General features: G+C 60.2%; 43 protein-coding genes and 1 pseudogene (1 of these 44 running past the window's edge). 31 read left to right on the top strand and 13 right to left on the bottom strand.

Annotated elements, in window-relative coordinates; all coding sequences use genetic code 11:
• From GMST_RS13345 to GMST_RS13320, 6 genes are all read left to right on the top strand, one after another.
• A protein-coding gene (locus GMST_RS13345) for an amylo-alpha-1,6-glucosidase (protein ID WP_183355177.1) crosses the window boundary here: on the top strand, window positions 1–1155 show its 3' portion. The gene continues 18 nt to the left of window position 1, outside the view; the window shows 1155 of its 1173 coding nt (coding positions 19–1173); its start codon lies off the left edge, out of view; its stop codon occupies window positions 1153–1155.
• Between the two features lie 89 nt (window positions 1156–1244).
• A complete protein-coding gene (locus GMST_RS13340; protein WP_183355176.1) occupies window positions 1245–1841 on the top strand; it encodes a LemA family protein in 597 nt (198 codons plus the stop codon).
• Window positions 1842–1994: 153 nt separating this feature from the next.
• Window positions 1995–2867 (top strand): TPM domain-containing protein, encoded by an 873-nt coding sequence (locus GMST_RS13335; RefSeq protein WP_183355175.1) that lies wholly within the window; start codon window positions 1995–1997, stop codon window positions 2865–2867.
• A gap of 8 nt (window positions 2868–2875) precedes the next feature.
• Window positions 2876–3511, top strand: a complete 636-nt coding sequence (locus tag GMST_RS13330; RefSeq protein WP_183355174.1) for a TPM domain-containing protein — start codon at window positions 2876–2878, stop codon at window positions 3509–3511.
• A gap of 201 nt (window positions 3512–3712) precedes the next feature.
• Window positions 3713–4597, top strand: a complete 885-nt coding sequence (locus tag GMST_RS13325; RefSeq protein ID WP_183355173.1) for a response regulator — start codon at window positions 3713–3715, stop codon at window positions 4595–4597.
• 217 nt (window positions 4598–4814) lie between these two features.
• The gene (locus tag GMST_RS13320; protein ID WP_183355172.1) at window positions 4815–7835 is read left to right on the top strand and encodes a PAS domain-containing protein; all 3021 of its coding nucleotides are present in this window, start codon (window positions 4815–4817) and stop codon (window positions 7833–7835) included.
• Between the two features lie 236 nt (window positions 7836–8071).
• Here the strand turns inward: GMST_RS13320 and htpG are convergent, their stop codons facing one another.
• On the bottom strand, window positions 8072–10006 hold the full coding sequence (gene htpG, locus GMST_RS13315; RefSeq protein WP_183355171.1) for a molecular chaperone HtpG: 1935 nt from the start codon (window positions 10004–10006) through the stop codon (window positions 8072–8074).
• 128 nt (window positions 10007–10134) lie between these two features.
• Window positions 10135–11181 carry a 3'-5' exonuclease family protein gene (locus GMST_RS13310; RefSeq protein ID WP_183355170.1) on the bottom strand — a complete coding sequence of 349 codons (1047 nt, stop codon included), beginning with the start codon at window positions 11179–11181 and terminating at the stop codon, window positions 10135–10137.
• A gap of 241 nt (window positions 11182–11422) precedes the next feature.
• Between GMST_RS13310 and trpE the strand changes: the two genes are divergently transcribed.
• From trpE to serA, 7 genes are all read left to right on the top strand, one after another.
• On the top strand, window positions 11423–12898 hold the full coding sequence (trpE, locus tag GMST_RS13305) for an anthranilate synthase component I (protein ID WP_183355169.1): 1476 nt from the start codon (window positions 11423–11425) through the stop codon (window positions 12896–12898).
• An 18-nt stretch (window positions 12899–12916) separates the two neighbouring features.
• Window positions 12917–13489, top strand: coding sequence for an anthranilate synthase component II (locus GMST_RS13300; protein WP_183355168.1), 573 nt, complete (start codon window positions 12917–12919; stop codon window positions 13487–13489).
• Between the two features lie 34 nt (window positions 13490–13523).
• Window positions 13524–14582, top strand: coding sequence for an anthranilate phosphoribosyltransferase (gene trpD / locus GMST_RS13295; protein WP_183355167.1), 1059 nt, complete (start codon window positions 13524–13526; stop codon window positions 14580–14582).
• Between the two features lie 120 nt (window positions 14583–14702).
• Window positions 14703–15503, top strand: a complete 801-nt coding sequence (trpC, locus tag GMST_RS13290) for an indole-3-glycerol phosphate synthase TrpC (protein ID WP_183355166.1) — start codon at window positions 14703–14705, stop codon at window positions 15501–15503.
• A gap of 64 nt (window positions 15504–15567) precedes the next feature.
• On the top strand, window positions 15568–16923 hold the full coding sequence (locus tag GMST_RS13285) for a TrpB-like pyridoxal phosphate-dependent enzyme (protein ID WP_183355165.1): 1356 nt from the start codon (window positions 15568–15570) through the stop codon (window positions 16921–16923).
• A gap of 156 nt (window positions 16924–17079) precedes the next feature.
• Window positions 17080–17691, top strand: a complete 612-nt coding sequence (locus GMST_RS13280; protein WP_183355164.1) for a phosphoribosylanthranilate isomerase — start codon at window positions 17080–17082, stop codon at window positions 17689–17691.
• Window positions 17692–17784: 93 nt separating this feature from the next.
• Window positions 17785–19383, top strand: a complete 1599-nt coding sequence (gene serA / locus GMST_RS13275; RefSeq protein WP_183355163.1) for a phosphoglycerate dehydrogenase — start codon at window positions 17785–17787, stop codon at window positions 19381–19383.
• Window positions 19384–19549: 166 nt separating this feature from the next.
• Here serA and GMST_RS13270 read toward each other — a convergent pair whose 3' ends face one another.
• The 4 genes from GMST_RS13270 to GMST_RS13255 all read right to left on the bottom strand — a co-directional run bounded on the left by GMST_RS13270 (window position 19550) and on the right by GMST_RS13255 (window position 23507).
• Window positions 19550–20617, bottom strand: coding sequence for a 3-deoxy-7-phosphoheptulonate synthase (locus GMST_RS13270; RefSeq protein WP_183355162.1), 1068 nt, complete (start codon window positions 20615–20617; stop codon window positions 19550–19552).
• 198 nt (window positions 20618–20815) lie between these two features.
• Window positions 20816–21454: a nicotinamidase gene (locus GMST_RS13265; protein WP_183355161.1), complete on the bottom strand. Its 639-nt coding sequence runs from the start codon at window positions 21452–21454 to the stop codon at window positions 20816–20818.
• Between the two features lie 27 nt (window positions 21455–21481).
• Window positions 21482–22921, bottom strand: coding sequence for a nicotinate phosphoribosyltransferase (locus tag GMST_RS13260; RefSeq protein ID WP_183355160.1), 1440 nt, complete (start codon window positions 22919–22921; stop codon window positions 21482–21484).
• Between the two features lie 19 nt (window positions 22922–22940).
• Window positions 22941–23507: a tetratricopeptide repeat protein gene (locus GMST_RS13255; RefSeq protein ID WP_183355159.1), complete on the bottom strand. Its 567-nt coding sequence runs from the start codon at window positions 23505–23507 to the stop codon at window positions 22941–22943.
• Between the two features lie 159 nt (window positions 23508–23666).
• Between GMST_RS13255 and GMST_RS13250 the strand changes: the two genes are divergently transcribed.
• Entirely contained in the window at window positions 23667–24530 is an 864-nt protein-coding gene (locus GMST_RS13250) for an SDR family oxidoreductase (protein ID WP_183355158.1), read from the top strand.
• Between the two features lie 876 nt (window positions 24531–25406).
• Here the strand turns inward: GMST_RS13250 and GMST_RS13245 are convergent.
• From GMST_RS13245 to GMST_RS13230, 4 genes are read right to left on the bottom strand one after another with little or no spacing between them, the layout of a single operon-like run.
• Window positions 25407–26681, bottom strand: coding sequence for a nickel-dependent hydrogenase large subunit (locus tag GMST_RS13245; protein ID WP_183355157.1), 1275 nt, complete (start codon window positions 26679–26681; stop codon window positions 25407–25409).
• The gene (locus tag GMST_RS13240; RefSeq protein WP_183355156.1) at window positions 26665–27423 is read right to left on the bottom strand and encodes an NADH-quinone oxidoreductase subunit B family protein; all 759 of its coding nucleotides are present in this window, start codon (window positions 27421–27423) and stop codon (window positions 26665–26667) included. The genes GMST_RS13245 and GMST_RS13240 overlap by 17 nt, the downstream gene beginning before the upstream one ends.
• Window positions 27420–28271 carry an FAD/NAD(P)-binding protein gene (locus GMST_RS13235; RefSeq protein ID WP_183355155.1) on the bottom strand — a complete coding sequence of 284 codons (852 nt, stop codon included), beginning with the start codon at window positions 28269–28271 and terminating at the stop codon, window positions 27420–27422. Before GMST_RS13235 ends, GMST_RS13240 begins: the two co-directional genes overlap by 4 nt.
• Window positions 28268–29245: a 4Fe-4S dicluster domain-containing protein gene (locus tag GMST_RS13230; RefSeq protein WP_183355154.1), complete on the bottom strand. Its 978-nt coding sequence runs from the start codon at window positions 29243–29245 to the stop codon at window positions 28268–28270. The genes GMST_RS13235 and GMST_RS13230 overlap by 4 nt, the downstream gene beginning before the upstream one ends.
• Window positions 29246–29546: 301 nt before the next feature.
• Between GMST_RS13230 and GMST_RS13225 the strand changes: the two genes are divergently transcribed.
• The 16 genes and pseudogenes from GMST_RS13225 (at window position 29547) to GMST_RS13150 (ending at window position 49107) form a co-directional block, all read left to right on the top strand.
• Window positions 29547–30320, top strand: coding sequence for a tyrosine-protein phosphatase (locus tag GMST_RS13225; protein ID WP_183355153.1), 774 nt, complete (start codon window positions 29547–29549; stop codon window positions 30318–30320).
• A 96-nt stretch (window positions 30321–30416) separates the two neighbouring features.
• Window positions 30417–31442, top strand: a complete 1026-nt coding sequence (locus tag GMST_RS13220) for an SDR family oxidoreductase (protein ID WP_183355152.1) — start codon at window positions 30417–30419, stop codon at window positions 31440–31442.
• Between the two features lie 389 nt (window positions 31443–31831).
• The gene (locus GMST_RS13215; RefSeq protein WP_183355151.1) at window positions 31832–32884 is read left to right on the top strand and encodes a polysaccharide biosynthesis/export family protein; all 1053 of its coding nucleotides are present in this window, start codon (window positions 31832–31834) and stop codon (window positions 32882–32884) included.
• Window positions 32885–33035: 151 nt separating this feature from the next.
• Window positions 33036–35339, top strand: a complete 2304-nt coding sequence (locus GMST_RS13210) for a GumC family protein (RefSeq protein WP_183355150.1) — start codon at window positions 33036–33038, stop codon at window positions 35337–35339.
• A 396-nt stretch (window positions 35340–35735) separates the two neighbouring features.
• A complete protein-coding gene (locus GMST_RS13205) occupies window positions 35736–36683 on the top strand; it encodes a WD40/YVTN/BNR-like repeat-containing protein (RefSeq protein WP_183355149.1) in 948 nt (315 codons plus the stop codon).
• 459 nt (window positions 36684–37142) lie between these two features.
• Window positions 37143–38666, top strand: a complete 1524-nt coding sequence (locus GMST_RS13200) for a lipopolysaccharide biosynthesis protein (protein ID WP_183355148.1) — start codon at window positions 37143–37145, stop codon at window positions 38664–38666.
• Window positions 38667–38700: 34 nt separating this feature from the next.
• Window positions 38701–39807, top strand: a complete 1107-nt coding sequence (locus tag GMST_RS13195) for a polysaccharide pyruvyl transferase family protein (protein WP_183355147.1) — start codon at window positions 38701–38703, stop codon at window positions 39805–39807.
• Entirely contained in the window at window positions 39797–40744 is a 948-nt protein-coding gene (locus tag GMST_RS13190) for a glycosyltransferase family 2 protein (protein ID WP_183355146.1), read from the top strand. The genes GMST_RS13195 and GMST_RS13190 overlap by 11 nt, the downstream gene beginning before the upstream one ends.
• Before the next feature lie 14 nt (window positions 40745–40758).
• Entirely contained in the window at window positions 40759–41988 is a 1230-nt protein-coding gene (locus GMST_RS13185) for an O-antigen ligase family protein (RefSeq protein ID WP_183355145.1), read from the top strand.
• Window positions 41989–42040: 52 nt separating this feature from the next.
• Window positions 42041–42289 (top strand): acyl carrier protein, encoded by a 249-nt coding sequence (locus GMST_RS13180; RefSeq protein WP_183355144.1) that lies wholly within the window; start codon window positions 42041–42043, stop codon window positions 42287–42289.
• Window positions 42290–42293: 4 nt separating this feature from the next.
• A pseudogene (locus GMST_RS22450) lies at window positions 42294–42710 on the top strand (acyltransferase); the annotation flags it as partial.
• Window positions 42711–42782: 72 nt separating this feature from the next.
• Window positions 42783–43985, top strand: a complete 1203-nt coding sequence (locus GMST_RS13170) for a right-handed parallel beta-helix repeat-containing protein (protein WP_183355142.1) — start codon at window positions 42783–42785, stop codon at window positions 43983–43985.
• Window positions 43982–45211, top strand: coding sequence for a glycosyltransferase family 4 protein (locus GMST_RS13165; protein ID WP_183355141.1), 1230 nt, complete (start codon window positions 43982–43984; stop codon window positions 45209–45211). The genes GMST_RS13170 and GMST_RS13165 overlap by 4 nt, the downstream gene beginning before the upstream one ends.
• Window positions 45212–45273: 62 nt before the next feature.
• A complete protein-coding gene (locus GMST_RS13160; RefSeq protein WP_183355140.1) occupies window positions 45274–46311 on the top strand; it encodes a radical SAM protein in 1038 nt (345 codons plus the stop codon).
• Window positions 46312–46366: 55 nt separating this feature from the next.
• A complete protein-coding gene (locus GMST_RS13155) occupies window positions 46367–47470 on the top strand; it encodes a glycosyltransferase family 4 protein (protein WP_183355139.1) in 1104 nt (367 codons plus the stop codon).
• A gap of 23 nt (window positions 47471–47493) precedes the next feature.
• On the top strand, window positions 47494–49107 hold the full coding sequence (locus GMST_RS13150; RefSeq protein WP_183355138.1) for an FAD-dependent oxidoreductase: 1614 nt from the start codon (window positions 47494–47496) through the stop codon (window positions 49105–49107).
• Between the two features lie 128 nt (window positions 49108–49235).
• On the opposite strand, the gene GMST_RS13145 is transcribed toward GMST_RS13150, so the two are convergent.
• Window positions 49236–53513, bottom strand: a complete 4278-nt coding sequence (locus tag GMST_RS13145; RefSeq protein ID WP_183355137.1) for a multicopper oxidase domain-containing protein — start codon at window positions 53511–53513, stop codon at window positions 49236–49238.
• Between the two features lie 246 nt (window positions 53514–53759).
• A complete protein-coding gene (locus tag GMST_RS13140; protein WP_183355136.1) occupies window positions 53760–54470 on the bottom strand; it encodes an FKBP-type peptidyl-prolyl cis-trans isomerase N-terminal domain-containing protein in 711 nt (236 codons plus the stop codon).
• A 993-nt stretch (window positions 54471–55463) separates the two neighbouring features.
• Between GMST_RS13140 and GMST_RS13135 the strand changes: the two genes are divergently transcribed.
• Complete coding sequence (locus tag GMST_RS13135) at window positions 55464–57128, top strand: glycosyltransferase family 4 protein (protein ID WP_308936495.1); 1665 nt, start codon at window positions 55464–55466, stop codon at window positions 57126–57128.
• 443 nt (window positions 57129–57571) lie between these two features.
• On the opposite strand, the gene GMST_RS22615 is transcribed toward GMST_RS13135, so the two are convergent.
• On the bottom strand, window positions 57572–57671 hold a 100-nt coding region (locus GMST_RS22615; protein ID WP_371873112.1), incomplete at its 5' end, for an IS3 family transposase.

Genomic DNA, 57671 nt, shown 5'->3' with positions numbered 1-57671 from the left:
GAGGAGTGCTACCGCAGGTCGCTCGCGGTGCTGCGCGGCAACGCAACGCCCAAGGGGGTGCTGGCCTCGGCACCCAACCCGAAGGCTGCCGGCCGCGCCTACACCAGCATCTTCGGGCGCGACGCCTCCATCTGCGCGCTCGGGATGGCGGCTTCGGGCGAACAGGACCTGGTCGAGTGCGCCCGGGAGGGGCTGCGCACCCTGGCGCGCCACCAGGCTGGCAACGGGCAGATCCCCAAGTTCGTGAAGCCTGAGCTCGACGAGGCAGATTTCTGGTACACCGGCTGCATCGACGCGACGCTCTGGTGGCTCATCGCGCTGCACGTGCTGGAGCGGATGTACCCGAGCCGGCTCGGCCCCGAGCTCACCCCCAAGGCCCTCAAGGCGCTCGAGTGGCTGAAGTGCCAGGAGCACCAGCGCTGGTACCTCTTGCAGCAAAACGAGGCGAGCGACTGGGCCGACATCATGCCGCGCTCCGGGTTCGTCCTGTACACCAACGCCCTGTGGTACTGGGTCAAACGGCTCTACGAGATCCCCACCCGGCAAGAGACCCGCGATTACCTCAAACTTCTCTTCTTCCCCTTCGGCAGCGCCGTCCCCGAGCAGCGGCGGGTGCGGCTGCTCATGCACTACATCCGCAACCGCTGCAAGCCGACCCCGTTTTACCTAAGCTTCGTCAACTTCTCCAGCTGGGGCGAGGAACTCGACGTCTTCGGCAACGTCCTCGCCCACCTGGTGCGGGTGAGCGAGCCGTCCGAGGCGGGTAGGGCGGTCGACGCCCTGGTGGCGCTCAAGGCAAACGAGCCGCACCCGCTGCGGGTGGTGGGCTACCCGATCGAGCCCAGCCACCCCCTGTGGCGCCTCTACATGCAGCGGCACCGGCAGAACCTCCCCTGGCAGTACCACAACGGCGGCATCTGGCCCTTCGTGGGGGGCTTCTGGGTCATGCTGCTCGGGCGCCTGGGGCGGGAAGAGCTGGCCTGGCGCGAACTTGCGCGCTTGGCCGAGGCAAACCGGCTGAACCACTGGGAGTTCAACGAGTGGCTGCAGGGGCAGACCGGAGCGCCCCAGGGGATGGTGCGCCAGTCCTGGAACGCGGCCCTGTTCCTGCTGGCCTACCGCTCGCTTGCCGATCGCTCCAACTATTTCTTCTGAATAAAGACATTTCATGGTACTAAGGGGATGACATTGGCCGATGTCGTGATTATCATTGGCTCAGTCGTGAACTATCAGGAGGGAAACCCATGCTCAATCTGGCAAGAAAATTCGCAGGACTTCTGCTCGGTATTTTCCTGGCGGTCGGCATCTCCGGCTGCGGCTACAACACCATGCAGGCCAAGGAAGAGGCGGTGCTCGCCTCCTGGGGGGACGTCGAGGCCGCCTACCAGCGCCGTGCCGACCTGATCCCGAACCTGGTCGAGGTGGTGAAGGGGTATGCCAAGCACGAGCAGGAAACGCTCACTGCGGTGACCGAGGCGCGCGCCAAGGTGGGTTCCATTCAGGCAGGCAAGGATGCCATCAACAACCCCCAGGCGCTGCAGCAGTTCCAGCAGGCGCAATCCCAGCTCTCCGGCGCGCTTTCCCGGCTCATGGTCGTCGTGGAGCGCTATCCTGACCTGAAGGCGAACCAGAACTTCATGGATCTGCAAAACCAGCTGGAGGGGACCGAGAACCGGATCAACGTGGCGCGGGTGCGCTACAACCAGGCGGTCCAGGATTTCAACGTGAGCATCCGGACCTTCCCGAACTCGCTCACCAACTCGCTGCTCTTGCACCTGTCGCGCAAGGAACCGTTCAAGGCGGAAGAAGGGGCCAAGCAGGCGCCGAAGATCAAGTTCTAAAATCCGTTCTAGGTTCTATGTTCTACGTTGTACGTTCTAAGTTGAGCACCTCTGAAGCAGCGACTCCAGTATGGCCGTATGGTTCTAGTCTTTAACCTAGAACCTAGAACGTAGAACGGCCGTTAAATCCGTTAAAGCCGTTAAGGATTCGCCATGAGGAAGTTTCTGCTCCTCCCCATACTCCTGCTGCTCTTCGTGGTGCCGGTCCAGGCGGCACAGGTGCCGCAGCTGCGCGCGCACGTAAACGACTACGCGCACCTGCTCTCGCCGCGGGCGACTGCCCAGTTGGAACAGGAGCTTACCGCCTTCGAGGCCAGCGACTCCACCCAGATCGCGGTGCTCACCATCCCCTCGCTGGAAGGTGAAAACCTCGAGGAGTACTCCATCAAGGTCGTGGAAGCGTGGCAGATCGGCCAGAAAGGGAAGGACAACGGCGCCCTGCTGCTGGTGGCGGCCAAGGAGCACAAGGTGCGCATCGAGGTGGGGCGTGGGCTGGAGGGGAAACTCACCGACCTCGTCTCGGGGCGCATCGTGCGCAACGAGATCTCCCCCGCCTTCAAGCGGGGGGACTTCGACGGCGGGACCCTGGCCGGGGCGCACGCCATCATGGCGACGGTGCGCGGCGAATACCAGGCGCAGCCGAGCGATCTGCGGCACGGCAAGCGCGGCGCCAACCCGATCTTCACGCTGCTCGTCTTCGTCCTGGTCGCCAGCGTCTTTTTGGGGGGGATCTCGCGGCTGCTGGGGGGGCTGGCAGGAGCCATCGGCCTGCCGATAGCCGCGTCGCTCTCCTTTGCGGGGCTGCCGCTTTTTGCCCTCGCAGGCCTGGCCGCACTCGGCTTCCTGGCCGGGCTCTTGCTCTCCTTCCTCTTTGGAACCGGCGGGCGGGGCGGTTTCGGTGGTCCCTTCTTCGGTGGTTTCGGTGGAGGCTTCGGCGGCGTTTTTGGGGGTGGCGGCTTCGGCGGCGGAGGGTTCTCCGGCGGTGGTGGCAGTTTCGGTGGCGGCGGCGCCTCCGGCGACTGGTAGGAGGAGCCATGGCAGCGGCAAAGACTCCCTTTTTCAACGACGACGAACTAAAGCGGATCGAGCAGGCGGTGGCCCGGGCTGAATCCCAATCCTCCGGCGAGATCGCCACCATGGTGGTTGAGGAGAGCGACCGCTACCGCGAGGCGGAACTTCTGGGTGCGCTGCTGCTCTCCGGCTTTGTCGCCATCGCTATCAGCATCTGGTCGCACCACGTCACCATCTGGACCTACATCCCGGTCGTCTGCCTCTTGTTTTTCCCCGTGCTGGGGCTTTTCCGCCTGGTGCCGCACCTGAAACTCTCGTTTGTGGGTGGGCGCCGTCAGGAGGAGGCGGTGCGCGAGCGGGCCGTGCGGGCCTTCTACGAACACGGCCTCTACCGGACCCGCGAAGAGACCGGCATCCTCATCTTTATCTCCCGCCTCGAACACAAGGTCTGGATCCTCGGGGATCGCGGCATCGACCGCAAGATCCCCCCCGGCTCCTGGCAGACCCTCGCCGACGAGCTGGCACGCGGCATCCGGGCCGGGCGCGCGGCCGAAAGCCTGTGCAGCGTCGTGGCCGCCTGCGGCGCCGAACTGGCGCGCCACTTTCCGCGCCGCGCCGACGACAAAAATGAACTGCCTGATGCTCCCATCCGCCCGTAATACCTGAGAGGTTCCGCTTATTTCCTGAGCCCGGCGCGTGTGGCGACCACCCTTTCCAATTTGCTTGACTTACGCAGCGAACCCTCTCATTATAAAAAATCGCAGCGTCAGGAAATTGTCGGTTCATTATTTCCGTTTGCTGCCGATGTGTCAGGTAGGCAGCGCCGAGTCACGGCGGCCAGTATGCAGCAGGAGAAGGGCATGAGCGCCGAAATTACCACTATTCCCGTAGCAAACCAGGGGCAGCCGCGCAAACCTCTGGGGCAGATCTTCGTGGAGCGCGGCCTGCTCACCGAGGTTTCGGTGCAGCGCCTGATCGCGCACGCCCGGCAGAAGCATATCCGGTTGGGCGAGCTCCTCGAGGTCATCGGCCTTATCACCCCCGACGAACTGGCCGAGGCCCTTGCCACCCAGTACCGTTGCCGCAAGATCGCCGACTTCGCCAAATTTTCCTATCCTGGCAATCTGTTGCGCCTCATCCCCCTGGAGGCCGCGGTCAAACACACCATCTTCCCGCTCAAGATGGACGGCGACCGGCTCGCTGTTGCCGTAGCCGACCCGACCATCGAAGATGTCCTCCAGGACATCGCCGCCCAGAACAACCTGAAAATCATCCTCTACGTCGCCACCCGCTCCGAGATAAACCGCGCCATCGCCCGTCACTACCTGGGGCAGGTGATGGGCGAGCCGAACCTGAAGACCATCCTGCTCGTCGAGGACGACCTCCTGGTGCGCGAGATGGTGGCCAAGACCCTGACCCGCAAAGGGTACACGGTGGAGACTGCCATCGACGGCATGGACGCCTTCAGCAAGATCTTCACCCTGAAGCCGAAGCTGGTCATCACCGACAAGGTCATGCCGAAGCTCGGCGGGTACGAATTCCTGTTCGCCATCCGTAACATCCCCGAATTCCGCTACATGCCGGTAATCCTCATGACTGCTGCCGCCACACCGGATGAGGAGAAGGAGGCCCTGGAAAAGGGGTTCTTCGACTTCGTGCTGAAGCCGGTGAAGGAGATCGGCCTGCTGACCCGCGTGCAGCGCGCCTTCCAAAGCAGCGAAAGCCTCTACGGCAAGATCGCCTAATTCCCCGCGTTTGCCTTGCCTGCCGCGCCGCCGGTGCTGATCCCGTCGGTCGCCGGCCGCTCCCCGGAAACCCGGTTGCGCAGAGCCCGGTGGAGAGTGCACATATCCCTCATGAAAATCCTGCCCGCGCCGATGAGGAGCCTGAACCTCGGCTGCGGGGTGAGTTTCGCCCGTGATTACGCCCGATTAGGGCTTTTGTCGAGGATTTCGCCGCCTGATGATGCTGGAGACTGTCGATAGGAGAAGTACCCGGAAGTTTCTGCTCCGGCTGGTGGCGCTGGTGCTGCTGGTCGATCTGTGCCTGGTCGCCCTGGCGGCCTTTTCGCTGCAGCAGAGCCGGGCGCAGTACTGCGAGCGGGTGGCGGTGCAGACCCAGAACCTCTCCCTCGCGCTCGATTCCACACTCGCTGGCCTCATCGACCAGGCGGACCTGGCGGTCTTGTCGGTGACCGACGAGATCTACCGGCAGCGCGCCCATGGGGGGCTCGATGCCGCCAGTCTCTCCGAGTTCATGGTGCGCCAGAAGGGGCGCCTGGGCGAGATGGGGAGCATGCGGGTCGCCGATGCCCAGGGGATCGTCCACTACGGCACCGAGGCCACCGTCCCCGGCGTGAGCCTTGCCGACCGGGACTACTTCACGCAGTTGCGTGACAACCCGAAGCTAGGGCTGGTCATCTCCAAGCCGGTGGTGGGGCGCTTTACCGGGAAGTGGGCGCTCATCCTGGCGCGCCGGGTTTCCGCCCCCGACGGCTCCTTTGCGGGGATCGTCTGCTGCACCCTCCCCCTCGAGGAGATCCTGAAGATCTTCTCCAGGATGAAGATTGGGAATGGGGGAGGCATCAGCCTGCGCGACGCGGACATGGCCACCATCGTGCGCCACCCCTGGTCGGGCGATTTCGCCAGCGTGGTCGGCAAGAAGTCCATGTCCCCCGAACTGAGCCGGCTGGTGGCTTCCGGCAAGACCGGCGGGACCTTCTTCACGAAAACCGGCTGGGATAACGTCGCCAAGATGGTGACCTTCCACAAGGTCGGCCAGCATCCCCTCTACATCATCGTCGGCCTTGCCGCCAAGGACTTCCTGGCGCAGTGGTGGCGCGATCTCGTCAAACTCTCCGTGATGGTCCTCCTCTTCCTGGCGGCAAGCGCCCTGGTCTCGCGCCTGGTCTACCAGCGCTGGTTGCAGGACCGCGAGGCCGAGGCCGCGCTTTTGCACTCCAAGCAGGAACTCGAACAGCGGGTGGCCCAGCGTACCGCCGAGCTGTACCAGGCGAACCAGCAACTGACCACCGAACTGCGCGAGCGCGAGTTGGCCGAACAGCGCCTGCGCGAAGGGAGCAACATGCTCGCGCAGGTGATCGATACCATCCCGCAATCGGTTTTCTGGAAAAACCGCGACAGCGTGTACCTTGGGTGCAACGCCCGTTTTGCGCAACTGGCCGGTCTCGCAAGCCCGGAAGCGGTGCTCGGCAAAACAGACTTCGACCTGAGCTGGCCCGACGTGCACGGCTATCGTGCCGCGGACCGCGACGTCATGGAGAATAACCGCCCCCAGTACCACGCCTTAGCACAGCTGCCTAAGGCAGATGGCGTGCACTGGATGGACACCACCAAGATCCCGCTGTGCGACGAAAACGGCAGCGTCTACGGGGTGCTCGGGGTCACGGAGGACATCACCGGGCGCCGCGAGGCCGAGGAATCCCGCAACCAGGCCCTGGCCTTCTCGGAATCGCTTTTGAGCGCCTCGCCCGCGGCCATCCTCGTCTACGACGGTGAGAGCGGCAGCTGTGTCATGGCGAACCGGGCCGCCTCGAACCTGATCGGCGGCAGCATAGAAGATCTGTGTCGGCAGAACCTGAGGGAGCTTTCTTCCTGGCGCGCGGCCGGCCTCGACCGGATGGCCGAGGCGGTGTTGGCGGACGGCCAGACCCGGCACACCGACGCCACCATCCGTTCATCCTTCAACAAGCGCATCGATATGGACTGCTTCCTGTCCCGCTGCGACGTCGCGGGTAAACCGCACCTCATGTTCGTCGGCATCGACATCTCGGAGAAGAAGCGGCTGGAGCAGGAGAACAAGCTGATCGAGGCGCAGATGCTGCACGTCCAGAAGCTGGAGAGCCTGGGGGTGCTGGCCGGCGGCATCGCGCACGACTTCAACAACATACTCATGGTGGTTTTGGGAAACGCCGACCTGGCCCAGATGCGCCTCCCCGCCGATTCGCCGGCACGGGAAAACCTCCGGCAGATCGAGGTGGCGGCCGGACGCGCCGCCGACCTGGCCAAGCAGATGCTGGCCTACTCAGGGAAGGGGCGCTTCGTGATCGAGAAGCTCGACGTGAACGGGGTGGTGGAGGAGATGGCCCACATGCTCGGGGTCTCCATCTCCAAGAAGGTGGTCTTGCGCTACCAGTTCGCCGACCGGCTCCCGGCGGTCAACGCCGACGCGACCCAGCTGCGCCAGGTGATCCTGAACCTCGTGCTGAACGCCTCGGAGGCCATCGGTGAGGATCGCGGGCTCATCGTGGTGGCTACCGGTCTCAGACAGTGCGACCGCGCCTACCTGGCGGACTCCTGCATCGACGACGGGCTCCCCGAAGGGAGCTACGTAAGCGTCGAGGTCTCCGACAGCGGGTGCGGCATCAGGCCCGAGATCATCTCCAGGATCTTCGATCCCTTCTTCACCACCAAGTTCACCGGCCGCGGTCTGGGAATGGCTGCGGTGCTCGGCATCGTGCGCGGACACCAGGGTGCCATCAAGGTGCGCAGCGTGCCCGGGAGCGGGACCACCTTTACCGTGCTGTTGCCGGTCCGCGAGGGGGCGGAAATGGCGCCTGTCTCGGATGCAGCCGTTCCTGCTGCACTCTGGAAGGGGAGGGGGACCGTCCTGTTGGTGGACGACGAGGAGACCATCCGCAAGCTTGGGCGGGAGATGCTTTTGGCGCTCGGCTTCGAGGTACTGACTGCCTGCGATGGGCGGGAGGCGGTGCGGGTGTATGCCGAGAATCGGGAACGGATCGTCTGCGTGCTGCTCGACCTGACCATGCCGGCTTTGGATGGGGAGCAGACCTTCCAGGAACTCAAACTTATCGATCCCCAGGTGCGGGTGGTGATCTCCAGCGGCTACCATGAGCAGGAGGTCGCCCGGAAGTTCCAGGGGCAGGGGCTGGCCGGTGTGATCCAGAAGCCGTACAAGGTGACCGAGATGAGCCAGAAGCTCTCCGAGGTGCTGTCGGGGTAGGGGGAGCTGAAACAGGTAAGGCTTCAGTCGCTCTCTCCCCCTCCCTTGACGGGAGGGGGCAGGGGGGTGGGTGAAGCTGCCATCTCCGGTGTAGTGGCGCCTTCCCCCTCACCCTGTCTCTCTCCCGCAGGGGGAGAGGGGACCCAGTCTCAAGACTTTCTTGGCTTTTCCGCTGAAACGCAAAAGGGCGGCTCCCATGTGAGAGCCGCCCTTTTCTTGCCTGCATGTCGTGCGGCCTACCTGCCGCCGACCACCATCAGCTCGCTCACCAGCTTGGCGAAGCGCAGCGGGTTCTTGATCGGGCTCCCCTCGGTCAGCAGGGCCTGGTCGAAGAGAAGCTCGCAGTAGTCGGCCAGTTTCGGGTTTGCCTTGTCCTGGTCGTACATGCTGGTCATCACCTGCATGATCTGGTGATCCGGGTTGAGCTCGAGGATGCGCTTGGCCTCGGGGACCTCCTGGTTCATCGACTTGAGGATCTTCTCCATGTTGGCGTTGAGCCCCATCTCCTCGGCCACCAGGCAGCAGGCGCTCTCGGTGAGACGCGAGGAGAGCCGCACCTCTTTCACCTGCTCCTTCAGGGTGTCCTGAATGAAGGAGATCACCCCGGCGTACTCCTTCTTCGCCTCTTCCTTCTTGGCCTCGGCCTCCTTCTTCTCCTCCTCGCTCTCCAGCTCCAGGTCGCCGCGGTCGATCGCCTTCAGGTGCTTCTCCTGGTACTGGTGGATCGCCTGGACCACCCACTCGTCCACCGGGTCGGTCATGTAGAGGACCTCGAAGTCCTTCTTGCGGAAGACCTCCATGTAGGGGGAGTTCTCCACCGAAGCGCGCGACATGCCGGTGATGAAGTAGATCTCCTTCTGGGCCTCGGGCATCCTTTCGACGTACTCCTTGAGCGACACGTACTTGCCGTTCTCGGTCTTGGAGCTCTCGTAGAGGAGCAGGTCCTGGATCTTCTCCCGGTTGGCGAAGTCGAAGTGGACTCCCTCTTTGAGGACCGGGCCGAACTCTTCGTAGAACTTCAGGTAGGTGTCGAAGTCCTTCTCCTTCATCTCCGCGAGGGTGGAGAGGATCTTGCCGACCAGGCTCTTCTGGATGCGCTTGATCTGCACGTCTTCCTGGAGGATCTCACGGGAGACGTTGAGCGGCAGGTCGCTGGAGTCCACCACCCCCTTGATGAAGCGCAGGTAGTCCGGCAAGAGCGCCTCGCAGTTGTCGGTGATGTAGACCCGCTTCACGTAGAGGTGCACCCCCTTTTTGTGGTCGCGCAGGAACAGGTCGTAGGGCTTGTGCGAAGGGAGGTAGACGATCGCCTTGAACTCGCTCACCCCTTCCGCGGAGTAGTGGATGGTGGAGAGCGGCTTGTCGTAGTCGTGCGAGATGTGCTTGTAGAACTCCTCGTACTCCTCCTCGGTGATCTCGCTCTTCGGGCGGGTCCAGATCGCCTTCATCGAGTTCAAGGTCTCCTCGGTGGTGGTGTCGATGGTGCCGCCCCCCTCGATCACCTTGCCGTCCTGATCCTTCACCGGCTCGGAGCGGGTCACGTCCATGACGACCGGGTACTGCACGTAGTCCGAGTACTTCTTGACGATGGCGCGGATGCGCCACTCTTCGAGGAACTCCTTCATCTCATCCTTCAGGTGCAGGACGATGTCGGTGCCGCGGGTCTCCTTCTCGCACTCCTCGATGGTGTAGCTGCCGTCGCCGGTCGATTCCCAGCGGCAGCCGAACTGCTTTTCCCCGGCCTTGCGGGTAGTGAGGATCACCTTGTCGGCCACCATGAAGGAGGCGTAGAAGCCGACGCCGAACTGGCCGATCAGCTCCGGGTTGTCGGCCAGGTTTTTCTCCTTGAGGCTCGCCATGAAGTTCTTGGTGCCCGACTTGGCGATGGTGCCGATGTTCTCGGCCACCTCGTCCATGTTCATGCCGATGCCGTTATCGCTGATGGTGAGGGTGCCGGCTTCCTTGTCGGCGTAGAGCTTGATCTTCCAGTCAGCGTTCCCCTCGAGAAGTTCCATGTTGGAGTGAGACTCGAAGCGCACCTTGTCGATTGCGTCGGAGGCGTTGGAAATCAGCTCCCTGAGAAAGATCTCCTTGTTGGAGTAGAGGGAGTGGATCACCAGGTCCAAAAGCTGCTGGACCTCGGTCTCGAACTTCTTGGTGGTTTTGCCCATTCGGTATGGTCTCCTTTGTGAGGTTGTAGTAAGCCGGAGGAGAAGCTAATCACGGGGGAGAGGTTTTTCAAGAGCAGAGGAAAGAAAAAATTGGGAAGGGGGAGTTATGCCGGAGAATAGCTGGAGGCTTACAGCCGCAGGTACTGGTCCAGGATGGCGGGGTGCAGGTTGCTGGTCATCACCTCCCAGGCCTCTCTCAGCGCCTCGGCGTCGTTCAGCGCGTGGTGTGCCGGCGCATCGGCGAAGGCCTTCTGACGGGCCTCCTGCAGCAGCGGGACCAGCTCGGGGAAGCTCTCGCAGTAAAAGGCGAGCGGCTCTGAATGGAGGTTTTCCGGCAGGTTCCCTTCCAACAGGTCGGCCATAAGCACCCAGTCGTACCCCGGGGCGTCGGTCACCACACGCACCGGTTGGCCGAATTCGGCGAGCCAGTCGGCCAGGCGGCGCCCGGCGAAGAAACGCTCCTGGAGGAACTCCCCGGCAGTAAGCTGCGGGAGGATGTGCTCGCGCACGAACGCCGAACAACCTTCCGGGCTCCAGCCGTTGCTGAGTTCGGCATAGAAGCGCTCACCGCTGTCGGAAACGAGGCCGATGCTGATCAACTGCGGGTACTCGAGGTCGGTGAATTCGGTGTCCAGGAAGACGAGCTTCGGGGTAGTGCTGAGATTGGCGGAAGGGGTGGATGTACGTTGGCGGGGGCGCTGCCGGGCGCTGCCATGTTCGCTGCAGAGCGTCTTGGCGAACCCGTGCCCGATCTTGAGCGATCCCGGGTTGCCGCACTCCTCGCAGGTCGCCGCCGCTTTCAGTTCGGCTTCACGGGTCAGCTCCCTTACGATGAACGAGCTGGAAGCGGCGCGCAGGAAGAGCCCACCCAGGCGCTCCTCGGCGTGCACCCCGGTTACCCGCGGCATCCCCAGGTGTTCCAGCGCCTCGATCGCCGTGCAGAGGTCCCACACGACCGGGTACCACCCCTCGCCGCAGGCGACGCCCCCCTGGGGAGCGCAAAGGTAGCGGGGGAACCGGTCGGTGAGCCGCTCGAGGGCGATGTTCCCTTCCGGCTTGATGCGCCAGGTCCCCGGCAGCAGGCGTTCGGTCGAGCGCTTGAAAGCGACGATCCACTCAACGACGCTGAGCGCGTACCTGCCGAAGCGATGTTTGAACTCTGTCAGCAGTGGCACGGGAGGTCTCTCTAGTAGTACGGGATCGTTTAATGTGTGCCGACGTGGCTCACTATTTATCATGCCGCAACAAATGTCAAGCTGAGGCAAACTTCGCGCCTTTCTTGACTCGGCAGTGCGCTGAAACCCCCAGTTTCCTTGACTCTTTAAGCCGCCTATGCTACTAAAGTTGGTCTATTTCCATTCTTGACCAGGGAATGGCTCCCTCCGTATGAACCCCGGCCGCCAAGCAAGGAGCCCCATGTATCATCCAGACTTCACGACATTCACGTCCCTTTCCAGCGCAGGCAACCTGATCCCGGTGTACCGCGAGATCCTCGCCGACCTCGACACTCCGGTAGGAGCCTTCAAGAAGATCGACGACGGCCGCTTCGGCTTTCTGCTCGAGAGTATCGAGGGGGGCGAGAAGTGGGGGCGCTACACCTTTTTGGGGTCCTCGCCGGCGGTAGTGATCCGCGGCAAGGACAACTGGGTCGAGGTCGTCGAAGCAGGAGCGGTGCGTCGCGTCGAGGAAGTCTCTCCGCTTGATTTCGTGCGCGAGTACATGGCGCGCTACACCCCCGTGGAGGTCCCGGGGATCCCCCGGTTTTTCGGCGGTGCCGTAGGGTATCTGGGCTACGACGCGGTGCGGCACTTCGAGACACTTCCCGACCAGAACCGCCGCGAGATCGACGCCTACGACGCCTACTTCATCATCACCGACACCATGGTGATCTTCGACAGTTTGAGCCAGAAGATCAAGGTGGTTTCCAACGCGCACCTGGACGGTTCGCTGACCCCGGAACAGGCCTACGCCGATGCGGTCGCCAAGATCGACGGGCTGATCGCCCGCCTGAAGGCGCCGCTGGCGTTTGAGGAGCGCCGGCCGGCCTCGGGCCATGTCACGCTCACCTCCAACGTGCGGCGTGAAGATTTCGAGTCCTGGGTGACCCGGGCGAAAGAGTACGTGCGCAGCGGCGACATCATCCAGGTCGTCCTTTCGCAGCGCTTCTCCGGCGAGCTCACCGTCGATCCCTTCGACATCTACCGCGTGCTGCGCACCCTGAACCCCTCGCCGTACATGTTTTTCCTGCGCCTGGACGACACCGTCGTGGTTGGGGCGTCGCCGGAGGTCATGGTGCGCAAGGAAGGGGACCGGGTGGAGCTGCGCCCCATCGCCGGCACCCGCCCGCGCGGCGCGACCCCGGCGGCCGATGCGGCACTTGCCGAAGAGCTGCTGGCAGACCCCAAGGAGCGGGCCGAGCACGTCATGCTGGTCGACCTGGGGAGAAACGACCTGGGCCGCGTGTGCGGGATCGGCAGCGTCAAGGTTTCCGAGCTGATGGTGATCGAGCGCTACTCGCACGTGATGCACATCGTCTCCAACGTGCAGGGGGAACTCGCGCCGGGGCAGGACGCCTTCGACGTGGTGCGGGCCACCTTCCCGGCCGGCACCCTCTCCGGCGCCCCCAAGGTGCGGGCCATGGAGATCATCGAGGAACTCGAGGGGGTGCGCCGCGAGGTCTACGGCGGTGCCGTCGGCTACTTCTCCTTCTCCGGCAACATGGACATGGCGATCGCCATCAGGACCCTAGTGGTGAAGGACGGCAAGGTCCATCTGCAGGCCGGAGCCGGTATCGTCGCCGACTCAGACCCTGCCGCCGAATACATGGAAACCGTCAACAAGGCCAAGGCGGTGGTAAAGGCGATCGAACTGGCGGAAAAAGGGCTGGACTAGAGTGAAAAGAGGTACGCAATGCTTCTGATGATAGATAACTACGACTCCTTCACCTACAACATCGTCCAGTACCTGGGCGAGCTGGGGGAAGAGGTCAAAGTCTTTCGCAACGACAAGATCACCATCGGGGAGATCGAGGCGCTCAAACCTGAGCGGATCGTCGTCTCGCCGGGTCCCTGCTCTCCCGAGGAGGCCGGCATCTCGGTCGAGGTGATCCGCCACTTCGCCGGCAAGATCCCCATCCTCGGCGTCTGCCTGGGGCACCAGTCCATCGGCTACGCCTTCGGCGGCAAGGTCATCAAGAGCGCCACGCTCATGCACGGCAAGACCTCGCCGATCCTGCACGACGGCAAGGGGCTTTTCGCCGGGCTCCCCAACCCCTTCCAGGCCACCCGCTACCACTCGCTCATCGTCGAGCGCGAGACGCTTCCCGCAGAGTTGGAAGTAACCGCGTGGGTTGCCGAGGGCGAGATCATGGGGATGCAGCACAAGACCCTACCGATCTGGGGGGTGCAGTTCCACCCCGAGTCGATCCTCACCGAGGGGGGCCGCCAGATGCTGCAGAACTTCCTGGATATGTCGAGGCGCTAGAAGCAAACCTGCACGTAGGTTTTAGGGAGAACCCATGATACGCAAGGCCATAGCGCGGGTAGTCGAGCGGGAGGACTTGAGCGAACCGGAGATGATCGAGGTGATGGACCAGATCATGTCCGGCGGCGCCACTCCGGCCCAGATCGCCGCTTTCATCACTGCGCTGCGCATGAAGGGCGAGACGGTTGACGAGATCACCGGCGCGGCAAGGGTCATGCGCGAGCGGGCTCTGCCCATCCGGGTCGGCAAGAGCGTTCTCGACATCGACCGCGACGACATCAACATCGACCGGGAAACCATCCTGGACACCTGCGGCACCGGCGGCAGCGGCACCAACAGCTTCAACATCTCGACCACGGTCGCCTTCGTGGTCTCCGCCTGCGGCGTCAAGGTGGCCAAACACGGAAACCGTGCCGTCTCCTCGTCCTGCGGCAGCGCTGACGTGCTCGAGGCGCTGGGCGTCAACCTGAACATCACGCCGGAAACCGTCGAGCGCAGCATCGCCGAGATCGGCATCGGCTTTTTGTTCGCCCCCGCACTGCACGGCGCCATGAAGCATGCCATCGGACCGCGCCGCGAAATCGGCATCCGCACCATCTTCAACATCCTGGGTCCCCTGACCAACCCGGCCGGCGCCGACTGCCAGGTGCTCGGGGTGTACCGCGAGGACCTCGTGGAGAAGCTGGGGCACGTGCTGCACAAACTGGGCTGCAAGCGCGGCTTCGTGGTGCACGGCAGCGACGGTATGGACGAGATCACCCTAGTCGGCCCGACACGGATAGCCGAGGTGACCACTGAAGGCGTCACCTTGCGGGTGATCAAACCGGAGGAGTTCGGACTTGCCTCCTGTGCTCCATCAGAGCTGAGCGGCGGCGATGCCAAAGGGAATGCGACCATCGTGAAAGACGTCCTTACCGGCGTCGATGGGCCGAAGCGCCGCGTGGTGCTTTTGAACGCCGCCTTTGCCCTGGTGGCGGCCGGCAAGGCGAGCGATGCCAAAGAAGGGCTGCAGCTCGCGGTCGACGCCATCGATAGTGGCCGCGCCGCGGCACAACTGGAAAAACTGGTGGCGTTCACCAACCAAGCTGAGTAGGAGCGGCAAGGGCGGTCCGGCGGTTTCCACCACCGATCCCAGCTCCTTTGTGTCCCTTACGTCCACTGCGTCCCATGGGTCATTTAAGCGCCGCCCAAACCATTTAAGGAAACCGTTTCCATGAGCGACATCCCCGATATTCTCAAGAGAATTGTCGACTATAAAGTCGGCGAGCTGGCCCGGACCAAGGCCGACATGCCGCTTGCCGAGGTACAGGCGCGCATCGCCGACCTGGAAGACCAGCCGCGCGGCTTCGAGGCTGCCATCGTCAACGCCTGCGGTTCCGGTTGGACCCCGATCATCGCCGAGGTGAAGAAAGGTTCCCCCTCCAAAGGTGTGATCCGACCCGACTTCGATCCCCTGGAGACCGCGCTCATCTACCAGGACAACGGCGCCACCTGCCTCTCCGTCCTCACCGACGAGCACTTCTTCTTGGGGCACCTGGGATACCTGGCGCTGATCCGGGAGCAGGTGAGCCTGCCGCTCTTGCGCAAGGATTTCATCTTCGATCCCTACCAGATCTACCAGGCGCGCGCCGCCGGTGCCGACGCCATCCTGCTCATCGCGGCGATGCTGGAGCTGCCGCAGTTGCGCGAGTTCAGCGCGCTGGCGCGGGAACTGTCGCTGGACGTGCTTCTCGAGGTGCACGACGAGGCCGAGATGGAGGTCGCGCTTAAGACCGACTGCAACCTGATCGGCATCAACAATCGCGACCTCAGGAGCTTCGTCGTTGACATTGCCACCTCGGAGCGGCTGGCCAAGCTGGTCCCGCCGGGGCGTCTCGTGGTTGCCGAAAGCGGCATCACCACCAGGCAGGAGATCGAACGCCTGAGCGGACAGCGGGTGCACGCCTTCCTGATCGGCGAGTCGCTGATGCGCGAGCCCGACATCGGCGCCAAACTCCAGGAGCTAGTGGGGTAGGGGAGGAGCGCCCGCCTCAGTGCCGAGATACCAATTTGCTATCAATGCTGAAAAGGAGTGGCCCATGAGCACCAAGTTCATACTCGACGAGTCGCGCATCCCGAAGCAGTGGTACAACATCATCCCCGACATGCCGGGGCCGCTTTTTCCGGTGATCAACCCGCAGACCATGAAGCCGGTGACGCCGGAGGAGATGAGTGTCATCTTCCCGATGTCGCTCATCGAGCAGGAGATGTCCAGCCAGCGCTGGATCGACATCCCGGACCCGGTCCGCGAGATCTACAAGCTGTGGCGCCCGTCGCCGCTTTTTCGGGCCAAGCGGCTGGAAGAGGCGCTCGGCACCCCGGCGAAGATCTTCTACAAGTACGAAGGGGTCTCCCCGGCGGGCTCCCACAAGCCCAACAGCGCCATCCCGCAGGCCTACTACAACAAGCAGGCCGGCATCCGGCGCCTGGCCACCGAGACCGGTGCCGGGCAGTGGGGGAGCTCGCTTGCGCTGGCCTGCTCGATGTTCGGCCTCGAGTGCACCATCTACATGGTGAAGGTCTCCTGCACCCAGAAGCCTTACCGCAAGAGCATGATGCAGCTTTGGGGGGCCACCGTACACCCGTCCCCGTCCGAGTTCACCAACGCCGGGCGCTCCATCCTGGCGCACGATCCGGACAACCTGGGGAGCCTGGGGATCGCCATTTCCGAGGCGGTCGAGGATGCGGCGACCCACGAGGACACCAACTACGCCCTGGGGAGCGTGTTGAACCACGTCTGCCTGCACCAGACCGTGATCGGCCTGGAGGCCAAGGAGCAGATGGAGTTGGCCGGCGCCTATCCCGACGTGGTGATCGCCTGCTGCGGCGGCGGTTCCAACTTCGCCGGTCTCTCCTTCCCGTTCCTGGCCGACCGCGCCAACGGGAAAAAGGTGCGCTGCCTGGCGGTCGAGCCCGCCTCCTGTCCGACCCTCACCAAGGGGGTCTACGCCTTCGATTTCGGCGATACCGCGAAGCTCGCCCCGATCACCATGATGTACACCCTCGGCCACGACTTCATGCCTCCGGGGATCCACGCCGGCGGGCTGCGCTATCACGGCGACTCCGCGCTGGTCTCCCAGCTCTACCATGCGGGTGAGATCGAGGCGAAGGCCTACCGGCAGACCGCGTGCTTCGAGGGGGCGCTCCTCTTCTCGCGCTGCGAGGGGATCGTTCCGGCGCCCGAGTCGTCCCACGCCGTACGGGCTGCCATCGACGAGGCGGTGCTCGCCAAGGAAGAGGGGAAAGAGAAGACCATCCTGTTCGGGCTCTCCGGCCACGGCCAGCTCGACATGGGCGCCTACGACGCCTTCCTCTCCGGGAACCTCGAAGACTACGAGTACCCCGAGGTGAAGATCCGCGAGGCCCTGGAGCGGCTCCCCAAGGTCTCGCTGTAGGGGCGCATGATCATCCGCCCGTACCTGGCCGCCTCACCCCCGCCCCTTGCGGGAGGGGGCAGGGGGGTGGGGGAGGCTTGCCTTCCGGCGTGGGAACGCAGCCCGGGAGCGCTCTCCCGAACGAGCCATGTTGAGCGATTTTAAGGGTATACGGCGATGACAAAAGTTAAGATATGCGGTATAACAACGCTTGACGATGCCCTCATGGCAGTTCAGTCCGGGGCCGATGCCCTGGGCCTGGTCTTCTTCGAAAAATCGCCGCGCTGCGTCACTATCGAGCAGGCGGCGACTATCATCTCAGGACTTCCTCCCTTCGTGCAGGTGGTCGGTCTCTTCGTCAACGCTCCTCTGGAATACGTCAATGCCACCGCCGAGCGCTGCCGACTGGACCTGATCCAGTTGCACGGTGAGGAGAGCCCCTCCTACTGTGATGCAGTGACCAGGCGCGTGATGAAGGCATTCAGGGTTCGCGGTGCGGAAAGCCTTGCCGCCCTGACCGACTACCGGGTCGCCGGCTACCTGCTGGACGCTTACTCTCCCAACTCATACGGCGGTACCGGCGAGCGCTTCGACTGGGACCTGGCCAGTGCCGCTAAAGGGCACGGCCCGATCATCCTGGCCGGCGGACTCACCCCGGGCAACGTGGCGCTGGCCGTCTCCTCCGTGGCCCCCTATGCCGTCGATGTCTCAAGCGGAGTCGAAGCGGCACCGGGGCGCAAGGATCCCGTGAAGGTAAGGGCCTTTGTCCGCAACGCCAAGACCCGGTGACACAATCGATACTGAAGCCGCCGGCGCTCGCTGCCCCAGCAGCCCAGATAGCGCCTGGCACAGAGTGAAACTCAAAACCCAAAAGGAGTGGCAATGAAGATTATCGTAACCGATGAGGTGGCTCAGGAAGGACTGGCGCTTTTGCAGCAGGATCCACGCGTGCAGCTGGATGTGCGGCTGGGACTTAAGAAGGAAGAGCTCTACTCTATCATTGGCGATTACGACGTTATCATCACCAGAAGCGGCACCACGGTGGACAAGCCCCTGCTCGACGCGGCGACCAAGCTGAAGATGGTAGCCCGCGCCGGCGTCGGTGTGGACAACGTCGACGTAGACTACGCCTCCTCCAAGGGGGTCATCGTGGTCAATGCCCCCTTCGGCAACACCAACTCCGCCGCCGAGCACGCCATGGCGCTCTTGCTCTCGTTTTGCCGCAACGTCACCAAGGCGAACACCTCCCTTAAAGGCGGCGCCTGGAAGCGTGCTCCCTTCACCGGCTACGAGCTGAAAGGGCGCAAGGCCGGCGTCATCGGCCTGGGCAAGGTCGGCGGCCGGGTGGCTACCCGCCTGAAGGCCTTCGAGTGCGACGTGATCGCCTGCGACCCCTACATCGCCGAGAAGAGGGCGCACGACCTGGGTGTTCGGCTGGTCACCCTGGACGAGGTCGTCAAGACCTGCGACATCATCACCGTGCACACCCCGCTCACCGACGAAACCCGCGACATGATCGGCAAGAAGGAACTGGCCGCCATGAAGGAGGGGGTGATCATCATCAACGCGGCGCGCGGCGGCATCATCAACGAAGAGGCGATGCTCGAGGCGCTCGACTCCGGCAAGGTGGCCGGTGCAGCCTTCGACGTCTGGAGCCAGGAACCCCCCGACAGCGAGACCCTGAAGAAGCTGATCGGCCACGAGAAGATGGTGGTTACCCCGCACCTGGGCGCCAACACCTTCGAGGCCCAGGTAAACGTGGCGGTGGACGTCTCCCGCGAGATCATCCACTACCTGAACGAGCAACCGGTGGATAACGCCCTGAACATCCCGCGTTTCGACGCCTCGCTCATGGATCAGATGCGCCCGTACCTGACCCTCATGAACGTGCTGGCCGACTTTGCCATCCAGTTGGTGGGCAGCAACCTGAACAAGATCACCTTCTCCTACACGGGCAGTCTGGCCCAGCATGACTGCACCCCGATCACCGTTTCCGGCCTGGCGGCCCTGTTGAACCGTCGCGTCGAGCAAGAGGTGAACATGGTGAACGCGCAGCTGGTTGCCGACCGCATGGGGATCGTGGTGGAAGAGGCGAAGAGCAGCCAGTCGGAGGCCTTCTCCAACATGATCACCCTGACCATCGAGGGCTCCGGCGAGAAGCGTCTCATCTCGGGTACCCTGTTCGAGGGGGTGCCGCGCGTCGTCAAGCTGCGTGACTACCAGATGGATTTCCGTCCCGAGGAGCACATGCTGCTTTTGGCCTACGGCGACCGCCCGGGCATGATCGGCAGGATCGGCACCATCCTGGGCGAGCACGACATCAACATCGGCTCCATGAACCTGGGTCGTCGCGAGAAGAAGGGTGAGGCGATGGTCATCCTGTCGCTGGATTCCCAGGTTTCTCCCGAGGTGGTCGAGAAGGTCAAGGCCGCAACCGACGCGACCTTCATCAAGCCGCTCTACCTGGTGACCGCGAAGTAACTCCTCACGCCATTGTCACACAAGAAAGGCCCCGACAGCATCTGTCGGGGCCTTTCTCTTTACCCGTCCTCAGGTCCTCAAGTCCCCAAGTCTCTTTCGTCCTTAAGGTCGCTTTCGTCCCATTTGTCCTTCACTAAAACAAGCCTTCAGCCACTAAAGTCAGCAGCTACGAAGCCCGCCTGCCGCCGCAGGACTTGAGCCTCGCGTACGCCTCGCGCAGGGTCGCCTCGGTGGTTTCCCAGTTGATGCAGCTGTCGGTGATGGAAACCCCGTACTCCAGCGTCGAGAGGTCCTTGGGAAGCGGCTGGTTCCCTTCCTTCAGGTAGCTCTCGATCATGACCCCCGAGATGCTCCGGTTGCCGGCCTCGATCTGCTCCACCACGCTTTTCAGCACCTCCGGTTGCAGCTCGAACTTCTTCTCCGAGTTGCCGTGGCTGCAGTCCACCATCATGGTCGGCTGCAGTCCCGCCTTCGCGAGCATCTGCTCGGTCTTGGCGATGTCCTCCGGATAGTAGTTCGGGCGCTTGTTGCCGCCGCGCAAGACGATGTGCACGTCCGGGTTCCCGGTGGTCTGCACGATCGAGGTGAGGCCGTCGCGGTTCACACCCAGGAAGCTGTGCGGGTGCAGTGCCGTCTTCATGGCGTCGAAGGCGATCTGCAGGTTACCGTCGGTGCCGTTTTTGAACCCGATCGGGAAGGAGAGACCGCTCGCCATCTCGCGGTGGGTCTGGGACTCGGTGGTGCGGGCGCCGATGGCCCCCCAGGAGAGGAGGTCCGCCAGGTACTCGGGGGTGATGGGATCCAGCATCTCGGTGGCGACCGGCAGCCCCATCTCGGTGATCTTGCACAAGAGGCTTCTGGCGGTCCCGAGCCCCTTGGAGATCAGGTGGCTCCCGTTCATGTCGGGGTCGTTGATGAGCCCCTTCCACCCGACGGTGGTGCGCGGCTTCTCGAAATAGACCCGCATGATCAGGAGCAGCTCCTCGGAGACCTCGCGCGACAGGGCGGCCAGCTTCTCGGCGTACTCGAGCGCACCCTTGGGATCGTGGATCGAACAGGGGCCGACCACCACCATCAGGCGACGGTCCTCGCCGCGCAGGATCCTGATGATGGCGGCGCGGCTCGCACTCACGCAGGCGCTCGATTCGTCCGAGATGGGGAACACCTGCCTCAAATCGGTAGGCGCGATGATGGGGGTGATGCTCTTGATCTTAAGGTTGTTCGTCTTGATCATGCTGGGGCTCCTCGGGCGGAACTTTTTTAATGTGCCGTAATCTAGCCTGTTTCGAATCCGCTGTCAAAAAAAAATGCCCCGCCTCGCCGTTATTTTGAGGGGAGCATATTTTTGTATGACTGGAAAGAAAACCGTAGGTTAGCCGGGTGGTGCTGGGGGCCCCGCGTTGCCGATTCATCCGGCCGGCGCTGCGGCGGGTTAGGAACGTAACAGAGGTCCGGGGCCCGGGCCGCCCGCTTCGATGGCGAATACCTCGGCGATGCTCTCGAGGGTGACCACGCTCGCGCCGGCTGCGCGCATCTGCTCGACGGCGCGGGCTCCGTCACCCGGCGTCAGATCGACCGCACGCACGGCGTCCGCCAGAAGTGTCACGTCGAACCCTTCCTTGAGCCCTTCGAGCACGCTCTCCTTCACGCAGTAATCGGTGGCCAGCCCGCCCACGTAGAGCCGGTCCAGGCCCATGTGGCGCAGGAGCATCGGGAAAGGGGTGCCGTTCTCGGTTACCCCCTGCAGGGCCGAGTACCCCTCGTCCCAGCGGGTGAGCCCCTTGGAGATCACGATGGTCCCCTCGGGGAGCAGGAGCTTCGGGTGAAACTCGGCGCCCGGGGCCTCCTGGACGCAGTGCACCGGCCAGCGGCCGCCGTTGTCCCGGAAATGCACGCTCTGGGCCGGGTGCCAGTCCCGCGAGGCGAAGATCGGGGTGCCCCGCTTCCAAAAAAGTGAGATGTAGCGGTTCAGCACGGGGACCACGGCGTCTCCCTCGGCCACGGCCAAGGCACCGCCCGGGCAGAAATCGAGCTGGACGTCGACGATGAGCAGGGCCGCTCTGCGGTGCATATCAGGCCTCCTTTCCGGGTCGCTGTCTCACGGGCGCCTCGTCTTGAATTTGTCTTTGACCTCGGTGATCAGGCTGAGCCTGAGCTGGTTCAGCCCCGCGCTGATCGAGACCTTGTAGAAGTGCGGGTTGATCAGGCGCAGGCACCCCGCCGGGAGCCGGGAGAGCTCCTGCTGGGAGCGGTCCGCCGCGGCGTCCAGCGTCTCCGGCGCCTGGCAGCGCCTGCCCTCTTCCATAACGACGCCGCGCAGTTCGAGGAAACCGGCCTGCTCCGGGATGCGCACCTGCTGCAGCGGGTTCCCCGGATCGTAGACCAGGTCGCCCGGTTTGAGCTCCTCGCCGCGCAAGGTGATCACGTCCTGGACGAAGTTCCCCTGGCGGTCCACGACCCGCAGCACGGTCTTGTGGTCGGGAAGGGTCGCCTTTGAGACGTCGCTGGTGAGTTTGAGCTTGGGGGAGTGATCCACCTGCACCAGCTTGTAGACCCCGCCCAGGGCTCCTCCCCCTTCGCCGGCGCAGGTGGCGAGCCGGGTCCCCACGCCGTAGATGTCGACCCGCCCCCCTTCGGCGCGGATCGATTCGATCACGTGCTCGTCCAGTTCGTTCGATGCCACCACCTTCACCCCGGGAAAGCCCGCCTCGTCGAAGGCCTTGCGCACCTCCCGCGACAGGTAGGCCAGGTCCCCCGAGTCGATGCGCACCCCGAAGAGTTCGTGGCCGCGCTCGCGCAGTTCCGCCGCGACGGTAAGCGCGTTGGGGAGCCCGCTTTTCAGGGCGTCGTAGGTGTCGATGAGCAGGATGCACCCCACGGGGAAGACCTCGGCGTAGCGGCGAAAGGCCGTCAGCTCGTCGGGAAAGGCCATGATCCAGCTGTGGGCATGGGTCCCCTTCACGGGGATCCCGTACACCTGACCCGCCTGGACGTTACTTGTACCGCGCACCCCGCCGATGTAGGCGGCACGGGCCACGCTGAGGCCGCCGTCGGGGCCCTGGGCGCGGCGCAGGCCGAACTCCATGACCTGGGCGCCGCCGGCCGCGTGGTTGATACGCGCTCCCTTGCTGGCCACCAGGGTCTGGAAGTTGATCACGTTGAGAAGCGCCGTCTCCACGAACTGCGCCTCTGCGAGCCCCCCCTCGACCGTCAAAAGCGGCTCCCGGGCGAAGACTACGCTCCCTTCCGGCGGGGCGGTGACGCGCCCCCTGAAGCGGAAGCTTTCCAGGTAAGAGAGGAAGTCGGGGGAGAAGAGCTTGAGGCGAGCGAGGTACTCGAGGTCGGCCTCCCTAAAGCGGAGCTCCTCCAGGTACTGAAGGGCGGTTTCCAGCCCCGCGAATACCGCGTAGCCCCCCTGGTAGGGGTTGGTGCGAAAGAAGAGGTCGAATACCGCGGGGCGCTCGTGCATCCCTTGGTCGAGGTACCCGGCAAGCATGGTGAGTTCGTAGAGGTCGGTCACGAGGGGGCTGATATGCATGGTAGGTTGGGCTCCACGGCTATTTGCCGCGCTGGTTTATTGCCTGGATGAGTTTCCCGGCCAGGTCCGGGTCCAACAGTTTCAACGCCAGGTACTCCCCCTGTGCCTTGCCGGGCTCCCCGAGGTAGAGCCAGCAAAGGCCCAGCTTGTAGTGCCCGTTGCTGTCCCCGGGGGTGAGCTCGAGGAGCTCCTGGTACGCCTCGGCGGCCTCCCGGTACTGCTCGACCCGGAAATACACCTCGGCCAGGTTCGAGTAGCCCAGGGCGAGTTTCGGCTCCAGCTGCAGCGACTTTTTCAGGTGCGTGATCGCCTGGTCGAAGTCGCCGGACAGGGCCTGCGCAGTACCCAGGTTGAGCCAGGTCGCCGCGCTCTCGGGGTTGATGTCCAGGCTGCGCGCGAAGGCGAGGGCGGCATCCTGGTAGCGGCCGGCGCCGTTCAGCGCGAGCCCCGAGATGAACCAGTCCTCCGCGTCCAGGTACTCTTCCTGGTCCAGCGGGGGGGGCTGGGGGTGTGCCTCTTCGGCCACGCTTCCCGCCAGACCTGCCAGCAACAGCACCATGAGGTGAGTGCAAGTAGAGTGCCTCATCAGGGTCCTCCTCGTCAACGGTTTAACTGTAGCAGGTTGAATCGTATTTACTACGAGGCACTTCCGGGCGTTTTTGCTGGCAGTCCCCAGCGTATTCTGCTAGATAGGAGGGGGGCGGGAGCGCTGCGCCGCAAGAAAACGTGACCAAAGAGGTGGCATGTGGAACATCTTTTCATCATCGGGTTTGGCTATGTAGGAAAGCGTATTGCAACCTTGGCCCGGGAGGAGGGGCGCCGGGTCAGCGCGCTGAACCGTAAGGGGACCGGCATGGACGGGGTGGAACTGCACACGGCGGACCTGGACGATCCGGCCTCGCTTGCGGGCCTTCCGGTTAAGGGGGCCGGGGTGATCTTTCTCGCGCCTCCGCCGGGTGGCGGGAACCAGGAGACCCGGATGCGCAACTTCCTGGCCTCCCTGCCCGCCGGTGCGGCACCCGCCAAGCTCGTCTACCTGAGCACCAGCGCCGTGTACGGCGACTGCCAGGGGGAGGTGGTCACCGAGGAGAGCCCGGCGCAGCCCCAAACCAGCAGGGGGAAGCGGCGCTTGGACGGCGAAGAGCAGGCGCTTGAGTGGGGGAGGGCGCACGGGGTGCCGGTCGTCGTCCTGCGGGTGGGGGCTATCTACGCCGCCGACCGCCTGCCGTTTATGCAGCTGCAAAACCGGCTGCCGGTACTTCGGGAAGATCTCTGCCGCCCGACCAACCGCATCCATGCCGAGGACCTGGCGCGGGTCTGCCTCGCGGCGCTTGAGCGTGGCAGGGACGGCGCCATCTACAACGTAAGCGACGGTCACCCAACAACGATGACCGACTACTTCAACCGCGCCGCGGACTGCCTCGGGCTGCCCCGGCCGCCCCAGGTCGACTGGGAGGAGGCGCGCCGGGTCATGACCCCCTTGATGCTGACCTACTTCTCCGAGGCGCGCATCCTCGACAACGGCCGCATGCTGCGGGAACTCGGCGTCACCCTGCGCTACCCCGACCTCGCTGCCGGGCTCGCCGAGGGGGAGCCGAAGCACCCCTAAGCCTGCTGCCGGGGTCGGAAGCCGGCCTACGGAGGGGCGCCAATCCCGGATCGACCCTATAAACTCACCCCGGCAGAGCTGTCACCGGCTCTGCCTCTTTTTTGGGCAAAATGCCATTTTCGGCAGGAATTGCTCCGTTGAGAGCGCCCGGGACGGCTCCTTTCCACATGGTTATCCACAGGTTTTGTGGAAGACGATCCGCTGCCAGCTTGCTTTCGCCACACTCCCCCTCATAAGTTATCCACTTTTCACGTTGTTTTTGACGAGCGCCAATTTGTTGACGTTAATGGCCCTGGGGAAACTAAAAAAGGTCCATGACGGGCGTCATGGACCTTTAGGTGGGATTGGCGTTAGGAGGACACTTTCTGCTGATCCGTCGGTTGGAGTTTTTCCGGAGGGCGGGTTTCCTGCTCGAGGTGACCAGGGTTGCTGCCGGACCGGTGCTGCTCCCCTTTTTCAAGCGGTGGTGCTGGCCGCCTGGCGGATGAGAAAAGTCGCTTTCCGCGTTGCCTCTAACGCCAATTTCTTTGGTGCTCCGGAATACCGTACACGCTGGGTTTGGGTTTGCTGACCGCTGTCGCAATATACCCCGAGAAGGCGTTTCAGGCTTCCCCCTTTGCTTCGGGGGCCTGCTCACCACGGCTGTACCCGGGATGACATGGTTCGATAAGGTAGTCAGGGAACTCAACCGCACGCAACGAGTATTCCAGAGCTTAGCTTGGCAAGTTTCCTTGCGTCGCCAGCCCAAGTCTAGCAACCTCCGTTTTGCTGTCAAGCAGGCTGGTTCACTTTTTTTCATCCTGTATCTGGCTGTTTTAGCACCACTTTTGCTGGCGGATGCTCTTGTGCCGGTGATTCCCCAGTAAGCCCGAAAACTTAGAGCTGAACCAGATGTACCGCGCACGAGATACATGGATCAAAACAGCGTACCAGGCGCTCCAGCGCGGCGACCAGGACCGCGGGTTCGGCCCCTTCCATCCCGTGGGCCAGCGCCAACAGGTTTTCCTCCAGTGCCAGTTGGTTCAACGAGGTAGGTGTGATGACATCGGCGGCGCGGCAAAGCCCCGAGGCGTCGAAGCTGTAGCCGTGGATCAGGACGCCGCGGGGGGCCTCACAGGCAGCGCTCCCGCTCCCCGCCGCCGGCGTAAGCACCGGGGGGCTCCCGGTGTCGGCCGGGTCGTATTCCAGGAGTTCCTCGACCAGGTCGCGGGCCGCGAGCGCCGATTGGTAGAGTTCGAGGGCCTGGGCCAGGGCGTTCCCGCGCAGGTCCTGTCCGGTGACCGCGCCGCCCACCTCCTTGAAGAGTTCCCCGACCGGTCCCCCGGCCGGCGGCGCGAGGTTCAGGCGCGCCAGCGCCCCGACGGTCGGAACCAGGCCTCGTACCCGGGCGCTCTTGGCATGGGAGTGCTCGACCGGCCACTCGGAGATCGCCTCCCGATAACCGGCGACCGGGATTCCCGGCAGGGATTCCAGCGTGAGTGCCCGCCCCGAAAAGGCGGACTCGCCGGTCTGCACCGCCAGGTAGTGTGGCGCCGACAGGGGCGGGAAGGGGAAGCCCTGGCGGAACAGCTGCACGGTGTCGGTACAGATAGGGAGGACACTCTCGATCCCGTCGCGCAACCGGTACAGGGTGTCCCGCGAGGCCCGGCGACCCACCCCTCCCAGGGTGATGTTCACCGGATGGATCAACCTCCCCCCCAACTCCTCCTGGATCTGGTTCCCCACCTGTTTCAGCGCAAGGCCCGCCTTGAGCAGCTCCGGCGCCTGGCGCGCCAGGTCCGCTACCCCCTTCACCTCGAGGAGGTCGGGGAGCAGCAGGCAGTAAAGGTGCAGGGCATGGCTTTGCAGCTGGCCGCCGTGCAGGATGAGCTCGCGGGTGAGCCGCGTGGTGCGGGAAACCGGAAGCTTTAAAGCCTCTTCGACGGCGAGGAGCGCCGTCACCTTGTGTACCGTGGAGCAAAGCGAACAGATGCGGCAGATGATGTCGGGGACCTCGGCGAAGCTGCGGCCCAGGAGCAGTGCCTCGAAGAGCCGGGGCGACTCCGTCAGGCAGAGCTCCACCCGCTCCACGTGTCTCCCCTCGAGGTACACCCTGAGGGTGCCGTGCCCCTCCACACGGCTAAGCGGATTCACCTCAACTACGCTGCCCATAGTCCCACTCCACGGTGAAGCGGCTCATCCTGCGCTCGATCTCCTCCCTCGAGAAGCCGCGCGTAAGGAGCAGCTCCAGTTCCTGGGCCACGTTCGCCTCCTCAACCGGTCCCCGACACCCCTCGCACGGTATCCCGGTCGCCGGGCAGCGGGCGTTGCACCCCCCTTGGATGACCGGGCCGAGGCAGAGCTGGTTTCGTTCCAGAAGCAGGCAGAGATTTTCCCGGCTGCGGCACTCGAGGCAGACCGGGTAGCTGGGAAAAGCGGGAAGGGTGCCGGCGAGTACCGCCCCCAAAAGCCGCAGGAGGTCCCCCTTTTCCGGGGGGCAGCCGGTGATGGCGGCATCGACGCTGACGAAGTTTTTGAAGGGAGCGGGGGGGAAGCTTTCCAGCTGGGGCGCCCGGTCTCCGTACACCTCCCGAAGCAGCGCGGGGCGGGGGGTGCTTCGGTTCTTTTGGGCGGCGATCCCGCCGTGCAGGGCGCAGGTGCCGAAGGCGATCAGCAGCCGGCTTGCGTTTCTGAAGTGAAAGAGCGCGGAGAGGTCCCCCGGCGTGGAAACGGCCCCCTCCACGAGTGCCACGTCGTAGTGCCGTTTGGGATCGGGATCGCTCTGCCCCATCGGGAAGTAGGCCACCTCGAACCTCTCCAGGATCTCCCTAAGCTCGTCCTCGCAGTTAAAGAGCGTGAGCTGGCATCCCGAGCAGGCGGTAAGCCCGGCGATGGCGAGGCTGGGCTTTTTCATAGCGCCTCCGGGATGTCGGCTACCTCGCTCAGGCGGAAGACCGGACCATCGGTGCAGCAGAGCTTGGTCCCGATGGCGCAGTGGCAGCAGCGCCCGATGCCGCAGCGCATCCGGCGCTCCAGGCTCAAAAGCACCCGCTCGGGGGCGACCCCCGCTCCGGTCAGCTCGCCGACCAGGCAGCGGTAGAGCGGGGGGGGGCCGCAGACCGCGACGTAGCTCTCCCCGGCGTCGAAGCGGAACCCCTTGAGCAGGTCGGGCAACAGCCCGATGGCGCAGGCATACGCGCCGGCCGCCTGCTCTCGCGCGAAATCGACGGTCAGGTAGAGCCTGAGCCCGTGCGCAGCGGCAAGCCCCACCAGCTCGTCCCTAAACAGCATGAGGCCGGGCTCCCGCGCCCCGTACATCAGGGTGATCTCGCCGTACTGGTCCCGGTGGCGCAGCAGGTGCAGCAAAAGCGAGCGCAGCGGGGCGATCCCCAGCCCTCCGGCTAAAAGCAGTGCCGGGTGCCCCGTCATCTCCCGGACCGGAAAGCCGGTGCCAAACGGCCCCCTCAGCGCGAGCGGCTGGCCGGCGGCCGCCTGGTGCAGAAGCCCCGTCACCTGCCCGACACGCCGCACGCAGAGCTCGAGCGTGCCGTCCTCCCCCGGCAGGTCCGCCGGCGAAATGGGGACCTCGCCCCCCCCCGGGACCGAGAGCTGGACGAACTGGCCCGGGAGGAAGCCGGAGAGTTGTTCCAGGGCGGCGGGCTCCGGGGCGACCCGGAAAAGTGCCGTGTCCGGCGACAGTTCCCGACGCCCCACGAGCGTCGCGGCGAACGGGATATGGCGCTCCGCGGCGTTGGCGATCATCGGCCTCCCCCCGGCTCCGGCGCCGTTTTCCCGATCAGTTCGCGCAGGTCGATATCCACGGGGCAGACCTCTTTGCAGCGGCCGCACCCCACGCAGGAGGATCTCCCCTGAAGCGGGGAGAAGCCGCAGTACTTGTGCAGGAACCGGTATCTCAGGCGGTCCACGCGCCCGGGGCGGAAGTTCCCCCCCGCGACGGCGCCGTGGCTTTGGAACAGGCAGTTGTCCCACTCCCTCAAGCGGCTGCCGCCGCCGGTCAACCCCGTGCTCTCCCTGACGTCGAAGCAGTAGCAGGTGGGGCAGCAGGCCGAGCAGGCGCCGCAACCGACGCAGCTGCGGGCAAACTCGTCCCAGAGGGGATCCCGGGAATAGGCGCGTTCGGGGTCCTGCGCGGGGATGACGCAGGGAGCCGGGGTGCGCGGCGGGGCAGGGGGGGCCGAAACCAGAAGCTTCGCCGCTGCCTTGAGCATCGAGGCCCCCGCCGAGCTCTCCGCCTGCACCAGGTAGCCGGTCTGCTGCTCTGTAAGGAAGAGATCGCACCTCGCGCTCCCCGCGGGTTCGCTGCAGAAGCAGTAGTCGTCCGGGGTGCAGGAGATGCCGACCAGGAGCAGGTTCGCGCGCCGCTCCGCGTACCTGGGGTCCTCGGGTTCGCTCAGAAAGACCTGGTCCAGGTAGGCGAGCGCCTCGAGGTCGCAGGCGTGGACGCCGAATAGCACGGTGCGCTTACTGTCGCCCGAGGGAAAGCGGTAGCGCCCGTCGCGGTACTCGAGAAAGGTGTCGCGGAACGGGAAGAGGTACTTCTTGGGGGGGATCTGGGTGCGCCGGTAACCGAGGTCGAGCCGGTCGAGCGAGGTGAGCGGTGCAAAGAGGGAGACGCCGCTCTCAGAGAGCGTGGGGCCGTGCAGGGTGCCGAAGGCGCGCAGGGTGTCTAGAAACTGCGGCAGGTTGTCGTTTGCCAGATATGCGCTGATCTCCATGAGCATCTCCCGGGCCGCTTGTAGTATACCTGCCGTGCTCGAGTTGGCAACAGCGCCAGTATGCAGCGGCGTCGGATGGATCTGGCGCGGCCTCAGTTAATACCGGGCCTGCCGTCGCGGTGTTTGACTTGATGTTGGCAACATGTTACTTAAGAAGAAGCGGCTCAAGAAAAGTCATTAACCTTCGTCGCTGTCGAACCTGTCCCTGCCCGGTTACGCGCGCAGAGTTTCCGGTACGACTTCAGCGGATACTCTGCCAGTAGTCTGCCGACCACCTCCACAAACCTCGAGTACCTGATCCATGGATACCTGCTACGTAGATTTTCACAGCCACCTGGTCCCCGGAATCGACGATGGCGCCGTCGACGGCGACGACTCGCTCGAGATGGCGCGCATCCTCGCCGGTTACGGGTTCTCCACGGTGCACTGCACGCCGCACCTCATAAGGGGCGGTTTCGAGAACCGTCCGGACGGGGTGCGCAGCGGGGTAGAGGCCCTGCAAGCGCAGCTGACGGACGCCGGAATCCCGGTGCACCTGGTGGCGGGTACCGAGCACTACTTCGACGAGTACCTGATGGACCTGGTGCCGGGCGCCTTGACCGTGGGGGGCTCGCGCTACCTTCTGGTGGAGATCCCCTTCAGGGCGCCGGGAGACCTGGTCCCCGCCATGGCGATACAGTTGCGCCGGCTGGGGATGCTGCCGCTCTTCGCCCATCCCGAGCGCTGTGCCGCCTTCGATCCTCCCCGCCACGAGGCCGGTTTGCTCGGTACCTTGAGCTCGGTCCTGGGGAGGCGCAAGGATCCAAGCCTCGAGGGCTCCCTGGTACTGGACCTCAAGCGGTCGGGGTGCAAGTTCCAGGGTAATATCGGGAGCTTTGCCGGGGTGTATGGCAGCGTGGTGCGCCAGCGTGCCATCGTGCTTTTGAAAAACGGCATCTATTCCTGTCTGGGGAGCGATGCCCATACCTCCCAGGGGCTTTCGGATATCCTCGCCAGCGGTCTCGACACCGTGGTGGCCAGCATCGGCGAGAGCGCCGCGCGTCGGCTTTTGACCGGAGAGCTGGTTTACGACTGAGAGGGGCAGGGGGAACCTTTCCGTGGCTGAGAGCGGCGGGGCCCTTGTTTTGCTTCTTTACCATCCGGCGAGAACTCACGTAAGACAGGAGGGAGCGTGACAGCATACGAAGATCTCAAGCGGCAGTTGAGAGCCGAACCGCGCTCGTGGCTGGTGACCGGGGTGGCGGGCTTCATCGGTTCGAACCTGCTCGAGCACCTGTTGCGCCTGGACCAGAGGGTGGTAGGGCTGGACAACTTCTCGACCGGGAGCCGGGCGAACCTCGACGAGGTACGATCGCTCGTGGGTGAGAGCGCCTGGGCGCGTTTCAGGTTCATCGAGGGGGACATCAGGGACCCCGCCAGCTGTGCCGCCGCCTGCCAGGGGACCGACTACGTGCTGCACCAGGCGGCGCTTGGGTCGGTGCCGCGCTCCATCGACAACCCCGCAAACACCAACGAGAACAACGTCACCGGCACGCTCAACATGATGCTCGCCGCGCGGGACGCCAAGGTGCGCCGGTTCGTCTACGCCTCGAGTTCCGCGGTGTACGGCGACCACCCGGCGCTCCCCAAGCTCGAGGAAGAGATCGGGCGCTCGCTCTCCCCCTACGCCGTCTCGAAACACGTCTGCGAACTCTACGCGCACCAGGTCGCCAGCCACTACGGACTCGAGTGCGTCGGACTGCGCTACTTCAACGTCTTTGGGCCCCGCCAGGATCCCAATGGCCCCTACGCCGCCGTGATTCCCAAGTGGGTCGCCGCCATGATCGCCGGCGAGGCCGTGTACATAAACGGCACCGGCGAGACCAGCCGCGACTTCTGTTTCGTGGAAAACGTGGTGCAGGTGAACCTCCTGGCGGCGACCGGCCAAAATCCCGACGCGGTGAACCGGGCCTACAACGTCGCCCTGAACGATCGCACCAGCTTAAACCAGCTCTTCGAGTTGTTGCGCGAAAGGCTGGCCCCCCAGTACCCGCACCTGGAGAAGTTCGCGCCGGTCTATCGGAACTTCCGCGCCGGCGACGTCATGCATTCCCAGGCCGACATCGGCAAGGCCTGCACGCTTCTTGGCTACCAACCCACCCATAGCATCGACCAGGGGCTCGACGTGGCGCTTGAGTGGTACCGGAAGTTCCGGTAATTCGCCATGTTTTTGTAGGAAATCTGGTAGTTTGTGCCGCTGGTCTCCTGGAAGCCTCTTTTTTTTCCTACTCAACAAACAAGCCGCCCTACTGTCAACGCCGTTTATGAGCCCGACAAAAACCCTGTCGGGCTCTTTATTTACGGCGCACTGTGCCGACACACTCTGTCTTTTATAGGTCGACTTATGGATGCGTTAATCGCTGCTAAGATTAAAATGGTGGTAAATCATTGACTTAAGTGATTCCAGATGTTAAAAGTTTCCTCAGATAGCGTCGACTGTAACAATGTAGCCGACGGTGAAAGTCGACACACCCCGCCACCCAAGCTGTTCATGTTCTTATTGCGCAATGGCGAAAGCCGGCGCGCTTTGTTTCAGGATGGTATGCGATGAAGCTCCGATTCATATTCTGCAAGTTGGCCCTGGCAATCTCCACACTGAGTCTGAGCGTATCCGGCTGTGCAACCTATACCGATCTGGCGCCGGGAACCAAGCGAGAGATCCATTCGCCGGTCCTGTCCCGCGAAGAGGTCGCCGTCGAGAGCAAGCTCCCCGTCGAAACGTCGCCGCCCGCCAACTACCAGGTGGGCGTTGGGGACGTGCTGCTTTTAAACGTGAGCGGCCGCCCCGAGTTCACCGTGGTGAGCCCGTCCAGCAGCAGCAAGGTGCAGGGAAGCCGGATAGACGGTGCCGGCATGCTGCACGTTCCGATGCTCGGGCCGGTCCAGGTGGCCGGGCTCACCCTGGCCCAGGTCGAGCAGAAGCTGACCGGGCTCTTGAAGAAGTACCTGCAGGACCCCTGGGTGGTGGTCGAGGTTGCCGAGTACAAGAGCCTGCCCTTGTACCTGCTCGGGCAATTCCGCGCCTCGGGGACCTACTACCTGGACCGCCCGCTCACCCTCTTGCAGGGGCTTGCCCTCGGCAACGGTTTCGACGCCAGCGCGAACCTGAAGGGGGCGCGGCTGACCCGGGACGGCAAGGTGGTCCCGGTCGATTTCTACGGCCTGCTCACCAACGGCGACGCGCGGCAGAACATCTGGCTCAAGGGTGGCGACAGCATCTACATCCCGGACAGCCGCAACCAGCTGGTCTTCATCTTCGGTGCGGTCAAGAAACCGGGGTCGGTTGCCATACCGCCGGGCGGGATGAACCTGGCCCAGGCGATCGCCAGCGCCGAGCTGCGCGATGCGGGCTTCGATTTCCATCACGTGCGCATCATCCGTTCGCTCTCGGCGACCCGGGGCGAGCTTTTGGTGGTCGATTACGACCTCGTGCTGCGCGGCGAGGCCCTCCCCATGCAGCTCGTTGACGGGGACATCGTCTACGTCCCCAAAAGCGGCTTCGGCACCTGGAACGACGTGATCGCTGACATCCTCCCCTCGCTGCAGACCATAAGCGCGGTGCTGCAGCCGTTTGTCTCCATCAAGTTCCTCAGTCAGTAAACTACGCGGATCTTTTGCCGATAAGGTGCCGTGATCCCCGGCCAGGCAGCCGGTTCTCAACAGCCGGGGTATGCCGAGCCCGGAGGCCCGTCCGCGTATGGTTGTCGGTACGGGTGCAGTACCACCGAAACTTTCTCTACCAGGATGTGTCATGAATCAGCAGTTGCCCCAGCCACAGCAGGAAGAGATCCATCTTCAGGACTACCTTCAGGTCATCCTCCGGCGCCGCACCACCTTTGTCATTACCTTCCTGGCGGTGTTTTCGCTGGTTGCCCTCTACACCTTCCTGGTCCCTCCGACCTTCGAGTCGACCGCAACCCTCTTCGTGAAGGACGACAAGGGGAAGGTCGGCCAGATGGGCGACCTGTTGCTCAACAACGCCACCCCGATCGACTCCGAAATCGAGATACTCAAATCGCGCAGCAACGCCGAAAAGGTGGTGTCGGCCCTGCACCTGGACTGGGGTGTCGACAAGCGCTCCAAAGGGGTGCGCTTCAAGCTGGTGGAGTTCGCCTCGACCGCGCCGCGCTCGGAGGAGCCGAGCTACCAGGTCGAGCTTCAGGGCGGCGGCGCGTATGCCGTGCGCGATGCCGACGGTAACCTGCTGGGGAGCGGGACGAGCGGCGTCCTTTTGCGGGGCAAGGGGATCACGCTGCTGATCCGCGACCTCGAGGGGGCCAAGGGGGACACCTTCCGGCTCACCCAGCACCAGTTTTACGAAACAGTTGAGAAACTTATGAAGGAGATCAAGGTTGGCGAGGTCGGGAAGAAGACCAACGTCATGTCGATCTCTTACCGCAGCCGCGATTCGCTCCTGGCCCGCGATGTGGTGAACACCCTGGTGCAGGTCTACCTGGACCAGGGGGTGGCGCTGCGGGCCGAAGAGGCGACCCGTACCGTGGCGTTTGTCCAGGACCAGTTGAAGGGTACCAAGGACGAGTTGGAGCGCGCCGAGAAGAACCTGGAAGGTTACAAGAGCACCACAGGGGTTATCGACCTGGACACCGAAGCCCAGGCACTTATCCAGAACCTGGTCGATGCCGAAAAACAGAAGGCCGACGCTGGTCTGCAGCGCAAGCAGGCCGAGTTCGCCCTTGCCTCCCTCAAGGATGCCCGGCGCAGGGGAGTTGCCTATGCTCCGTCCCTCTTGCGTGATGACCCCGTCCTGGCTGGATTGGCTGCCAAACTTGCTGACCTGCAGGTTCTTAAAAAGGCACGGCTTTCCGAGAGCACCGAGAATCACCCCGCGGTGCAGGCGATCCAGGCGCAGATCGACGAAACCGAGCGCAAGATCCAGAATACCTACGAGACCACCCTGAAAAATGTCCAGGCACAGGAGCGGGCCCTGGCAGCGCAGATAGCCCAGAGCGACGCGCAACTGAGGAAGCTTCCCGCCGCTGAGCGGGACCTGGCTCGGCTGTTGCGGGTAACTAAGGTGAACGCCAGCATCTACACCTTTCTGTTACAAAAACACGAAGAGGCCCGCATTGCAAAGGCCTCCACCATCAACAACATCAGCGTGGTCGATCCGGCTATCGCCGCAGAGCGGCCGGTGTCGCCGAAGAAAGGGAAGAACCTCCTTCTTGGTGTGGTAGTCGGGCTGATGTGTGGCCTGGGGCTCTGCTTCTTCCGGGAATACCTGGACGATACCCTCAAGGACCCGGAGACGGCCTGCAAGACGCTTGGCCTGCCGCTTTTAGCGGTCATCCCCTTCATCCAAGACAAGGAGGGAGGGCAGGCGGCGCTCATCGCCCACAACCTCCCGAAGGCTCCGGCCTCCGAGGCGTTTCGTTCGCTGCGGACCGCGCTGCACTTCTGTGCCGTGAACAAGAACAACAAGGTGCTCTTGGTCACCAGTACCTTCCCGGGCGAGGGGAAATCGACTGTCGCCTCCAACCTCGCCATCACCCTTGCACAGACCGGCGTCCCGGTCCTGATTATCGACTGCGACCTGCGCCGCTCTACGCTGCATGACAAGTTCGCCCTGGAGCGCGGGGAAGGGCTCACCGGGCTCTTGGCCGGCGACCTCGAGCCGAAGCGCGTGGTGCAGCGGACCCCCATCGACGGGCTCGATATCGTAACCGCGGGAATCGTCCCGCCCAATCCCTCCGAACTCCTGGGGTCCCAGGCCATGGCGCGGTTTATAGAGCAGATGCGCGAGACGTACACACATATCGTCATCGACGCCCCTCCGGCGCTTGCCGTGACCGATGCCCCGCTCCTGACCCGGCTGGCCGACCTTGTGGTCATGGTGGTAGAGATCGGCCGAGTGCCGGTCAAGGCAGCTCAGCGCACCAAGGACACCCTGTTGGCGGTTTCCGCGCCCGTTGCCGGCCTCGTGGTCTCCGACCGCACCAGTCGGGCCGCCGGTTACGGCTATGGCTACGGTTACGGCTATGGCTACGGCCTGGACGACGAGGCTCCCAAACCGTGGTGGAAATTCGGTAAGAAGTAGCCGTCGTCCGTCTCTTTGCATCGTATCCGAAAGTCGCCGAAGTACCTGTCTGGTATTTCGGCGTTTTTTTGTCTTCTCCCTTCACCTCTCTCCGGACTGTTCAACCTTGAGTTGTCGCTGAGAGTCTCGTACTTTCACTGCGACGACTGTGCATTGATAAACCCGTTTGCTTCCGCACCTCAACGCCCCCCGCTTTACAGAGGCAGTTCAATACTCTCACAGTAACTGGTCAGTGGCTGCACACTGTGAGGCGGAAATCCGTTTTCATTATCAAGTTGGAAGGTTGGAGTAAGGCTTTAATACCAGCATCTTGCACGCGTATTTGAAAAAAACGCGTCCTGGCATTGACGTTGTAACCGTGTGATCAGCAGGTCGCTCACACGGGAGGCAACGAACATGCTCAACATACACCAGATCAACAAGACTTCGCGTACATCCTTGGTTGCCGTCCTGGCATTATCCATGGCTCTGCTTCCCGGTTGCGGCGGGGGCGGGGGTGCCGGAGCCCCGACTGCAGTAAGTTCCACGCAGGGCAGTAACGTGACTCCCACAGTGCCTGCAGCTCGACTCACGATGAAGCAAGGGGAGCAGTTGGCGAGTATCGCTTTCGGCAGCAAGACATACGTTGCAGTTGGTGATGGAGGCAAAATACTCACCACAGAAGATCTCTCTACCTGGAAAACCGTAAACTCAGGTACTTCCAATCCTTTAATGGGAGTCGCCTACGGAAATGGAACTTTCGTTGCCGTGGGTACCGATGGAACTGTCCTGAACTCCGCAACCGGAAATACCTGGCAAACGACTGATTCTCACAGCTCAGAAATGCTCTACAGTGTGTGCTACGGTAACGGGAAATATGTTGCCGTCGGTGCCAACGGTGCCGTGGTAACATCTTTGGATGGTTCAAACTGGACCAGCAAAAATCTTTCCGGCGGCAAATTACTGTACAGCGTTTCCTACTGTCGGGATACCTTTGTTGCAGTCGGGGAAGAGGGTACTATCGTGACGTCGAATGACGGAGTGAACTGGGTCTCCCGAACTTCGGGGACCACCAGTTGGTTGTTCGGATCTGCCTATGGTAACGGTACGTATGTTGTTGCCGGTGGGGATGGGACAATAATGACTTCTTCCGACGCAGTGAACTGGACCCAGGTGGACTCTGGCGTTTCTGATGGCCTTATGGGTGTAATGTTTGACAGCGGTACATTCACCGTGGTCGGTGAGGAAGGCATTGTTTTGAAGTCAGGCAACGGAAGCCAGTGGGCTAGCAGCAACCAGCAAGGAAGTGATTGGCTCTATGGGATCACGAACGGCTCGGCGGGAATAGCCCTAGTTGGAATCTGAAATAACTGTTTACCGATGGTTTCGAGAAGGCCCAGCGAATTTCGCTAGGCCTTCTTTTTTGTGTTTTCGACCAGTGAGTGTGGCGTGGCAGGAGGGAATCCGCAGCGGTGGATATTTATTAGCCAGAACTACTTATTCTGTGCAGTGCTCCTGAAAAACGTTGGAGGAAATCTCTAAAGTTTGTCCCTTTACCTGGGATGTTCCAAATGCTGAGATGATATTTTCTTTCTAACCGGAAACTCTGTCCCTGCACCAGGTATCTCTGCATAATTTGTTGACCTCTCTTAACGTGCATGGTAGTTTCAACGGTCGGATGTGTCACAAAATGCGCGCTTTTTCTACAGCGGCAGGTTCCGGTTCTCTGAGGCTGATGGCATACATCAGCCGATATGTTTCTTGTGGATTTTCTGTTCGCTGTCCCTTGTGTTGGCTTGGAAGGGCGAACCTGCAGGTTTGATTATGAAAAGCAAGGGACGTCTGTCTACCAATCTCGTCACCAATGTTTTGAGCTTTTCCCTCAACATTATGGTGGGAGTTTTTTTTACCCCTTACCTCATTCGTCATCTAGGCGTCTCCGGGTATGGTTTCATTCCTCTGGCCAGTAATCTCAGTTCCTACCTCACAATCGCAGCGCTGGTCATCAATGCCTCCGTGGCCCGCTACATCACTGTTGCCATCGAGCGCGACCAGCACGAGGAGGCCTCGCAGTATTTCAGTACCTCTTTTTTCGGCAGTGCGGGACTCGCCCTTTTGATGGTATTTCCTGGCGCTCTTCTCGTTGCTTTTCCTGATCTCGTCATACGAGTTCCTGATGGATACGGAAACGAGGTCCGTTGGCTACTGACACTCACTGTCGGCACGATTTTGATCTCTTTTGTGACCACACCTTTCGAGGTTGCTACCTTCTGTCGTAACCGTTTCGATATACGCAGTGGAATTGCCACAGCATCACTATTTCTCCGCGTGGCCCTCGTTATTGTCTGCTTCAAATTTTCAGCACCTCGTCTCTTTCATGTAGGTCTTGGCCTGATACTAGCGGCTCTTTTCTCACTATTGGCTTCGATTGCTGCCTGGCGGAAGCTTACTCCAGGACTTTCTCTTAGGTTGAGCCAGGTAAGGTTTCACTGTCTCCGACAGTTGGCGAACTCTGGTGGCTGGATCAGCGTCAACCAAGTCGGGACCCTGCTGCTGATCAACATTGACCTGCTGGTGGTGAACTGGTACTTCGGCGCCGAATCCGGCGGGCGATATGCTTCGCTGGTGCAGTGGTCAATTTTGCTGCGCGGCCTCGCCTTGACCGTCACTGGTCTGTTGAGCCCTCCGATTATGTATCTTTACGCACGTAATGATCTCGCTGGGCTCGTGAGCTATTCGCGCAATGCTCTCAAATATCTCGGTCTTTTTATTGCCCTGCCGGTCGGGTTGATCAGTGGCCTTGCCAAGCCGATCCTGAGTGTTTGGCTGGGACCTGACTTTGTTGCCTTGGCTCCTCTGCTAACTGTTATGGTTGCACCCCTATGCATTAATCTCGGCTATATTCCGCTGCACAATATTTCCATGGCCACCAATAACGTCAAGGTACCTGGTATCGTCCAGGTCATTGCAGGCGTTGTGAACCTCCTGCTTGCCATCTTTTTTGTCAAGTTTCTTCAATTGGGGCTCTACGGTGTCGCTGCTGCCGGAATTCTTGTCTTGACCCTGCGCAATGTTGTCTTTACCCCGGTGTATGCTGCGCGTATCATAGGCGTGCCCTACCGCACCTTTATGCGAGAGTTGCTGCCGATCTCTTGCGCCACTGCGTTGCTGGGAATTTTTTGCTGGTACCTCGCTCATTGGTTAGGTGTTGACTCACTGCCGAGCCTTTTGACCTTAGTTGTTGTTATCTCCTTTGGCTATTTGCTGTCACTATGGCTTTTTGTCCTTTCCTCGGTTGAAAAGGAGTACATGCTGACACTGTTGAGACCCAACAGGAGCTTTGCATAGTGGTTCCGAGGCTCTCAAAGACAAAAGGCGCATCATGACTACCTATTTGATTGCAGGATATTACGGCATGAAAAACACCGGGGACGATGCACTGCAAAGTGTGTCGTGCTGGGGAGCCCGGAATTTCCTCCAGGCAGGCCGCCTCTGGACTACGGCCACTACCGTTCCCATTGAACTGTGGCGGGCCTCCGTTCGTCCCATTTTTAAGCCAGCCCCCGTGTTTCCCGGCAGGAACCGGTTGTCATGTTATCTTCGGGCACTGCAGTCAAAGGGCATAATCATGGGAGGAGGGTCCGTTTTTCACTCATGTCACTATATGAGTCTGGTCTCGGATCTTTTGCGCTTGAGTGGCAAAGGACCTCATGCAGCGTTGGGGGTCAGCATTGGGCCGTTTCGGTCATCTCAGGCGGAGCGTGACTGTGCGAAGTTGCTGCGGCGTTTCCACTTTTTAGGACTGCGTGACAAGGAGAGCGCGGATCTCGCACGTGCCCTTGCCCCTCAGGTTCCAAGTGCGTTGACCTTCGATCTTGCGCCCTTACTGACACTCGCCGCACCTCAGACAGACCGAACAGACCTTGCTCCAACTCGGCGGTCGGGTATCGGTTTCGCTCTTTGCGACTACGAAAGATTTGTCGGCGGGAACCTCGAGGTAGAGAAGCGTCGGAGAGGCGAGTTGCTGCGGTTGGTGCGCTTAGTGGCTGGCCACGGCGAAGAAATTGTCCTTTTTGAGTTCAACGGCCATGACAACTTCGGGGACCGTTGCCTCAACGAGGCTCTTCTAAATGAACTGTCTGGAATATCGTCTGTGCGTCTGGTTCGCTATCATCCCGACCCTCAGGTTATTCTGCGCGAGATCAGCAAACTGAAGGCGATGGTGGCGATGCGCCTGCACGCGGGGGTCTTTGGTTACCTCACTCAGACCCCTACGGTCATGCTTTCATACAATCCGAAATGTGCCGGATGGTCGGAGCAGATAGGAGCGGATCCATCCACACTCTTCGATAGTGCAGATTTCGACGCTGCAGAGGTGATTCAGATACTGGATCGAGCCGTAGCTGGCGTGGTCCCTTTACCTGCCCTCCCCGTAAAAAGGGCTCAGGAACTCGCCCTGAAAAACTGGAGCTGGGTCCATGACCGCTGAAAGAATCACGGTTGTGATCCCTCTTTACAACAAGGCTGACTATATTGCCAGGGCTCTTCGTTCGGTACTTGAGCAGAGATGTCCGCCGTTTGAGGTGATAGTCGTAGATGACGGCTCGACTGACCGGGGTCCCCAGGTCGTGCTCGAGTTCCAGGATGCCCGCGTCAAGTTGGTTCGACAGCCAAACGGTGGAGTATCCGCGGCCAGGAACCGGGGCATACAGGAAGCCGCCGGAGAGTTGATTGCTTTTCTCGACGCAGATGATGCGTGGTACCCGCACTTTTTGCAGACGGTACTCAGGCTGCGGAAATCTTTCCCTGATGCCGGCCTTTATGCAACCGGGTACGAAATAGTATCGGCAGGCAAAAGGCGTCCTCTTCGTCTGCACGGAATCCCTTTACCACCGTGGGAAGGGGAGGTGGAGTCTTATTTTTTGAGTGCAGCTTTGGGCGAGGCGCCGGTATGCTCCTCGGCCGTCTGCATCCCGAAAAAGGTTTTTTCAGAGATTGGCTGCTTCCTTGCGGGTCGACGTATGGGGGAGGATGTCGACCTATGGGGGAGGATTGCCGCAAACTTCCCGTTGGCATACAGCCCTCTCGCAGCCGCTTGTTATCATCACGATGCTACGAATCGTGCTTGTACGCGGTTTGAGTCCGGGGACGAACACCCCTTTATCTGCAGCGCAGAACTCTTTTTGACGAGCAGCGGTACGCGCGCGGATCAGCATCACCTTAGACTCTATATCCGCCGTCTGAAGCTTGAGAATGCGCGCCAGCACGTCATCGCTGGAAATCTGGCACGGGGCAGGGAACTTCTTGCTGGCAAAGTCGCTGCTCCGTTTTTTGTTCGTCATCTTCTGTGGGGAACCCGATTCAATGGATTTACTCGCCTGCTATTTCTGATGAAAAGCAACGTTTTGCGTTTTCTTGGAAAATAGCCTAGGAACCCTTTATGATAGCTGGAAGTAACCGGAATCTTGGTTCAGAGTGGGTAGCGCCATCTGTAGGTTATGCAGTCTACTGCTTACTGTTCATCGTCGCCTTTTACACTGAAAACGCCGAACTACTTTCTTTGGGGGCGATGAACTTACTGCTGTTACTGCTTCTTGCGAATTTCCGCTCCATGTTTTCTTTTAAAAAGGACGTAACCGTTACAATCGCTTTTTTGATCGTGGCGCTGTCGGCTGTTAATACACTTGCAGATTTCGATCCGCAGCAGACAGGGTACCTCGTCAAAAGCATTGCCTGCTATTTTCTGTACATATTCATGGTTTCATATAACTACAGACCGCTCCGAGACAGTAAGTACCAGTACATAATTCTGTTTTCTCTTTTGGTGATTATTGGTCTGTCCCTGTTGCCAGGCAACACTGAAGACTATGGAGGGCACGTTCGCCTGCGCGGGCTTTTCGTTAACCCTAACGGATTAGCACAAACGGCGATGATCATACTTCTTTTCAACTACGGAGAGCGGCGCCTTAGCAACATTTTTTTTGTCATTGTGGCTCTTGGGGTTTTGGGCATCATCTACCTCTCGGCTACTACCGGTGCCTTTTTAGCCTTCCTTGTTGCCTGTCTGTACCAGATTCATGACCGGATTAAGGTTCGGCATCTGCTTTTTCTGCTTGTTTTTGCGCTGGTGGTTGTCGGAGCGGGGCAGTTTGGCGCTAAGTTTAATTTTTTCGAAAAGATTCGTGCACAGGCTGAGGTCGTTGTCGCAAATTACCAGAGCATCTCCCGGAATCGCGTCGATTATGAATCTCTGACTTCCAACTACACTGCAGGCGAAACCTCTGCTGTTTGGCGACTTTCCCATTGGTCGAACGTTCTTGGTGCTTTTGCCTCAAAGGACCCGTTGACCGTGCTAATTGGCGCTGGCATTGGCAGGAGTGTGATAGACTTCGGAATTCTCCCCCACAACGACTACCTGCGTGTTCTATACGAACAGGGTGTCATAGGCTTTGTTCTTACTGTCACTTTCTTCTGGCATTGCTTTCACCGCCTGAGGCATCAAGACCGGATCGTTTTTATCATGATGGTTGTGTACGCCATGTCTGAGAACGTACTGGATAACTTCCTGGTTCTTGCGCTGTTTTTCATGTTTCTCGCTTGCGCACAGATGTCCCCGCATCCTTCCTTTTCAAAGATGCCGGATGCGTTTGGCGACGCACCGAAAATCTAACCTCGCCACTGTCCTTACAGGTCTTGCAGTTAAGCAATTTTGGAGGTTTCAAATGCAGGCTTTTCCTTCTCTTACAGCTATTTTCCGGGAAGTTTTTTGCGATGACACCCTTGAGCTCAATCCAGCGATGACTGCGAAGGATATCGAGGGATGGGACTCATTCGCCCACATGAATCTAGTAACTCTGATTGAGGTAAGGTACAATATCGCGATCAGCGACACGGAAGTGTTGACCCTTAAGAATGTGGGTGATATTGCTACACTTGTAAGCGGTAAGCTTAAGGCAGAGGTAGAGGTTTGAGTCTATGCTCTTGAACAAGATTAAGTACCGGTTATCCCTCGCGTTCAGGGAGTTGAACCGAGTTCGTTATCGCATGCTCGGTGTTTCAGTCGGAAAGGACGTGTTTATCTCTTGGGGGGCCTACATCGATACCTGTTATCCGGGTTCCATTGAGATAGGGGATCAGTGTTGTATCACCAATGGTGCCAAGCTCATCGCACACGACCATTCTGTTTACCGGCTTCCCCAACAGGAGGGGGCACACGATGACGGCACGGGGCGGATCCGACTTGGCAAAAATGTCTTTGTGGGGGCTGGTTCCATAGTCCTTCGCAACGTCACGATCGGTGACAACGCTATCATCAGCGCGGGATCGGTAGTTGGCAAGGATGTTCCGCCCAGCGTCGTCGTTATGGGGAACCCTGCAAGGGTGATAAAAGACTTTTCGGTTAATGACGCTTTGTAAGAGGTAGTGTCTGCTGCCCTTGGGGCTGCGACAAAGGAGAGAGTCGCCATGAGGAAGCTTATCTTTGCAGCTTTGTATTTTCTGCCAGTGCTTGCGTTTTCCTTCCCCACTCAACTCGCGAATGCTGCTAATGCCAACCAGAACGTGGCTATCTCTACCCGCAGCGAAGGCGGGATATCCTACCAAGTGATTCACTACCCGAAAGGAACCTTCTTTCTCAACAAAACGCTGAGCATCGGGTCCAACACGATTGTCGAAGGAGAGGGGAGCGGTACCAAACTGGTTCCAATGCCCAAAAACTTTGGGGGAGCCCAGTTTGTCTCAAACAGCGATTACCGAAATGGGAACAGCAATATAAAGTTGCGAAACCTCAAGATCGAGTTTTCGCAGAAACTCGTCAAAGGGGACAACCCTGGCATCGTTCGCTTCCAGAACGTGAATAATCTCAGCATCGAAAACATCACAATGACAGGTCGCTCCGATATGTATTTTATCGACCTTGCTGCCTCCTGTCGGAATGTGGCCCTCTCTGGTTGCTCGATTTCCAATATGGGAGGTGGCTGTCTTATGCTGAGAAACCAAGACTCCGCGCCTTCCAAGGCTAGTTATGCCGTGCAGATCAGTGGTAACTCCTTTGTTTCGGGAATGGGCGATGAACCCGTTGCTGTCTTCGGGTGGCTGGGCGATGTACACGGCGTGCAGGTCAGCAACAATCGAGTTGACGGCTCACATTCCTCCTTTGGAATTGCTGCTTACGGTATAGACAAGCCCACAGATACCGGGACTCTATACGATGTCACCATTTCGGGCAACACGGTAACCGGCGGCAAGTTCGGCGGTATCGCTGTCAAAGGCGGAGCTTCGCGGGTCACCGTGAGCAAGAACGTGGTCAGTGCCACTACCAATGACGGCATTTTCTTGCACACCGGGGGTGCCTCGCTTCCCGTTGCCAGTTCGGTCACCATTACTGGCAATACCCTTACTGCCATCGGCCGACATGGAATCTTTGCTACCGGATCTGACATCGTAGTCTCGGGAAACAGCATAACCAATTGTGGCCAAAGCGGAGTCTACGTCGGTGACAATGTTCAAGTGGTATCAAACACCATCAGTAATGCTGCCCCCGGAATTCTCGTGGAGGGGACGGTCAACCGGGTGGTGAAATCCAACACCCTGACGAACGCCATCATCAATGTACTCAACAATGACTGGGCCGGCATCACTGATAATGTCGTGAGGCACGTTCCTTGAAAATTTTGGCAGCGAACAACTTCTACTATTTACGCGGAGGCTCCGAGAGAGTTTACTTCGATGAAATCGAGATGCTGCAGGCACATGGCCACGAAGTATGGCCATTTACCAGGCACTTCCCGGAGAACATCGACTCCCGCCATGCTGCACACTTCGCCCCGCCTATCGAGTACGACCAGGTACCATTACCTGTCAAGGCTGCTGTAGCTTGCAAGCTCATCTATTCTTTCGAGGTTAAAAAGTATCTTGGGGCTTACCTGGACAAGGTACGGCCTGATCTGTTGCATGCCCACAACATTTACGGCCGGTTGACTACCTCGACGATCGATTGTGCCGCCGAGCGCGGCATACCTGTCGTGATGACGCTGCACGACAACAAGTTGGTCTGCCCTTCCTACCTCATGCTGCGCCACGGCGAAGTCTGTGAGCGCTGCAAGGAGGGGCGGTTTTACCATTGCCTTTTAAGCAGGTGTCACAAGGGAAGTCTGCTTCCTTCTCTGATAAATACCGCGGAGGCCTATTTCAACCGTGTGCTACGCAAGTACGACAAGGTGCAACGCTTTCTGTGCCCCAGCAGATTCCTTCTGGAACAACACGCTTCTTCCGGGATCCCGCGTTCCAAACTTGTGTACCTCCCCAATTCCTTAAAGGTCAGAAACCTCACTCCCTGTTTTGAGCCGGGCTCGTACGTTTTGTATGCGGGGCGTCTGTCGCCGGAAAAAGGGATCATTCCGCTGCTTGAAGCTGTGCGGGGTACCTCTGTTTCGCTCAAGATCGCGGGTGATGGACCGCTGAAGGAAAGGATCCTCGCGTTGCTAAGTGGAGGGGCATTTCCTAATGTCGATCTCCTCGGTTACCGCACCGGGAAGGAATTACAGGATCTTTTCCGTGGAGCATCGTTCCTGGTGGTTCCTTCACAGTGCTACGAGAATGCGCCTATGGCAATCTTGGAGGCCTTCTCCCTGGGAAAACCGGTGATAGGATGCAATTTGGGCGGAATTCCGGAACTGGTGGCTCAGGACGAGACGGGTTTACTGGTTTCTCCCAGCGATGTGCTGCAACTCAGAGAGGCCGTGTTGGCGCTCTCGGCTGATTCAGGGAAGGTGCGGCGTCTGGGCATGAACGCACGGTGGCTGGTTGAGAACGAGTTCAACGATGAACTGCACTACCAGCGATTGATAGAGGTGTACCAAGATGCCTCTCTGGGCAAGGGAGACACCGGGTAATGCCACGGTCAACGTTGGAAATAATTGTCGTGGCTCATGTTTCATCTAATCAAGGATAACCTATGGATGCTTCAATAATCGTCACCTATCGCTGTCCCATGCGCTGCACGATGTGCAATATATGGTCTGGACCCAGCAATCCTGAACAGGAATTTCGTCCGGAACTTCTTGAAAAACTGCCGCAATTGGCCGCAGTGAACGTAACAGGAGGGGAACCTTTCGTCCGCGAAGATCTTGGCGAGATTGTCGAGATCTTGTTTCGCAAGACCAAAAGGGTCGTGATTTCGACCAGTGGCTGGTACGAAGACCGAATTTACGCTCTGGCTGCCGCCTATCCCAACCTCGGCTTTCGAGTGAGCATTGAGGGCCTTTCGGAAAAAAATGACCAACTACGCGGGCGCCCAGGTGGCTTCGACCGCGGGCTGAGGGTTCTGCTTGGGCTGCGACGAATGGGGATCAAAGATATTGGATTCGGAATCACTGTCAGTAACCACAATTCCGCAGATATGCTGTGGCTCTACGAATTGGCCAAAGGGCTGAAACTGCAGTTCGCCACTGCGGCTTTTCACAATTCGTTCTACTTCCAAAAAGACGACAATCGCATTACCAATCTCGAAGAGGTTGCCGGTAACTTCGAAGAGCTTATGGACAGGCTCTTAAGAGAGCGGCACCCAAAATCGTGGTTTCGGGCCTTCTTCAACCTTGGGTTGATTAACTACATCCGCGGTGGCAGGCGGATGCTACCCTGCGAGGCCGGTACTGAAAACTTCTTCATAGATCCGTATGGAGAGGTGCTTCCCTGCAACGGGATGGAAGATAAATACTGGTTCCAGAGCATGGGAAACCTCCACGCGGTCGATGACTTCATGGACCTCTGGCGCAGCAAAACGGCAGCGGAGGTGCGCGCCAAGGTTGCCAGTTGCCCGAAAAACTGCTGGATGATCGGCTCAGCTTCCCCTGTTATGCGGAAGTATTTGCCTAAAATTCTTCCTTGGGTGTTGAAGAGCAGGTTGAAGCGGCTCACCGGAAGGCGGGTCTCCGGGGCCTGTTGCCCACACTACGATGTCGGACAGGATCCGCGGCAAGGATCCTCGTCATAGACTTCGGACGGTGTTTTTTTCTAGCAAGAGGCACCGCAGATAAGCGGGGAAAATTTTGAAGATCGCTTTCTTTGTCGTGAAAAATATAGAGCGCGGTGGTGGGATCGAAAAGTACACACTGGAACTCGGCCGACGTCTTACCGCACGTGGTCATGAGGTGACACTGTACTCGATGGCCCATTACGGTGACGTCGTTGGCAAGGTTCACGGCATGACGGTTGTCAAGGTTCCCAGTATTTGGCACCCCGCTTTAGAGAAACTCTCTGCGTCTGCTGCCGCTGCACTCCACCTCGTTTTTATCGCACCTAAGTATGATATCGTTCACTGCCACAGCGTCGCTTCAGGGGCGTTCGCGCCACTGCTGGCCCTGCGGCAAAAGCGCTGTCTGCTGCAGATGCACGGGATAGAATGGCAGCGTAGCCGCTGGAACTTTCTTGGGCGAAGCCTGTTGAAGCTGCTGGAAACAATATCTTTGGCCAGCAACCGGTATCTTACGGCAGTTTCGCAGACTCAGTGTGACTATTACCACGACACCCGTGGTGTTCAAATGCGCTACATTCCAACAGGCGCTGAGGTAAAGGAGCGTGTACCAGCCCAAGAGATCTTCTCTCTGGGGTTGGAGGCCAAACGCTATATCCTTTTCGCGTCGCGTTTGGTTCCGGAGAAGGGTGCCCACTATCTTATTTCTGCCTTCCGGCGTATAGCCACGGATTACAAACTGGTGATCGCTGGTGACGTGAAAGGGGAGGGGGGATATAAGGAAACGCTGAACTCCTTGTCCGGTGGCGATCCGCGCATTTTGTTTCCCGGGTACGTCGAGGGGCGTCTGCTTGAAGAGCTTTTTGCCCACGCTGCCGTCTACGTTCAGCCTTCTGAAATTGAAGGGCTATCGATCGCGCTTTTGGAAGCGATGAGCTACGGAAACTGCTGCCTGGTCAGCGATATCCCTGAGAATCGTGAAGCTCTAGCGGATACAGGCTTTACCTTCAGGAACAAAGACATTGAGCACTTGAAGGATCAATTGGAGAAAATCCTGGGATTTCCAGAGGAGGATCGGGAATCCTGGGGCCGCCTGGCTCGCACCAGGGTCGAGAGACACTACAGTTGGGACCACGTTGCAGATGAATTCGAGGGGTACTATCGCGTGGTTTCACACTAGCCGCCGCTACCGTAAGGAGTACCATGCCAACCAAGCGAATCGTTGTGTTACTCGCAGTCCTCGTCCTCACCTGTGAAAGTTCCTGCTCGACCACTTCGGCGCCGCCTCCGCCTTCGCCACCGCCAGCCATCGACAGCTCGATCCCAGGCTACCACCTCGTTGTGTATGGCGCCACAGCCGGTGGGGTCATCGCTGCCGTATCCGCTGCACAGCAGGGACTTAAGGTGGCGCTGATCGAACCTGGGAGCCACGTAGGGGGAATGGTTGCTGCTGGTCTTGGCGCTACCGATTCTGGAAATAAAAACCTTATAGGCGGTAGGTCCCGCGAGTTTTTCCGAAGGATGGGTGCTGCCTATGGCACCTCTATCGCCTGGAAATTCGAGCCCCACATTGCGGAGCAGGTGCTTAAAGGCTGGCTCTCGGAGGCGGGGGTCAACGTTTTCTATAATCACGGGTTAAGTAGTGTCGACTTCAGTAATCGGAGGATAAACAACGTCACGCTCGATGACGGTACGATCTATACCGCCGGCGTCTTTATCGACGCCTCGTACGAGGGTGATCTTATGGCTAAGGCCGGCGTGAGTTATGCCGTGGGGCGCGAGGGCGTTGCAACCTATCAGGAGAGTCTCGCCGGCAAGCAAAGCCACAGCCAGTACCATCAGTTCACGACCCCGCTTTCTGCCTTTGATAGCCAAGGAACTCTACTTCCTATGGTTGGGGCTGCGGATGGCAAAAATCCGGGGGATGGTGACACTAAAATCCCCGCGTATACCTACCGGCTCTGCCTTAGTACGGACCCTGCCAATCGGATCCCTTTTTCCCAACCTCCAGGATACGACCCGAAACGCTACGAGTTGCTGCAGCGATATCTGAGCCAAAATGCTGCGACAATAACACTGGGTAACATTTTGGCACTCTCCCCGTTGCCCAACAACAAGAGTGACTGCAACAACAACGGTCCCATCTCGACAGATCTGATTGGGGGGAACTGGGACTATCCCGAGGCGGATGCAGCCAGAAGGGGACAGATCCGTGACGATCACAAGTTGTACATCCAGGGATTGCTGTACTTTTTGTCACACGACCCAGGCGTGCCTACGACGGTGCGCAACCAGATGCTTGCCTGGGGTCTGGCAAAAGATGAATTTACCGATACGGGTAACTGGCCTTTCCAGTTGTACGTCCGTGAGGCCCGGCGGCTCATCGGCAAGTATGTAATGACCCAGGCCGACCTCCTGACCAGCCTTATCCAAACGGACTCCGTTGGCATGGGTTCCTATAGCATCGATTCCCACCATGTGCAGCGGAGCGTCGCACCTGACGGCACGGTTATAAACGAGGGGGACGTTGAGGTTCCTGTCCGCGGTTACCAGATTCCTTACCGCTCCATCGTGCCCCGGGATGGCGAGTGCGAGAACTTATTGGTCCCTGTATGCATCTCGGCCTCGCACATTGCGTATTCTTCTCTACGCATGGAACCGCAATACATGATCCTGGGCGACGCCGCGGGGATTGCCGCCTACCTTGCCGTTCGGGACCGGAAGCCGGTTCAGTCGGTTGATACTAACGAATTGGCGGTTCGGTTACGCCAGCGCCAGCAGGTTCTGTCGCTGCAAGATCCTGTGCCCGTACCTTGACTCTTTTAACAGCTTGCTGTTAATGCCTTAGGACAAAGCAAAACGGAATTGCTGCGGGATCAGCTGCGGCACCAAAAGAAAAGGGCGACCCTTGCGGGTCGCCCTTTGTTGTTACCGGTTCAGACTGGTTACAGCTGCTGGATGGACGTCTGGTACATACCTGAGACGTTGCCTGCATTGTCTTTGAACCGTACCGCCATGGTCTTGATGCCGGGACCTGCCGGGGACAGTGTTACGCTACGGCTCGTAGCGTAGGTTTCCCAAGCCGTCCAGGTTACACCGCCATCTTTACTGAACTGCATCATGCCGACACCGTTTGCATCAGAAGCCGACAGGGTGAGTGTTACCACGGAGAAGGCGGTGGTTGGGGCGCCACCGTTGATCAGAATTGAGCCGGTCGGCGGCGTCGTGTCTAGGATGATGGATGCCGTGTACATACTGGATACGGTCCCGACGGAGTCTTTGTAACGAACCGAGACGGTTTTGACGCCGTCGCCGGCAGGGGTCAGTTGCACCGACTTGGTGGTGGCATAGGGCTCAAAGGTGAACCAGGTAGTTCCACCATCCTTGCTGAACTGCATCTGCGTTACCGGACCGTTGGGTGAGGTTGCCGACAGTGTCAGCGAGCTCAAGGTGGTATTGGTCAGGGGCTGGCCGCCGTTGATGGCGATGGTGCCGGTCGGCAGCGGCAGCGCAACGGTGATTGACGCGGTGTACACCGGAGAAACTGCACCCAGCGAATCCTTGAAGCGTACGCTTACGGTCCTCACACCCGAGCCCAGGGGGAGCAGGGTGATGGAGCGGGTCGTCACGTACGGCTCATACGGCAACCAAGTAGCACCGCCATCGGTGCTCAAGGCCATCTGGGTAACCGGGACGGGGTTCGAGGCAGAGAGTGTCAGAGTGACCGTCTGGGAAACCGTAGTTGTTGCACCACCGTTGATCGTTATCGACCCGGTCGGGACGGTGGTGTCAAGGTTGATACTAGCGGTGATGGCTGCAGAGACGTTACCCACCGAGTCTTTGTAACGAACCGAAACGGTTTTGGCTCCGTTCCCCGCAGGGGCAAGGGTCACCACCCTTGTCGTCGCGTAGGTTTCATAAGCTGACCAAGTGGCGCCGCCGTCCTTGCTGAACTGCATCTGGGTCACGGTACCGGAAACAGAGGTCGCCGACAGAGTCAGGGTGGCGTTTATTTGATTGGTTACCGTCGCTCCACCGTTGATCAAGATAGTGCCGGAGACTCGCGGAGTGGCAATGGAAGCGATGTTCGAAGCGGTGGAGTCACCAGCTGCATTGAACGCAATTACCCTGTAAGAGTAAGACTTGTTCAGAGCCGCGGTCGTGTCAGTGAAAATCTGAGCATTGGCGAGGGCCGTACCGATAACACTGTACGCTCCGGTGCCCGTGCGGCGTTCTACTCGGAAACCGATTTCGTTGTTGGAGTTGTCAGACCAAGTCAGTTTAACAGCAGCGGGGTAGACCATTGCTGCAGCGAGATTGGTCGCGGCTGCGGCCTGAGTCTCGTTGACCTTGAAGATGAACGGACGCATGAAGTCGTTCTCTTCGTGGCCCAGGATGTGGCAATGCCACACGTATTCCCAACCGAAGTCGGTCATCACGTTCTTGACGGCCTGTGCCGCCGGGAAGGCGTTACCGGTCAAGGGATCAAGGTTGCTGAAGCCCATGGTGGAGTTAACCGGCTGGGTCGGATCGAGCAGACGCTGGCTGGTCGGCAGACCAAAGCCGGGCAGCGTGGGCTTCTTGGCGCGCACGATGACGACGATGTCCTCCAGCGGGTTCATCCTGACGGTCTCTTTCCAACCTACTTCGAAGTCTGCAGGCGGCTTCACGGTGCCGTCCCAACCGATGCGGTTTATGACCTGCACGTTGACCAGGTGGAAGTGTACCGGGTGGGTGTCAACGCCGTTGTGGGTGATCTTCCAGACCTGGGTCTCGCCGTCGCCGATGCTCTCGGTTGCCGGATCGATATAACCAAGCGGTACGGTGGTCTGGATGTTGGCTCCGGTGAAGGGGATCTCGACGCCCAGGGTCGCGTTCATGCGGCCGCGCGGATCGAAGAGTTCCTGGATCGCCTTGTTGAGTACCGGTACCTGGGCGACCTGGCCTGCGTTAACGGTAACCATGGAGGTGGAGTTTTCCGGATAGTAGCTGAAGGTGTCGCCAGCCACGAAGTTGAAGGTGTGCTGGTTGGCGGAACCGGTGAAGATCTTCGCATACTGGTTGATGTAGTTGGTTCCCAGCGCGGCGTTGAAGGCGGCTTCAGCTACCACCGGCTTGGGCTGGGTCGCGGCGAACGCGGCCGGCAGAGCGGCGGTCAGGGCTGCCTCGTTGTACGGGGTGCCGTTAACGCCCGGGGTGCCGGTAACCTTGATCTGCATAATGGTGCGGGTGTTCGGGCCGTAACCGGCCAGGGTGGTGAACCAGCCGCCGTTCGCGGTCTGATCGGGATCGTCAGTGTAGTAGTCGATACGGGCGTCGAACGCCGGAACCGGGGCTGCCATGTCGTTGTACATGATAAGGGTCTGACCGGCGAACTGCGAGAAGTCCACAACCACGTCGGCACGCTCGGCCGGAGCCAGGAACAGCGCGTGGTCGGAAACGTTCAGCACGGTCACGCTGCGACGCATGTACTCGTAGTTGGTCGGGTTGGCCGGAAGCACGGCAACCTGCGGGTTGAGACCCGCCTCGGTACCGATGTGCAGCATCTTCGGACCCGCGGCACGCGGATCGGGAACGCCGCCGTCACGACCGTCGGTCGGCCAGGTGGCCGGCCAGCAAGCAGTACCCGCGGGGACTACGATGCCGCCGATGGTCTCGGCTGCAGCGGAGACCTGCAGACCGGTTGCCGGGTTAACCGGATCGGTGGACTTGCAGGCGCGCGGGATGGAGGTCGAGGTGGGCGGCGCGGATGGAACCATGCGCACCTCGGTGTTGGTCCGGCCATCGTCGGTCACTACGGACGAATCGGCCTGGAACAGGCTCAGGTTGAACATGCGGTCGTTGCTCGCGTTCAGGACGCGGAACCGGTAGGCCTTAGGATCGACGGTCAAGGTCGGATAGGCGGTACCGTTGATGATCGGGGTGTCGCCGAACGCCTCGGGAGTGGTGGTCACGTCACCGTAGGCACCGGTCGGCAGGTCGAGACTGACCGGGAAGATGGGCCAGAACCAGGGGCCGTAGTCCCAACGGCCAACCGGGTTGGTGCCGTCAAAGGAGGTGGGATCCTGGTTGGTCTCGTACACGTGCGGGAACCACAGGTCGCCCGGCTGCCCCCAGTGCTTGGTGTCCCAGAGGGCATCCTGGGTCGCGATGTCGGTCGGGACGAAGGTCTTCTCCTGGATCACCAGGGGGATCTGGTCGGTCGGCAACGGCAAGGCGTTCTCGCCGGTACCGGCAGGGTCGGTCAACAGATAACCGGCTGCCTCGCCGGCGTAGACGTTGAGACGGGTAATACCGGCTGCGTGGTCGTGATAGAACATAAGACGCGCGCTGTCGCCGTTGGGGTAGTACAGGGTACCGGAACCCGGACCCGGATCGGGCATGTCGGGGACGTTGACGAAGGAAGCACCCGCCAGGTAGGGGGTGTTCTCGCCGGCCGGCGTGATCCACTGGTGCGGAGTGCCGTCGGAGATCCAGGGGTTGTCGCCGCCGTGCAGGTGGATCTCGGCGCGGTTTTCCGTGTAGCTGTTGACGCCGTCGGGGCCGATGCCGGCACCCATCAGGGTCTTGTCGACCGGGAGGAACAGGTCGCCGTTACGCTTGCCGGTGGCCGGGTCATATCCGCCCTTGGGGAGCAGGTTCGAGTACTTGATGCGGACTGCTACGTTGCGGGTGGCCACGATGACCGGTCCCAGGTAGTGCGGCTTGTCAACCGCATAGACCTGCTTGCCGGCGGCGTTCAGCACCGGGCTCCCGTCCGGGTTGGTGAGCTTGTAGTGGGCGCTTTTGCCGGCAGCGGCAAGCCCCGGGGTCTCGAGTTGCACGTAACCGCGCAGGGTGGTCGCCTTGGGGAGGTCGCTATGCATCCTCTCGGTGTACTCGACGATGCCGATTTCGTAGTAATCGTCGTTGGTCGTCACACCGTTGCCGTTCACCCACTTCTCGGAGGTCGCCACCGGGAGGTACTGGCCGAGGTTGTTCGCACCAGCGGCAGTGAGGCCGGGCAGACCGTCAACGAACTTCCTCATGAACTGGGCGCTTTTGCCGCTAACATTCGGGATGCTGACACTGTTGGCGTAGTAGGTCGGGACGATCTTGGTGGATCCGCTGCTGTAGGTGCTGTAGCCAAATCCCGCCCCCGCGTGGGCTAGGTGGGCGCCCAGGGGTATCGAGGCTAACAGCAGCAGCAGGCGCATGAGGTTCAGCATACTGCGTCTTTTCATGATGGGTCTCCTTTTATTGCATCTTCCATTACACGTTGCCTGCGATAACTGCATAAAACCTGGTGGTGCCTTTCTGTCTCACACCTCCTTTTCTCAAATTTGGGAAATCCTTTTCGTTGCAATCTCAGTACTCAGTTACGACATTTGACAGACATTTCAGTGGACACGCATACTGCTGAGGTCATTGCGGCCTTAGCTGCCGCTAGTCAGTGCGGTTAATCGCGGGAAGCACCTTGCCGACCTCGACTACTTGGCGTTCCCGGTAATTTCGTTTTTATGGGGATTGATGGCAATAAGCTCGACTTCGTAGAGCAAGGTCTCGTTGGGGCCGATCTCCTTGCCCGCCCCGCGCGCCCCGTAGGCCAGCTGCGAGGGGATGAACAACAGCCACTTTGAACCAATAGGCATATTCCTGAGCGCCTCGCGCCACCCGGGGATGGTGGCTTTCATGGCGAGGACGGCAGGCTTTCCCTCCTGAGAGGCATCGAACTCGGTACCGTCAAGAAGGGTGCCGCGGTAATTCACTTCGATCATGTCCTGGTCCTGCGGCTTGGCACCGTCTCCCTTGCGGATGATGCGGTACTGCAAGCCCGAGGGGAGCGCGACGACACCTTCTTTGGCCTTGTTGGCCGCCAAAAACGCCTCGCCCCTTTTCTTGTTGTCTTCGCCACGCTCTTTCCTGCTTACCTGCTGCTTGCGCCGCACCTCGGTCTGCAGGTCGTTCATGGTTTTTTTCAGGACCTTTTCGGGAACGAGGATCTTCTCTCCGGACAGACCGTCCCTCATACCCTTCATGATCATTTCGAGGTTGATGTCAACGCCCTGCTTCTTCAGATTCCGAGCAGTCTCAACTCCAATACTGTAGTTGAGAACGTCGGATTGGCTGGATAGTGACTCAGCCTGCCCCTGTGTGGCAAAAAGAGTGATTCCCAAAAGTGTGGCAAGTATTAATTTCATCTCATCTCCCTTCGGGCAGTGTTAATCTCTGGCTGCTTGAGCGCCAGGCTAAATTCGACATTAGATTGTATTGTTAAAATCAAAAAAATCAAACGATTAAATTGCGCTTTGTCATGTTTTGCGGATTTCCTGAGAGAAAGGGGCATCTTGCTGCTACTCTTGTACAAGTTGCGTGCCATATCATGTTGCTTCCGCTAACTAGCTACTGTTGCAAGAGTTAGCGCCTGATAGCAAGCTTGTCGGTATCATGTCGAAGGGTGCTCAAAATATTGCAGTGTCAAGGAGGTGTTTGTGTAAATATTCGTAATTCTGAGGCATAAATGTTTTTTCCTATTTTAAAACGTGCAGAAAAGGGCAACATTCCATAACCTCAGAATCGCGGTTCTCCAGTAACCCGCTACCTGGTTAAATGGCGTGGGGGGAGGCCACCAGGAGGGACTGAAATCGTCATCGTCTGGCCTCAGACCTTATATTCAAAAGTGGCTGAAGCTCTAAGTCTGGAAAGGACCCATAATTTCTGGTCTTTGTGCTATTGGTGTGTGAAAAGGCGTGTACGGATATCTGTCGTGAGACGCGGAGATAATCACTCCTTTAACGGTTAAGGGAGGAGTTAGCGGTATGAAGTGGATTCGCCAGGTTCTCTATTGGCGCCTTAAATATGCCTTAAAGGGATTGAACCTAATACTGTTGTGGTGTATATAACCAGAGGTGCTTCTGAGGAATTCCTGAGGTGAAACGTTTATGTAAGGCTAATTTAGTTTTTTTGTTAGAATGGTCGGGATACTTATTTTGAGGAACAAAAGAGTATGGGGCGTTAAATTAGATAGTATTAATTACATATGAATTGGTAAAAAACAAAAAAGTACTGCAAGGATGGTGGTTCTGACGCCCCTTGACTCATGGTTGTTGAAGCTTCAGAACGTTGATCTGCCGCTTAAAGGTAAAGGCCCACAGTTGCGGTGGCTTTATTCGGCTTGAGAATGTAATGGGAAAATGCCACTAATATACATATTTTACATATTCCTTACCTCGTTATTTACCTCGCTTGTGTTGATCCCCAACATTTCACGGCTTGCGGTTTCTATTGGCATTTTTGACGAAATAGATGAACGCAAAGTGCACACCGGCGCCATTCCGCGTCTCGGGGGGATTGCGATCTTTTTCGCCCTATTACTCGGTGTGATCCTTTTTACGAACATCGATCGCACCATGCGCGGGTTTTTAGCTGGCGGAGTAGTGGTCTTTCTTACTGGGCTTACCGACGATCTTGAGCAGATCGCCCCGCGAATGAAGTTCCTTGGCGAACTGATGGCGGCCTTGGTGGTGACCCTCGTGGGGGATATCCACATCACCAGTATCGGCGACCTCTTCGGTCAAGGCGAGATCCTGCTTGGTTACCTGTCGATTCCCTTTACTGTCTTCGCCATCGTTGGCGTGATCAACGCGATCAATCTGCTGGACGGACTGGACGGTCTGGCCGGCGGGGTCACTGCCATTGCTGCTGCGGCGTTCGGTCTTCTGGCCTATCTGGCTGGGGATGAGATGATGGTCGGGGTGAGCGCCGCCGTGCTGGGGGCGGTGGTGGGATTTCTCAAGTTCAACAGCTATCCCGCTCGCATCTTTATGGGCGACGGCGGGAGCCTCTTTCTCGGGTATTGCCTGGCAATGCTGTCGGTGCACCTGGTGCAGCATACCTACGCAACGGGGCAGGGCTCGGAACTGACGCCGCTCATCATCTTGGCCGTACCGGTGTTCGATACGGTCTTCGTGATGGGGAAACGGCTGGTGAACGGGAAACGGATCTTTAGCCCGGATCGCTCTCACATCCATCACCGGTTCATGGACCTGGGACTGGGACACAAGACGACGGTTATCCTGGTCTACGGTTTGAGCTACTTTCTCGCTACCTACGCGGTCATGTTCCGGCAGCTGCCGGATCACCTGCAGTTGGTGAACCTTGTGCTCTTGCTGGTTTTTTTCTGCCTCTCCAACTGGGCACTGGCTCGGCTTCTGGAGGGGAAGGAGCACCGTTTCCTGCGTGACGACCACGCCCTCTTAAGTGCATATTCTTATCGGTGGATGGTCCGCTACTCCCATTACTTTCTGACTGGGGTGAAGTACCTCATCCTGTTGGTCCTGAGCCTCCCCCTTTTTCTGATAAACGGCCCGGTAAACATCGCAAACGCCTCGGTTGCCTGGCTTCTCATCGTTGCCACGTTAGTCCTATTTCTGCAGACGGCCGACTTGGGAAACCGTTTTTTGCAGATCATCATCTACTTTAACGGCGCCTTTTTGATCTACGTGGTGGAAAACAGCGGCCGCGAGCTCGATTTCATGGGGCTGCCGGTAAGCTACCTCTCCAACTACCTCTTCGGCCTGGTGCTGCTTGGCGTCGTCATTCTGCTCATGTTGCGCAAGAAGACCAGGCTCTTGATGGACTCGCCGCTTGAGTACTTCGTCCTCTTCATCGCGGTCACCATTCCGCTGTTGCCCGACTCGGTTACCCGCCCGGTGCACCTCCTGAGCGTTGCGGGGAAGTCGATGATCCTCTTTCTTGGGCTTAAGATGGTGGTGCTCCTCGAGGCCAGGCGGAATCGGAAGATCATCGCCGCGACCATGCTGAGCCTTCTGTCGTTGGCCGCCAAAAGCTTTCTGTAGACCGTGAATTCTGCAGCTTAAAAGCTTCTTTTACAGCAGAGGACGCAGAGGCACTCAGAGGAAAACAACAGCGAGGAAACCTAAAGCGGGTTTGCCACGTAGCCACCAGCCTTCGCGAGGAAAGACAAAAGCAGTACTCACAGAAGATTTTGGTTCTCCCCCCGTGTCCCTCTCGCTTTACCTCTGTGTTGCCCTGTGGTCAGCATTTAAGAATTCGACTGTTCCGAAAAAACGGCAAGGCCCCTTAAGGCCCTGCCGTTTTTCTTTGCCGGATCCCCGCTCTTAAGCTGCAGGTCCCCTTGGCTACGTTAAAAATCTGCGCGGCTACGCTGACCGTCCCGTGGTTATCCTAAAATATCGGCGGTTAGGAAGAAGGCCAGCGTGGTTACCCTGGAATTCACTCCGCTAAGCTGTGGAATTGCCCCGATTTCGTGGACAGTCGGTTAAGCGGCTAGGTTGAGTTGATCGACCTCGAACGGGGTCCGATACCCCAGCGAGGAATGAATCCGTTTGCGGTTGTAGAACCGCTCGATGTAGTCAAAG

The organism is Geomonas silvestris (assembly GCF_014193515.1).
Classification (GTDB): domain Bacteria; phylum Desulfobacterota; class Desulfuromonadia; order Geobacterales; family Geobacteraceae; genus Geomonas; species Geomonas silvestris.
Note: the sequence above shows the minus strand (reverse complement) of the source record. Positions and strands in the feature narration are given on the sequence as shown.

Excerpts from the sequence above, each read along its gene's own strand:
- GMST_RS13340 (WP_183355176.1), top strand. The coding sequence starts at position 1,245 with ATGCTCAATCTGGCAAGAAAATTCGCAGGACTTCTGCTCGGTATTTTC.
- GMST_RS13335 (WP_183355175.1), top strand. The coding sequence starts at position 1,995 with ATGAGGAAGTTTCTGCTCCTCCCCATACTCCTGCTGCTCTTCGTGGTG.
- GMST_RS13330 (WP_183355174.1), top strand. The coding sequence starts at position 2,876 with ATGGCAGCGGCAAAGACTCCCTTTTTCAACGACGACGAACTAAAGCGG.
- GMST_RS13325 (WP_183355173.1), top strand. The coding sequence starts at position 3,713 with ATGAGCGCCGAAATTACCACTATTCCCGTAGCAAACCAGGGGCAGCCG.
- GMST_RS13320 (WP_183355172.1), top strand. The coding sequence starts at position 4,815 with ATGATGCTGGAGACTGTCGATAGGAGAAGTACCCGGAAGTTTCTGCTC.
- htpG (WP_183355171.1), bottom strand. The coding sequence starts at position 10,006 with ATGGGCAAAACCACCAAGAAGTTCGAGACCGAGGTCCAGCAGCTTTTG.
- trpE (WP_183355169.1), top strand. The coding sequence starts at position 11,423 with ATGTATCATCCAGACTTCACGACATTCACGTCCCTTTCCAGCGCAGGC.
- GMST_RS13300 (WP_183355168.1), top strand. The coding sequence starts at position 12,917 with ATGCTTCTGATGATAGATAACTACGACTCCTTCACCTACAACATCGTC.
- trpD (WP_183355167.1), top strand. The coding sequence starts at position 13,524 with ATGATACGCAAGGCCATAGCGCGGGTAGTCGAGCGGGAGGACTTGAGC.
- trpC (WP_183355166.1), top strand. The coding sequence starts at position 14,703 with ATGAGCGACATCCCCGATATTCTCAAGAGAATTGTCGACTATAAAGTC.
- GMST_RS13285 (WP_183355165.1), top strand. The coding sequence starts at position 15,568 with ATGAGCACCAAGTTCATACTCGACGAGTCGCGCATCCCGAAGCAGTGG.
- GMST_RS13280 (WP_183355164.1), top strand. The coding sequence starts at position 17,080 with ATGACAAAAGTTAAGATATGCGGTATAACAACGCTTGACGATGCCCTC.
- serA (WP_183355163.1), top strand. The coding sequence starts at position 17,785 with ATGAAGATTATCGTAACCGATGAGGTGGCTCAGGAAGGACTGGCGCTT.
- GMST_RS13270 (WP_183355162.1), bottom strand. The coding sequence starts at position 20,617 with ATGATCAAGACGAACAACCTTAAGATCAAGAGCATCACCCCCATCATC.
- GMST_RS13265 (WP_183355161.1), bottom strand. The coding sequence starts at position 21,454 with ATGCACCGCAGAGCGGCCCTGCTCATCGTCGACGTCCAGCTCGATTTC.
- GMST_RS13260 (WP_183355160.1), bottom strand. The coding sequence starts at position 22,921 with ATGCATATCAGCCCCCTCGTGACCGACCTCTACGAACTCACCATGCTT.
- GMST_RS13255 (WP_183355159.1), bottom strand. The coding sequence starts at position 23,507 with ATGAGGCACTCTACTTGCACTCACCTCATGGTGCTGTTGCTGGCAGGT.
- GMST_RS13245 (WP_183355157.1), bottom strand. The coding sequence starts at position 26,681 with ATGGGCAGCGTAGTTGAGGTGAATCCGCTTAGCCGTGTGGAGGGGCAC.
- GMST_RS13240 (WP_183355156.1), bottom strand. The coding sequence starts at position 27,423 with ATGAAAAAGCCCAGCCTCGCCATCGCCGGGCTTACCGCCTGCTCGGGA.
- GMST_RS13235 (WP_183355155.1), bottom strand. The coding sequence starts at position 28,271 with ATGATCGCCAACGCCGCGGAGCGCCATATCCCGTTCGCCGCGACGCTC.
- GMST_RS13230 (WP_183355154.1), bottom strand. The coding sequence starts at position 29,245 with ATGGAGATCAGCGCATATCTGGCAAACGACAACCTGCCGCAGTTTCTA.
- GMST_RS13225 (WP_183355153.1), top strand. The coding sequence starts at position 29,547 with ATGGATACCTGCTACGTAGATTTTCACAGCCACCTGGTCCCCGGAATC.
- GMST_RS13215 (WP_183355151.1), top strand. The coding sequence starts at position 31,832 with ATGAAGCTCCGATTCATATTCTGCAAGTTGGCCCTGGCAATCTCCACA.
- GMST_RS13210 (WP_183355150.1), top strand. The coding sequence starts at position 33,036 with ATGAATCAGCAGTTGCCCCAGCCACAGCAGGAAGAGATCCATCTTCAG.
- GMST_RS13205 (WP_183355149.1), top strand. The coding sequence starts at position 35,736 with ATGCTCAACATACACCAGATCAACAAGACTTCGCGTACATCCTTGGTT.
- GMST_RS13200 (WP_183355148.1), top strand. The coding sequence starts at position 37,143 with ATGAAAAGCAAGGGACGTCTGTCTACCAATCTCGTCACCAATGTTTTG.
- GMST_RS13195 (WP_183355147.1), top strand. The coding sequence starts at position 38,701 with ATGACTACCTATTTGATTGCAGGATATTACGGCATGAAAAACACCGGG.
- GMST_RS13190 (WP_183355146.1), top strand. The coding sequence starts at position 39,797 with ATGACCGCTGAAAGAATCACGGTTGTGATCCCTCTTTACAACAAGGCT.
- GMST_RS13185 (WP_183355145.1), top strand. The coding sequence starts at position 40,759 with ATGATAGCTGGAAGTAACCGGAATCTTGGTTCAGAGTGGGTAGCGCCA.
- GMST_RS13180 (WP_183355144.1), top strand. The coding sequence starts at position 42,041 with ATGCAGGCTTTTCCTTCTCTTACAGCTATTTTCCGGGAAGTTTTTTGC.
- GMST_RS13170 (WP_183355142.1), top strand. The coding sequence starts at position 42,783 with ATGAGGAAGCTTATCTTTGCAGCTTTGTATTTTCTGCCAGTGCTTGCG.
- GMST_RS13160 (WP_183355140.1), top strand. The coding sequence starts at position 45,274 with ATGGATGCTTCAATAATCGTCACCTATCGCTGTCCCATGCGCTGCACG.
- GMST_RS13150 (WP_183355138.1), top strand. The coding sequence starts at position 47,494 with ATGCCAACCAAGCGAATCGTTGTGTTACTCGCAGTCCTCGTCCTCACC.
- GMST_RS13145 (WP_183355137.1), bottom strand. The coding sequence starts at position 53,513 with ATGAAAAGACGCAGTATGCTGAACCTCATGCGCCTGCTGCTGCTGTTA.
- GMST_RS13140 (WP_183355136.1), bottom strand. The coding sequence starts at position 54,470 with ATGAAATTAATACTTGCCACACTTTTGGGAATCACTCTTTTTGCCACA.
- GMST_RS13135 (WP_308936495.1), top strand. The coding sequence starts at position 55,464 with ATGCCACTAATATACATATTTTACATATTCCTTACCTCGTTATTTACC.